Source organism: Pseudomonas sp. FW305-28 (assembly GCF_017351395.1).
Lineage (GTDB): Bacteria > Pseudomonadota > Gammaproteobacteria > Pseudomonadales > Pseudomonadaceae > Aquipseudomonas > Aquipseudomonas fluorescens_AA.
Genome location: NZ_JACNDD010000041.1, coordinates 1 through 44438, shown reverse-complemented (window position 1 = coordinate 44438; position 44438 = coordinate 1). Strand labels below are relative to the sequence as shown.

Genomic DNA, 44438 nt, shown 5'->3' with positions numbered 1-44438 from the left:
ATGACGATGCACGTGCTCAAGAAATCCCTGGGCATGTTCAGTTCGCGCTTTAGCCACACCTTCTACCTCGAGGTGCTGGGGCTGATCTACGAGATCCTCAACAAGAGCCGCCGCGAAGGCATGATGGCGATCGAAGGCGACATCGAAGACGCCGCCGCCAGCCCGATTTTCGCCAAGTACCCGGCCGTGCTCAAGGACGCCCGCATGACGGCGTTCATCTGTGATTACCTGCGCATCATGTCGTCCGGCAACATGGCCCCCCACGAGCTCGAAGGCCTGTTCGACATGGAGCTGTACAGCCTCAAGGAAGACCTGGAGCATCCCTCCCACGCAGTCACCGGGATCGCCGACGCGATGCCTGGCTTCGGTATCGTCGCGGCGGTACTGGGGATCGTGGTGACCATGGCCTCCCTGGGCGACGGTGACCAGAAGTCCATCGGCCTGCACGTGGGTGCGGCCCTGGTGGGTACGTTCTTCGGTATCTTGGCGGCGTATGGTTTCTTCGGGCCGCTGGCCACCTCCCTGGCCCATGACGCCAAGGAAGAGCTCAATATCTACGAAGCCATCAAGGCTTCCCTGGTGGCCTCGGCCTCGGGCATGCCGCCATCGTTGGCGGTGGAGTTCGGGCGCAAGGTCCTGTACCCGGCGCACCGTCCAAGCTTCGCCGAGCTGGAACAAGCGGTTCGCGGTCGCTAAGTCATGGAAAATAACCAGCCGATCATCATCAAGCGCGTCAAGCGCATAGCCGCTGGGCATCACGGGGGCGCCTGGAAAATCGCCTTTGCCGACTTCGCCACAGCGATGATGGCGTTCTTCCTAGTGCTGTGGCTGTTGTCCACGGCGACGCCAGAGCAGAAGATCGCCATCGCCGGCTACTTCAAGGACCCGGTCGGCTTTTCCGAAAGCGGCACGCCCTACATCATCGACCTGGGCGGCTCACCGACCCTGGCCCCGGAAAACACCCTCAACCCCGAGGTCAAGTCCCAGCCCCAGCCCGACAAGGTGACGGTGGATTCCGAGCAGGTCGAAGGCATGGCCGAACAGGTCGAGCGCGAGCGCCTGGAATTGCTGTTGCAGGAATTGCAGAACAAGGTCGAAGAGAACCCGCAACTGCAGAAATTCAAGGACCAGATCCTGTTCGAAATCACCCCGAACGGCTTGCGCATCCAGATCATGGACGCCGAGAACCGGCCGATGTTCGATTCCGGCAGCGCGCGCCTGAAGCCGTATTTCGAGGACATCCTGTTGGCCATGGCCGACACCATCAAGGCGGTGCCGAACAAGATCAGCATCAGTGGTCATACCGATGCCAAACCCTACATCGGCAAGGGTGACTACGGTAACTGGGAGCTGTCCGCCAACCGTGCCAACGCGGCCCGTCGCGCCCTGGTGGCCGGCAGCTATCCGGACGAGCAGGTGGCGCGGGTGGTCGGTTATGCGTCTTCGGCGCTCTTCGACCGCAAAGACCCGTTCAACCCGGTCAACCGGCGTATCGATATCGTGGTGTTGACCAAGAAGGCGCAGAAAGCCATCGAGGGCTCGCAAACCGATGATCCGGCGCCCGATCCGGTCCCGGGCGAGGGTGCGCCGGGTGAAGCGCCTGCTCCGTCCGCCACACCAGGTGCGGCGGTCGATCCGAACGCGTTGCCGGCAGACCAGCAACCCGTGCCGGCCCATGAGCTGCGCGAGCGGCTGAACCTGTTCGACGATGCCGCGCCCAAGCCGCCCGGAGCGCCGGCGCAGTGAACTGAAGGTTTGTCGATGGACCTGTGGCGAGGGAGCTTGCTCCCGCTCGACTGCGAAGCAGTCGTAAACCGGCGGGTGCGGTGTGTCTGATGCTCCGCATCTGGCAGGTTTTGGGGCTGCTTCGCAGCCCAGCGGGAGCAAGCTCCCTCGCCACAATTGTGTCCGGCTTCCCTTCCTTTCAGCTCAGTAACCGCTTTCCGGCAGGCTGGCGATGATCGAGCGGTAGCTATTCATCCGTTGCTGATGCACGCGACCTTCTTCCAGGGCCTTGAGCAGAGCGCAACCGGGCTCGCGGTCGTGCTTGCAGTCGCGGAAGCGGCAGGTGCCGATCAACTCGTTGAACTCGATGAACCCGGCTTCGACATCGGCCCGGCTGACGTGGCCCAGGCCGAATTCTCGGATACCCGGCGAGTCGATCAATTCACCGCCGCCAGGGAAATGGAACAGCCGCGCGGTGGTGGTGGTGTGGGTGCCCTGGCCGGACAGCTCGGACAGCGGCCCGACGCGCGTCTCGACTTCCGGCAGCAGGCTGTTGACCAGCGAAGACTTGCCCACGCCAGACTGGCCGACGAACACACTGATGCGCCCGTCCAGTTGCTGTTGCAACTGCTCCATGCCGTTGCCGTGATGGGCCGAGACCTCCAGCACCGGGTAACCCAAATCCCGATAGACCGACAGCAGGGCGTTCAGCGCCGTGGCGTTGTGTTCGTCGATCAGGTCGAACTTGTTGAGCAGCAGCAACGGACGGATACCCGCGTGTTCGGCGGCCACCAGGTAACGGTCGATCAGGTTGGCGTGGGGCTCGGGCAACGGGGCGAACACGATGACGATCATGTCGACGTTGGCGGCCACGGGCTTGAGCTGGCCTCGGCTGTCCGGCCGGCACAGCTCGGTGTGGCGCGGCAACTGCGCGACGATCACGCCGATGCCCTGGTTGCCGGCCCGCCAGACCACCTGGTCGCCCGTCACCAGCGCCGGCAGGTTGGCGCGCAAGTGGCAGCGGAACACCTGGCCGGCCAGTTCGCCTTCCTGGGCCTCGACCTCGACCTGCACGCCGAAGTGGGCGATCACCAGGCCGGTCTGTTCAGGGCCCAGGTCGCCACCCTCCAGGGCTTCGACAGCACTGGATTCGCGTTTGGCGGCGCGGGCGGCGCGCTCGCCCTGGATCTTTTCGATGCGCCAGTTCTGACGACGATTGAGTTGGCGTTTGGCCATGGGTGTTCCGTATGAAGAAATGCAGCGAATAGGGTAAAACGGCGGCGAGTTTAGCACGCCCAAGGGCCTGCCTAAGCTAAACTGCGTGGCTACGCCGAGGAGCTTCCCTATGCAAAACCCGCAGAACCTGATCTGGATCGACCTGGAAATGACCGGTCTGAACCCTGACACCGACGTCATCATCGAAATGGCCACGATCGTCACCGACAGCGACCTCAACACCCTGGCCGAAGGCCCGGTGATCGCGATCCACCACAGCGACGAAGTCCTGGCCGGCATGGACGAGTGGAACACCCGCCAGCACGGCGGCTCGGGCCTGACCCAGCGGGTGCGCGAGAGCAAGATCAGCATGGCCGAGGCCGAGGCCCAGACCCTCGCCTTCCTGGAACAGTGGGTGCCCAAGGGCAAGTCGCCGATCTGTGGCAACAGCATCTGCCAGGACCGTCGCTTCCTTTATACCCACATGAAATCCCTGGAAAGCTACTTCCACTACCGCAACCTGGACGTCTCCACCCTCAAGGAGCTGGCCGCCCGCTGGGCGCCAGAAGTGCGCGACAGTTTCCAGAAGGGCAGCACCCACCTGGCCCTGGACGACATCCGCGAGTCCATCGCCGAGTTGCAGCATTACCGCAAGCATTTCATCAAGTTCTGATGCGCAGCGCGTTCTTGTGGTGATGGGGCTGTGGGAGCAAAGCTTGCTCGCGAAACAGGCGCCTCGGTCTTTGAAAGTCCGCATTGCCTTCATCGCGGGCAAGCCTTGCTCCCACAGATATCCTGGCCACAGACTCCTTGTTTGACATGGTCGATGGCTGCCCTCTTTTGGTGCCTGCCCAAACTGGCTAGACTGCGCGCCTTCCTGCAAGGACCGCCATCATGTTGCTGATGCTTTATCTGATCGCCATCACCGCCGAAGCCATGACCGGCGCCTTGTCTGCCGGGCGACGGGGCATGGACTGGTTCGGCGTGGTGCTGATCGCCTGTGTCACGGCGCTGGGTGGCGGCTCGGTGCGCGACGTGCTGCTCGGTCATTACCCACTCACCTGGGTCAAGCACCCGGAGTACCTGGTGCTGACCACCGCGGCGGCGATGCTGACGGTGTTCCTGGCGCGCTGGATGCGCCATTTGCGCTCGCTGTTCCTGGTGCTCGACGCCGTGGGCCTGGTGGCGTTCACCCTGATCGGCTGCATGACGGCCCTGGAAATGGGCCATGGCATGCTGGTGGCGTCGGTCAGTGGGGTGATCACCGGGGTGTTCGGTGGCATCCTGCGGGACATCTTCTGCAACGATATTCCGCTGATCTTCCGTCGCGAACTCTACGCCAGCGTCTCGTTTGCCGCGGCGTGGTGTTATCTGCTGTGTGTCTTCCTGCAACTGCCGAACGAGCAGGCAATCCTCATTACCTTGTTCGGCGGTTTCCTGCTGCGGCTCCTGGCGATTCGCTTTCACTGGGAAATGCCGAAGTTCGTCTACAACGACGAGGTTTGACGCTCGGCATGTTGGCGCAATGCCCACGCCACGTGCTCGCGCACCAGTTCCGACGGATAGTCGCGCCGCGCCTCCAGCGCTTGCAGCACGGGAATGGTTGACGGCGCATTACCCAGGCCCACCGCCAGGTTGCGCAGCCAGCGTTCGTAACCGGCACGGCGCAACGGTGAACCCTCGGTGCTGCTGAGGAATTTCTCTTCGTCCCACATGAACAGCTCGGCCAACCCGGCATTGTCCAGGTTGTGCCGCGGCTTGAAGTCGCTTTCCCCGGACGGTCGGGCAAAGCGGTTCCACGGGCAGACGATCTGGCAGTCGTCACAGCCGAACACCCGGTTGCCGATCAGTGGTCGCAGCTCTTCAGGAATGGCGCTTTTCAACTCGATGGTCAGGTAGGAAATACAACGGCGAGCATCGAGCACGTAGGGGCCGACGAAGGCATTCGTAGGACAGATGTCCAGGCATGCGGTGCATTTTCCGCAATGCTCGGTGCCGTGGGGTGGATCGATGGGCAGCGGCAGGTCGACAAACAGCTCGCTCAGGAAAAAATAGCTGCCGGCCTTGCGGTTCAACACCAGGGTGTTTTTACCGATCCAGCCCAGGCCCGCCTGTTCGGCGATGGCTTTTTCCAGCACCGGTGCGCTGTCGACAAAGGCACGGTAGCCAAAGGGGCCGATGACCGCCTGAATTTTTTCCGCCAATTGCTGCACGCGTTTACGGATCAATTTGTGGTAATCGCGGCCCAATGCATAACGCGAGACGTAGGCTTTTTCCGGTTGGCCGAGCAATTGCGCCATTTGCGTATCGCCCGGCAAGTAATCCATGCGCAGGGAAACCACCCGCAGCGTGCCCGGCACCAGTTCCTCGGGGTGCGAGCGTTTGCTGCCATGGGCGCCCATATAGTCCATTTCGCCGTGGTAGCCGGCCTCGAGCCAGCGTTGCAGGTGTTGTTCATGCTCGGCCAGGTCCAGGCCGCTGATGCCGACCTGCTGGAAACCCAGCTCGCGGCCCCATTCCTTGATGGATTGGGCGAGGGCGGGGAGGTCTGTGGGAATGGCAGGCATGAGGCGAGAGAAACCGGAGCTGAGATGCGTATAATTCTGCCAGACATCGGAGCCCGAAGACGCATGCCGCACACTAAAGATGATTTTCCCGACGCGCTGTACAGCGCCGCGCAGGTCCGGGCCCTCGATGCTCAACTGATCGCGGCAGGCACCGCCGGTTTCGAATTGATGCAGCGCGCGGCCCGCGCCACCTGGCGAGCGATCGTCCGACGCTGGCCTGAGGCCCGCGAGCTGACCGTGCTGGCCGGCCATGGCAACAATGCCGGCGATGGCTACCTGGTCGCGACGCTGGCCCGGCGCGCCGGCTGGTCGGTGCGGGTGCTGACGGTGGGCGAGCCCCGGCGATTGCAGGGGGACGCCGCCAATGCCCACGCCGAGGCCGTGGCGGTGGGCGTGCCGATGGAGCCGTGGTCGGACGAGGCCGAGTTGCGCGGCGTGCTATTGGACGCGCTGCTCGGCACCGGCCTGAATGGCGATGTGCGCGAACCTTATGTGCAGGCCATCGATACGATCAACGTCAGCGGCCTGCCGGTCGCGGCGGTGGATATCCCTTCGGGGTTGTGCGCCGACACCGGCCGAGTGCTGGGCACGGCGGTGGCGGCCGACCTGACCGTGACTTTCATTGGCTTGAAACTGGGGTTGTTCACCGGCGAGGCGGCGGACCGGGTCGGTGAGCTGATGTTCAATGACCTGCACGCTGATCCGGATATTGTTGAAACGGCACCGGCCAGTGCCCGACTGCTCCTGCCCCACAATCTGCCTCGTCTGACACCTCGTGCCGCCACTTCCCACAAAGGCAAGTTCGGTCATGTGCTCTTGATCGGTGGCGACCGCGGCTTCGGCGGCGCCATCCAGATGAGCGCCGAAAGCGCCCTGCGCTGCGGTGCGGGCATGGTTTCGCTGGCGACCCGCAGTGAGCATGTATCCGCCGCGCTGATGCGTTTACCGGAAGTGATGGTGCAGGGCACCCATTCGGCGAACCAATTGATGGGCCTGCTCCAGCAGGCCAGCGTGCTGGTGGTCGGGCCGGGCCTGGGCCAGGCTGCCTGGGGACGCAGCCTGTTGTCGGCGGCGGCCAATGCGCCACTGCCGCAAGTGTGGGATGCCGATGCACTGAACCTGCTGAGCAGGGGCGATGTCCGTTTGCCTGAGCAGTGCGTCATCACCCCGCACCCGGGGGAGGCGGCGCGGCTGTTGGAGATGTCCGTCGCCCAGGTGCAGGCCGACCGCCCGGCGGCGGCCCATGCCTTGAGCCAGAAATACAGCGCCACGGTGATCCTCAAGGGGGCCGGCAGCCTGATCGCCAGCCCGGACGGTCGCCTGGCGGTTTGCAGCCAGGGCCATCCGGCCATGGCCACCGCCGGTCTGGGGGATGTGCTGGCCGGTGTGGTCGGGGCCTTGCTGGCCCAGGGCATGGAAGGCTTCGAGGCCGCGTGCCTGGCGGTCTGGCTGCACGCCAGTGCCGGTGCCCAGGTCGGTCGCTCGGGCCGGGGATTGGCGGCGACCGATCTTATCCCGGCCATTCGTCAGTTGTTGGAGGAGCATTCACCGTGTCTGAAGTAACCCTGTACGTGGCGGACGAACAAGCCATGACACAATTTGGCGCCCGCATCGCGCAGATCACCGCCGGCCACGGCCTGATTTTTCTCGAAGGCGACCTTGGCGCGGGGAAAACCACCTTGTCCCGTGGCATCATTCGCGGCCTCGGGCACGTCGGTTCAGTCAAGAGCCCGACGTTCACCCTGGTCGAGCCCTATGAGATCGGCGACATTCGCGCCTTCCATTTCGACCTGTATCGACTGGTAGATCCCGAGGAGCTGGAATTCCTCGGTATCCGCGATTATTTCGAAGATGACGCCTTGTGCCTGATCGAATGGCCCCAGAAGGGTGCAGGCTTTTTGCCAAAGCCCGACCTGACCATTACCATTGGCGCGCAGAACGGCGGGCGTTCGCTGAAACTGACGCCGCAAGGCTCCCGTGGTGAGTCGTGGTGTGCCGCTTTGGCATTGGAAAACTAATTGATGATGGGGTTTGGTATGCGCTTTCGCGCGGTGGTTGCTGTCGTAGGACTGTTGCTTACGGCACTGGCCGTCGATGCTGTGGCCGAGACAAAGGTCAACAGCGTTCGCCTCTGGCGGGCGCCGGACAACACACGGCTGGTGTTCGACCTGACGGGGCCGGTGCAGCACAGCGTATTCACCCTGACCGCCCCGGATCGCCTGGTGATCGACATCAACGGCGCCACCCTGGGGGCGCCGCTGAATGTCGCTACCGCCAACACGCCGATCACCGCGATGCGCTCGGCCCAGCGTACGCCGACCGACCTGCGGGTGGTCATCGACCTGAAAAAAGCCGTGACCCCGAAGAGCTTCACCCTGGCCCCCAACGCCCAGTACGGCAACCGGCTGGTGGTGGACCTGTTCGACAACCCGGCCGATGCCGAGCCACCGCCACCGCCGCCGACCAATGTGGCCACGGTGCCAGCGGTGCCGGTGACCCCGACCGAGCCTGCGCTCAAACTGCCACCGGCCCCGGCGGGCAAGCGCGACATCATCGTCGTGATCGACGCCGGTCACGGTGGCGAAGACCCGGGCGCCTCGGGCTCGCGCGGGCAACGTGAAAAAGACGTGGTGCTGTCCATCGCCCGTGAATTGCAGCGCCAGGTCAACGGCATGAAAGGCTTCCGCGCCGAACTGACCCGCACCGGCGACTATTTCATTCCCTTGCGCGGCCGCACCGAAATCGCCCGCAAGAAAGGCGCTGACCTGTTCGTCTCCATTCACGCCGACGCCGCACCTTCGGCGGCAGCGTTCGGGGCCTCGGTGTTTGCCCTGTCCGACCGTGGCGCGACTTCCGAAACCGCCCGTTGGCTGGCCGACACTGAAAACCGTTCCGACCTGATCGGCGGTGCCGGCAACGTCAGCCTTGACGACAAGGACCGGATGCTCGCCGGTGTCCTGCTCGACTTGTCGATGACCGCCTCGTTGACCTCCAGCCTGAACGTCGGCCAGAAGGTCTTGAGCAACATCGGTCGCGTCACGCCGCTGCACAAGCAGCGCGTCGAACAGGCCGGGTTCATGGTGCTCAAGTCGCCGGACATCCCGTCGATCCTGGTGGAAACCGGGTTCATTTCCAACGCCAACGAAGCCTCGAAACTGTCGACGTCGAGCCATCAGCAGGCCCTGGCCCGCTCCATCAGCAGCGGCGTACGGCAGTTCTTCCAGCAGAACCCGCCGCCGGGCACCTACATCGCCTGGCTGCGGGACTCCGGCAAGATCGCCCAGGGGCCACGGGATCACCGCGTCAACCCGGGCGAAACCCTGGCGATGATTGCCGTGCGCTACCAGGTGTCGCCCGCCACCTTGCGCAGCGCCAACAATCTCAAGAGCGATGAGCTCAAGATTGGCCAGACCCTGACCATTCCGAGCAATGAAGTGGCGGCCAAGCAATGAGTGACGAAGTGATCGGCAACACCGCCCGTATCGAACTGCTCAGCCCTCGGCTGGCGAACCAGATCGCCGCCGGTGAAGTGGTCGAGCGTCCGGCGTCGGTCATCAAGGAGCTGCTGGAAAACAGCCTCGATTCCGGGGCTCGGCGCATCGATGTGGATGTCGAGCAGGGCGGCGTCAAGCTGTTGCGGGTGCGCGATGACGGTGGTGGGATTCCCTCTGACGACCTGCCGCTGGCCCTGGCGCGTCATGCCACCAGCAAGATCCGCGACCTGGAAGACCTCGAGCGGGTCATGAGCCTGGGCTTCCGGGGCGAGGCGCTGGCGTCCATCAGTTCGGTGTCGCGCCTGACCCTCACCTCCCGCACCCGTGATGCCGAGCAGGCCTGGCAGGTCGAGACCGAAGGCCGCGACATGGCGTCTCGCGTCCAGCCCGCGGCGCATCCGGTGGGCACCTCGGTGGAAGTGCGCGACTTGTTCTTCAACACCCCGGCCCGGCGCAAGTTTCTCAAGGCCGAGAAGACTGAATTCGATCACCTGCAAGAAGTCATCAAGCGCCTGGCCCTGGCGCGTTTTGACGTGGCGTTCCATTTGCGCCACAACGGCAAGACCATCCTCAGCCTGCACGAGGCCCGCGACGATGCGGCCCGCGCCCGGCGTGTGGGCGCGGTGTGCGGTGCGGGGTTCCTGGAACAGGCCTTGCCCATCGAGGTGGAGCGCAACGGCCTGCACCTGTGGGGGTGGGTCGGCTTGCCAACGTTCTCCCGCAGCCAGGCGGACTTGCAATATTTCTACGTGAACGGCCGGGCGGTGCGCGACAAGTTGGTGGCCCACGCGGTGCGCCAGGCCTATCGCGATGTGCTGTTCAATGGCCGGCATCCGACCTTCGTGCTGTTTTTCGAGGTTGATCCGGCGGTGGTGGACGTCAACGTGCACCCGACCAAGCACGAAGTACGCTTCCGTGACGGGCGCATGGTCCACGATTTCCTCTATGGCACCCTGCACCGTGCCCTGGGCGATGTGCGGCCTGAAGACCAACTGGCGGCTCCGGCGGCTATGGCTGGCATGGTCCGGCCCACGGGCCTGGAAGCTGGCGAATTCGGGCCACAGGGCGAGATGCGCCTGGCGGCCAATGCCCTGCTGGAGCAGCCCCAGCCTCAGCCCAGCTACAACACCGCCGGCAGCGGTGCTGGCAGCGGCTATCAGTATCAATACACCCCGCGTCCGCAATCGAACGTGCCGGCAGCCGAGGCCCAGGCGGCCTATCGCGAGTTCTTCAAGCCCTTGCCGCAAGCCGGTGCGGCGGCAATGCCCGAGGGCCAGGGTGACATTCCGCCGCTGGGCTATGCCCTGGCGCAACTCAAAGGCATCTATATCCTCTCGGAAAATGCCCAAGGCCTGGTGCTGGTGGACATGCACGCAGCCCATGAGCGGATCATGTACGAGCGGCTGAAAATCGCCATGGCCAGCGAAGGCCTGAGCGGCCAGCCGCTGTTGGTGCCCGAGTCCCTGGCCGTCAGCCAGCGCGAAGCCGATTGCGCCGAAGAACATGTGGCCTGGTTCCAGCGCCTGGGCTTCGAATTGCAGCGCCTGGGCCCGGAAACCCTGGCGATCCGCCAGATCCCGGCCTTGTTGAAGCAGGCCGAGGCCAATCGCCTGGTCAGCGACGTGTTGGCGGACCTGATGGAGTACGGCACCAGCGACCGGATCCAGGCGCACCTGAACGAACTGCTCGGCACCATGGCCTGCCACGGCGCGATCCGTGCCAACCGGCGCCTGGCCCTGCCGGAAATGAACGGTCTGCTGCGGGACATGGAAAACACCGAGCGCAGCGGTCAATGCAACCATGGCCGGCCGACCTGGACCCAACTGGGCCTGGACGACCTGGACAAACTGTTCCTGCGCGGTCGTTGATGAGCCCGTTGCCACCCGCGATTTTCCTGATGGGGCCGACCGCCGCCGGCAAGACCGACCTGGCCATCGAATTGACCAAAGTCCTGCCCTGCGAGTTGATCAGTGTCGATTCGGCCCTGGTCTATCGGGGCATGGACATCGGTACCGCCAAGCCGTCAAAAGAACTGCTGGCTGAATTTCCCCACCGCCTGATCGACATCCTGGACCCGGCCGAGGCTTATTCGGCGGCCGATTTCCGGCGTGACGCCCTCCAGGCCATGGCCGAAATCACCGCGCGGGGCAAGATCCCGCTGCTGGTGGGCGGTACGATGCTGTACTACAAGGCCTTGGTCGACGGGCTGGCGGACATGCCGGCGGCCGATCCCGAGGTGCGCGCGCAGATCGAAGAAGAAGCCGCGCGCCTGGGCTGGCAGGCCCTGCACGAGCAATTGGCGGTCATCGATCCGGAGTCGGCGGCGCGTATTCACCCCAATGACCCGCAGCGGCTCAGTCGGGCGCTGGAGGTTTATCGGGTCAGTGGCCAGAGCATGACTGCCCTGCGCCAGCGACAATCTGCGCAAAGTACTGAAGCAGCCGCTTCGGGACTGCAACAATTGCCCTATACTGTCGCGAATCTGGCCATCGCTCCGGCGAACCGGCAAGTGCTGCATCGGCGAATTGAACAAAGATTCACATTAATGTTGGAACAGGGGTTCATAGACGAGGTCGTAGCCCTGCGTGAGCGAAGTGACCTGCATGCCGGGTTGCCGTCTATACGTGCGGTAGGTTATCGGCAAGTCTGGGATTATCTGGACGGCAAGCTGACGTCAGCCGAGATGCAGGAGCGTGGGATCATTGCCACGCGCCAATTGGCGAAACGCCAGTTCACCTGGCTGCGCAGCTGGACTGATTTGCATTGGCTCGACAGTCTCGATTGCGACAATCTGCCACGCGCCTTGAAATACCTCGGGACCATCTCCATATTGAGCTGAGTCCTTGCAATTGCCGTCTATCCTTGGGGGTGTGACGGCCCAAGCCATCTGATTCCGATTTTTATTATTGATCCTTAAAGGAGTGCGGCACATGTCAAAAGGGCATTCGCTACAAGACCCTTACTTGAACACTTTACGTAAAGAGAAAGTTGGGGTGTCCATCTATCTGGTCAACGGGATCAAACTGCAAGGCACGATCGAGTCTTTCGACCAGTTCGTCATCCTTCTGAAAAACACCGTCAGCCAGATGGTCTACAAGCACGCGATCTCGACAGTGGTGCCAGTTCGTCCAATTCGTCTGCCTAGCGCAACCGAATCCGAAGGCGGTGACGCTGAACCGGGTAACGCCTGATAGGAGCCTCCTTTGTTCTTTGAGCGCCACGGTGGTGGTGAACGGGCCATTCTCGTTCACTTGGATGGACAGGACCCTGAGGCGCGCGAAGATCCGCAGGAGTTTCAGGAATTGGCACTTTCGGCCGGCGCCGAGACCGTCGCGTTTTTCAACGTGCCGCGTCATCGGCCAACCGCCAAGTTCCTGATCGGCAGTGGCAAGGTCGAGGAGTTGCGCGACCTGGTCCATGCCGAGCAGGTCGATCTGGTGATTTTCAATCACATCCTCACGCCCAGTCAGGAACGTAACCTCGAACGTGTCTTCGAGTGTCGCGTGATCGACCGCACGGGGCTGATCCTCGATATCTTCGCCCAGCGCGCCCGCACCCATGAAGGCAAGCTCCAGGTCGAACTGGCCCAGCTTGAGCACATGAGTACGCGGCTGGTCCGCGGCTGGACTCACCTTGAGCGGCAGAAAGGCGGTATCGGCCTGCGCGGCCCGGGGGAAACCCAGCTGGAAACCGACCGACGCCTGTTGCGGGTTCGCCTGCGCCAGATCAAGGGGCGGCTGGAAAAGGTCCGCAGCCAGCGCGAGCAGTCGCGACGTGGTCGCAAGCGCGCGGATATCCCGACGGTTTCACTGGTGGGCTATACCAACGCCGGCAAATCGACCCTGTTCAATAATGTCACCCAATCCGACGTCTACGCCGCCGACCAGTTGTTCGCCACGCTCGACCCGACCCTGCGCCGGCTCGACCTGGACGACCTCGGGCCGATCGTGCTGGCCGACACCGTGGGCTTTATCCGTCACCTGCCGCATAAACTGGTCGAGGCTTTCCGGGCTACGCTCGAAGAGTCGAGCAACTCCGACCTGCTGCTGCACGTGATCGATGCCGCCGAGCCGGACCGGATGCTGCAGATCGAGCAGGTGATGGTGGTGCTGGGCGAGATCGGAGCCCAGGACTTGCCGATCCTCGAGGTATACAACAAACTCGATTTGCTCGAAGGCGTGGAGCCGCAGATCCAGCGCGATGCCGATGGCAAGCCGCAACGGGTCTGGCTGTCGGCCCGCGATGGCACCGGCCTGGACCTGCTCAAGCAGGCCGTGGCCGAGCTGTTGGGCAGCGATCTGTTTGTCGGCACCCTGAAATTGCCACAACGTTTTGCCCGGCTGCGTGCGCAGTTTTTCGAGCTGGGGGCTGTGCAAAAAGAAGAACACGACGAAGAAGGTGTCTGCCTGCTGGCTGTTCGCCTGCCTCGGGCGGAGCTCAACCGACTGGTCAGTCGCGAAGGGCTGCAACCGATGGAATTCATCGAGCAACACACTTTGCAATAAAAGCCTGAGAAAGCGGTGTCAGGCATTCTGTAGCATTGGTCGGCGCGCCGTGGGTGCGTCTTTGCTTTATCAGATGGAGAGCGCTATGGCTTGGAATGAGCCGGGTGGCAACTCGAATAATCAGGATCCTTGGGGTGGCAAGCGTCGTAACAACGGCGACCGCAAGGGGCCGCCGGATCTCGACGAGGCCTTCCGAAAGCTGCAGGAAAGCCTGAACGGTTTGTTCGGTGGTGGTAAGAAACGCGGTGACGAGGGCGGCGGTCGTTCTGGCAAGGGCGGCGGTTTCGGCCTGCTCGGCATCGGTCTCGTCGTGCTGGCGGCTGTCTGGCTGTACAGCGCGGTCTATGTCGTGGACGAGCAGGAGCAAGCCGTGGTGCTGCGCTTCGGCAAGTACTACGAGACGGTTGGTCCGGGCCTGAACATCTATTTCCCGCCGATCGACCAGAAGTTCATGGAGAACGTCACGCGTGAGCGGGCGTACACCAAGCAGGGCCAGATGCTGACCGAAGACGAGAACATCGTCGAGGTGCCGCTGACCGTGCAATACAAGATCACCAACCTGCAGGACTTCGTGCTGAACGTCGATCAGCCGGAAACCAGCCTGCAGCACGCGACCGAAAGTGCCCTGCGCCATGTGGTGGGTTCCACCGCCATGGACCAGGTGCTGACCGAAGGTCGTGAACTGATGGCCAGCGAAATCAAGGAGCGCCTGCAACGGTTCCTCGATACCTATCGCACCGGTATCACCGTCACCCAGGTCAACGTCCAGAGCGCAGCGGCACCGCGTGAGGTCCAGGAAGCCTTCGACGACGTGATCCGTGCCCGTGAAGACGAGCAGCGTTCGCGCAACCAGGCTGAAACCTATGCCAACGGCGTCGTGCCGGAAGCTCGTGGCCAGGCCCAGCGCATCATCGAGGATGCCAACGGTTACCGCGATGAAGTGGTCTCCCGTGCCAAGGGTGAGGCCGATCGCTTCACCAAGCTGGTGGCCGAGTATCGCAAGGCCCCTGAAGTGACCCGCCAGCGTCTGTACCTGGACACCATGCAGGAAGTCTTCAGCAACACCAGCAAGGTCCTCGTGACCGGCAACAAGAACGGCCAGAGCAATCTGCTGTACTTGCCGCTGGACAAGATGGTCGAGAGCGGTCGCAACACCAGCACGCCACCGGCCAGTTCGGCGGCGGCCAGCAATGAGGCCGGCACCCGCGCAGCGGCGGACCTGCAACAACAGCAAGCACGTACCAGGGAGAGTCGCTGATGAGCAATAAATCGCTGATCGCCCTTATTGTCGGTGTCGTCGTGGCGATCGCTGCCTGGAACTGCTTCTACATCGTGGCTCAGACCGAGCGCGCGGTGTTGCTGCAATTCGGTCGCGTGGTCCAGGCTGATGTCCAGCCGGGGCTGCATGTGAAGGTGCCCTACGTCAACAAGGTGCGCAAGTTCGACGCTCGCCTGATGACGCTGGATGCGCCGACGCAACGCTTCCTGACGCTGGAAAAGAAAGCCGTGATGGTGGACGCCTATGCCAAGTGGCGCGTGAAGGATGCCGAGCGCTTCTACACCGCGACCTCGGGCCTGAAGCAGATCGCCGACGAGCGTCTGTCCCGTCGTCTGGAATCGGGCCTGCGTGACCAGTTCGGTAAGCGCACGTTGCATGAAGTGGTGTCCGGTGAGCGTGATGCGCTCATGGCCGACATCACCCGCTCGCTGAATACGATGGCGGAAAAAGAGCTGGGTATCGAAGTGGTCGATGTCCGGGTCAAGGCCATCGACCTGCCGAAGGAAGTGAACCGCAGCGTGTTCGAGCGGATGAGCACCGAGCGCGAGCGTGAAGCCCGCGAGCACCGCGCCAAGGGTAACGAGCTGGCCGAAGGCATCCGTGCCGACGCCGATCGCCAACGCCGGGTGCTGCTGGCCGAAGCCTATCGTGAATCGGAAGAGGTCCGGGGTGATGGTGATGCCCAGGCCGCTGCGATCTACTCCAAGGCTTATGGTCAGGATCAGGAGTTCTACGCGTTCTACCGTAGCCTGCGTGCCTACCGTGAAAGCTTCGCGAACAAATCCGACGTCATGGTCCTGGACCCAAGCAGCGACTTCTTCCACTACCTGGAAAAGTCCAAGCCTTGATACGGCGTTGACCTGAAGCACTCCGCCCGGCGGCTAAAGCGTCGGGCGGGGTGATCCTTTGGGAAAACGTGTGTATGATGCGGCAGCCGGGAAATTCCCGGCTTTTTTGCGTCTGCACGTTTGATTGTGGTTTTGGTTGCAGGCGTCGGGTTGAACGACTCGACAGGTTTTTCGAGGAAAGTGCTGGGCGAGGCCGATTGCTGGCCATTCGTCACGTCGCTCATGCGCGTGTTTTGCGCGTGGGCCAAGTATTTTCTGCTTCACTCAAGGCTTGCCCGAGGGCTGGCCGCCCGGACCATAGGGGAATGGCGTAATGGCAACGGTAGACCGCTGGCTGCTGCCAGATGGCATCGAAGAAGTACTGCCACCGGAAGCTGCGCGTATCGAAGTAGCGCGTCGGCAGGTGTTGGATCTGTTCCAGAGCTGGGGTTACGAGTTCGTCGTCACCCCGCATATCGAGTACCTGGAATCCCTGCTCACCGGCGCGGGCCAGGACCTGGATCTGCGCACCTTCAAGGTGATCGACCCGCAGTCGGGCCGGCAGATGGGCTTTCGGGCCGACATCACGCCGCAAGTGGCGCGCATCGACGCCCATACCCTGCGCCGTGAGGGCCCGAGCCGCCTGTGCTACGCCGGCAGCGTGCTGCATGCCCAGCCGCGTGCCTTGTCATCTTCGCGCAGCCCGATCCAGCTGGGCGCCGAGTTGTATGGCGATGCCAGCCCGAGCAGCGACGTAGAAGTCATCAGCCTGATGTTGGCCATGCTGCAACTGGCTGACGTGCCTGATGTCCACATGGACCTGGGGCATGTCGGCATCTATCGCGGCCTGGCCCGTGCGGCCGGTTTGTCCGGTGAAGTGGAACAACAGCTGTTCGATGCCCTGCAACGCAAGGCCATCGACGAAGTCATCAGCCTGACCGAGGGCCTGCCGGCCGATCTGTCGAGCATGCTGCGGGCGCTGGTGGACCTGTGCGGCGGGCGTGAAGTATTGGCCGCAGCCCGTGAGCGCCTGGCCCATGCGCCGGCGCCGGTGTTGGCCGCGCTGGACGATTTGCTGGCGATTGCCGAGCGACTGTCGGTGCGCTTCCCCGAGTTGCCGCTGTATTTCGACCTGGGCGAGTTGCGCGGTTATCACTATCACACCGGCGTCGTGTTCGCCGTGTTTGTACCGGGCGTGGGCCAGTCCATCGCCCAGGGCGGCCGTTATGACGACATCGGTGCCGACTTCGGTCGCGCCCGTCCGGCGACCGGTTTCTCTACCGATTTGAAAACCCTGGTGACCCTGGGGCGTGCTGAAGTCGAGCTACCGTCTGGCGGTATCTGGATGCCTGACAGTACGGATGCAGCACTCTGGCAGGCAGTCTGTCAGTTGCGCAGTGAGGGTCAGCGTGTCGTTCAGGCCTTGCCTGGGCAGCCTTTGGCCGCCGCCCGTGAAGCGGACTGCGACCGGCAATTGATTCAGCAGAACGGGCTTTGGCAAGTATTGCCGCTGGCTTCTTGAGTTTTCCCGCCGGCCGCGGCCGGCACCAAGTTTGCGCGAATGAGGACAAGTGTTATGGGTAAGAATGTCGTAGTCCTGGGCACCCAGTGGGGTGATGAGGGCAAAGGCAAGATCGTTGATCTGCTGACCGAACATGCTGCCGCCGTAGTGCGCTACCAGGGTGGCCACAACGCAGGCCACACCTTGGTGATCGACGGTGAAAAAACCGTCCTGCACCTGATTCCGTCGGGCGTGCTGCGCGAAGGCGTCCAGTGCCTGATCGGCAACGGTGTGGTGGTTGCGCCCGATGCCTTGCTGCGGGAAATCATCAAGCTGGAAGAGAAAGGCGTACCGGTGCGCGAGCGCCTGCGTATCAGCCCGTCCTGCCCGCTGATCCTGTCCTACCACGTGGCGCTGGACCAGGCCCGTGAAAAGGCCCGTGGCGAGCTGAAGATCGGCACCACCGGTCGTGGCATCGGCCCGGCCTACGAAGACAAGGTGGCCCGTCGTGGCTTGCGCATCGGTGACCTGTTCCACCGTGAGCGTTTCGCCGCCAAGCTGGGCGAGTTGCTGGACTACCACAACTTCGTCCTGGTCAATTACTACAAAGAACCGGCCATCGACTTCCAGAAGACCCTGGACGAGTGCATGGAATACGCCGAGCTGCTCAAGCCGATGATGCTCGACGTCACCGCCGAGTTGCACGAGCTGCGTCGCGCCGGCAAGGACATCATGTTCGAAGGCGCCCAGGGTTCGCTGCTGGACATCGACCACGGTACCTACCCGTACGTCACTAGCTCCAACACCACTGCCGGCGGCATCGCCACCGGTTCGGGGTTCGGCCCGATGTACCTGGACTACATCCTGGGCATCACCAAGGCCTACACCACCCGCGTCGGTTCGGGCCCGTTCCCGACTGAGCTGTTCGACGACGTCGGTGCCTTCCTGGCCAAGCGCGGCCACGAGTTCGGCGCCACCACCGGCCGCGCCCGTCGTTGCGGCTGGTTCGATGCCGTCATCCTGCGTCGCGCCATCGACGTCAACAGCATCTCGGGCCTGTGCCTGACCAAGCTGGACGTGCTGGACGGCCTGGAAACCATCAACATCTGCGTGGGCTACAAGAACCAGGACGGCGCTGTCATCGACGCACCGACCGACGCCGACAGCTACATCGGCCTGGAGCCGGTGTACGAGCAGATGCCAGGCTGGACCGAATCGACCGTCGGCGCCAAGACCCTGGAAGAACTGCCTGTGGCAGCGCGCAACTACATCAAGCGCGTCGAAGAGTTGGTCGGTGCGCCGATTGACATTATTTCGACAGGGCCGGACCGCAACGAAACCATCGTGCTGCGTCATCCGTTCGGCTGATAAGCCTTTGATGTAAAAAACAAAGGGCCCTCGTTGGGGCCCTTTGTCGTTTCTGCCTGCCGGGCGGCACGACACTTGCTATGCAACTCCATTAAGGCACCGTTTTCCTGAGTGCCATCAAATTAATGGCGTTTGGTAGAGGGATTTCACGTGTCGGCCGTTCTCTCACTGTTACAAAGCCGTTTGCTACGGCCAGTGTTCGTTACCCTGGGTATCGCCCTTTTGGTGCAGGTGCTAGTGGCCGTTGCGCTGACCCGAAGCACCGTCACGGCGCTGGAAGCCGACCTGGGCGCGCGGTTGGGGGCGGACAGCCAGAAGCTTTCCGCCGAGCTGGAGCAGGCCGGGCGAGAGGTCACGTCGAGCCTGGACAGCCTGTCCGCCAATACCCGCCAGCGGCTCAATGCCGGCTTGTCGGCTCGCCTGAAGGACGAGCAGGCGCAGTTGCGTGGGACCTTGGAAAAGGACTTGAGGGATTCCGCCAATGATATGGCGCAGCTCCTGGCTTCCGTTGCACCGCGTGCCATGTGGGATAACGACGTGCCCACCCTCTCTGAATTCGCCCGTCGGGCCCAGCGCAATCCCAACGTGCTGTTCGTCATCTATGACGACGCCGCCGGTGAGCACCTGACGCGCTACCTGAACCGGGAAAACCCGATCAACAAGGCGCTGCTGGAGAAAGGCAAGGGCGAGCGGGCGTTGGACAAGGTGCTGGACGCGGCGAAGAACGATCCGTCGGTGTATTACCTCGAAGCCTCGATCAACCCCAACGGCGTCGAGATCGGCAAAGTCTTGATGGGGGTTTCTACGGCGGCCGTTGAAACCGACCTGAAGGCGCTGGACCAGCGCTTCTCGGCCTTGATCGCCAGCAGCGATCAATTGGTCGGCGACAGTCTCAAGGGCGCGGCGGCTGACAGTGCCACCGCCATGCGGGGTCGCCTGGAGTCGGCCCAGACCACGGCCACGCAGATGCAGACCAACACCGCCAGCACCGTGCAGGACGCTGCGGGCACCTTGCGCTGGCGCATCGGCCTGGGCCTGGCGCTGGTGGGCTTCGGCGTGCTGGTGTTGCTGGCCGTGGTGCTGGGGCGTCGGGTGGTCAATCGCTTGAAACTGCTGATCGCGGCCATGAACGACCTGGCGGCGGGCGAGGGTGACCTGACCAAGCGAGTGCAAATCAACAGCAAGGACGAAATCGGCGACATGGCCGCGGCGGTCAATCGCTTTGTGGATAAGTTGCAGCCCATCGTTCGCGAGGCGGGCGATGTGGCCCAGCGCACCGGTGTGGAAATCGGTGCGATGACCTTGCGCAACTCCGGCGCCGATGCGGCGGCCGGGATGCAGCGTGATGAAGTGGCGGAGAGTCTACGTGCGCTGTCGCAAATGGCGGACGAGGCTCAATCGGAAAGCCAGGCAATGCAGGCGGCCCTGCAGCAAGTGGTGGAGATCCGCCAGGCCACCGATGAAAACACGCGCACTTCGGCCAAGGTCAGCGGCTTGATCGAGGCCCTGGCCGGCCAGGTTGATACCGGGGCGGCAGTGATCGAGCGGTTGGCGCAGCAGAGTGAACAGATTGAAGTGGTGCTGACCGTGATTCACGGCATCGCCGAGCAGACCAACTTGCTGGCCTTGAACGCGGCCATCGAGGCGGCGCGGGCCGGGGAAACCGGGCGCGGCTTTGCGGTGGTGGCGGATGAGGTGCGGGCGTTGGCGAGCAAGACCCAGAGCTCCACGGGCGATATCCAGGCGCATATCGTGGCCTTGCAGCAGGGGGCTCGCGAGGCGGTGGCTGCCATCGGCCAGGCCGGGCGCCAGGCCAGCGAAGGTTTGTTGGTGCTGCGTGACAGCGCGCGGTTGCAGCAGTCGGTGCAGGCGTCCGTCGAGCAGGTGCACGCGGCCATCGGCCTGGCGACCCAGGCGGCGGCTCATCAGGCCCAGGGCGCGCAAGCGGTGCGTGGGCGGGTGGAAACCATCCATGCCCAGGCTGAGAAAGCGGCCCAGGCCGTGGTTGAGACCACCGCCAGCGGCAAGGTGCTGGACAACCTGGCGGCGCAACTGAAGGCAAGTCTGGGGCAGTTCAGGGCCTGATCGGGTGGCCGGGCTGGACCCATCGCGAGCAAGCTCGCTCCCACAGTGGATCTCTGTTCACTGCGATCCTTGTGGGAGCGAGCTTGCTCGCGATAGCGATTTCAGAGGTTCAGATACATTTCCAATACCCAGAAACGCAAAAACCCGCTTTCGCGGGTTTCTGTGAGGTTCAAGGCCGTGACCTTGAAGCTTGAATTGGTGCCCAGAAGAAGACTCGAACTTCCACGACCTTGCGGTCACCAGCACCTGAAGCTGGCGTGTCTACCAATTTCACCATCTGGGCAGCATCTTCAGCGTTGCCGCTGTTGATGTGGCGCACTATACGGAGCGCGTTTTGATCTGTAAACCCCTGTTTTTGTTTTAGTAATTGCCCGGTGCAATTCCAGGGGGCGGAAATGCAAAAACCCGCTTTCGCGGGTTTTTGTTGAGCTGCCAGGTCATTGACCTGCTGCTCGAAATTGGTGCCCAGAAGAAGACTCGAACTTCCACGACCTTGCGGTCACCAGCACCTGAAGCTGGCGTGTCTACCAATTTCACCATCTGGGCAGTATCGGCTACGTGTGTACGTCGTCGATGGCGCGCACTATACGGAGCGTGTTTTTAACTGTAAACCCCTGCGGAGAAAAAAACCGCTAAATTTCACGAGCGGTGCGTTCCGGGGGCTTCGAAGGCAGGTCAAATGATCCTGGAAACGCTATCGGATGCTTGAAATTTCCCGTTTCATTAAGCCTATGCCAAACTAACCCGCATATAGACAAGGTGAAAACTCTCTAATGGCCGATTGGCAGTCCCTCGATCCCGAGGCCGCTCGTGAAGCGGAAAAATATGAAAACCCTATTCCTAGCCGTGAACTGATCCTGGCGCATCTCGCCGATCGGGGTTCGCCTGCTAGCCGCGAGCAGTTGGTCGAAGAGTTCGGTCTGACCACCGAGGACCAACTCGAAGCCCTGCGCCGCCGTCTGCGCGCCATGGAGCGCGACGCTCAACTGATCTACACCCGGCGCGGCACCTATGCACCGGTGGACAAGCTCGACCTGATCCTGGGCCGCATCGCCGGTCACCGTGACGGCTTCGGTTTCCTGATCCCGGACGACGGCAGCGACGACCTGTTCATGAGCCCGGCGCAAATGCGCCTGGTGTTCGACGGTGACCGGGCCCTGGCCCGCGTGTCCGGCCTGGATCGTCGCGGTCGCCGTGAAGGCGTGATCGTCGAAGTGGTGTCCCGTGCCCATGAAAGCATCGTTGGCCGTTACTTCGAAGAAGGCGGTATCGGTTTTGTCGTGCCGGATAACCCGAAGGTTCAGCAGGAAGTGCTGATTACCCCGGGCCGTAATGGCGCCGCCAAGGTGGGTCAGTTCGTCGAGGTGAAAATCACCCATTGGCCAACTGCGCGCTTCCAGCCACAGGGCGATATCGTTGAAGTGGTCGGCAACTACATGGCGCCGGGCATGGAAATCGATGTTGCGCTGCGCACCTACGACATTCCTCACGTCTGGCCCGAGGCTGTGCTCAAGGAAGCCGCCAAGCTCAAGCCGGAAGTCGAAGAGAAAGATAAAGAAAAACGCATCGACCTGCGCCATCTGCCGTTCGTCACCATCGACGGCGAAGATGCCCGCGACTTCGACGATGCGGTCTACTGCGAAGCCAAGCCCGGCAAGCTGCGCCTGTTCTCCGGCGGCTGGAAGTTGTTCGTCGCGATTGCCGACGTGTCCAGCTACGTGAAGATCGGTTCGGCCCTGGATAACGAAGCCCAGGTGCGCGGCAACTCCGTGTATTTCCCTGAGCGCGTGATTCCGATGCTGCCTGAGCAGCTGTCCAACGGCCTGTGCTCGCTGAACCCGAAAGTCGACCGTTTGGCCATGGTGTGCGAGATGACCATCTCCAAGACCGGCGAAATGACCGACTACCAGTTCTACGAAGCGGTGATCCACTCCCAGGCGCGCCTGACCTACAACAAGGTCAGCACCATCCTGGAAACGCCGAAGACCAGTGAAGCCAAGGCGTTGCGTACCGAATACGCTGGCGTGGTGCCGCACCTCAAGCAGCTGTACTCGCTGTACAAGGTGTTGCTGGGTGCCCGTCACGTGCGTGGCGCGATCGATTTCGAGACCCAGGAAACCCGGATTGTCTTCGGTTCCGAGCGCAAGATCGCCGCGATCACCCCGACGACCCGTAACGATGCGCACAAGCTGATCGAAGAGTGCATGCTGGCGGCCAACGTGGCCACCGCCGAATTCCTCAAGAAGCACGAGATTCCTGCGTTGTACCGCGTGCACGACGGCCCGCCGCCGGAGCGTCTGGAAAAACTGCGCGCCTTCCTCGGCGAGCTCGGCCTGTCCCTGCACAAAGGCAAGGACGGCCCGACGCCGAAGGACTACCAGGCACTGCTGGCGAGCATCAAGGACCGTCCGGATTACCATGTGATCCAGACAGTGATGCTGCGCTCCCTGAGCCAGGCGGTGTACAGCGCTGACAATCAGGGCCACTTTGGTCTGAATTACGAGGCGTACACCCACTTCACCTCGCCGATCCGCCGTTACCCGGACCTGCTCACGCACCGCGCGATCCGCAGTGTGATCCATTCCAAGCAGAACACCCCGCACGTCAAGCGCGCCGGTGCCATGACCATTCCGAAGGCGCGGATCTATCCGTACGACGAAGCGGCCCTGGAACAGTTGGGCGAGCAGTGCTCCATGAGCGAACGCCGCGCCGACGAAGCCACTCGCGACGTGGTGAACTGGCTCAAGTGCGAGTTCATGAAAGACCGCGTGGGCGAGTCGTTCCCAGGCGTGATCACTGCCGTGACCGGCTTTGGCTTGTTTGTCGAACTGACCGACATCTACGTCGAGGGCTTGGTGCACGTCACCGCCTTGCCGGGTGATTACTACCACTTCGATCCTGTGCACCACCGCCTGGCGGGCGAGCGCACCGGTCGCAGCTTCCGCCTGGGCGACACCGTGGAAGTGCAGGTCATGCGCGTCGACCTCGATGAGCGCAAGATCGACTTCGGCATGTCTGACAAGCCCGCCGAAGCACCGACTGGTCGTAAAAAACGTGGCAGCGAGACCGCAGCGCCTGCGACCAAAGGTAAAGGTAAGGGGGCTCCTGCAAAAGCCGCGGAGCCTGAGCCAGCCAAGGCCGGTCGCCGTTCGTCCGTCAAGGACAAGGCTCCCGAAGCCTACCGCCCCAGCGACGCAGCGGCGAAAAACGCCGAACTGCGCAAGAGCCGCGAGTTGAAGCAGCAGTTGCTCAACGAAGCCAAAAGCGGTGGTAAAGCGGCGTCTGGGGGAAAGTCCCACGGGGCGGAAAAGCCGTCGAGCAAGCCGAGTAAACACCGTAAAGGCCCGCCAAAAGCGGGGTCGGCCCCCGCGAAAAGCGGCGGGTCGCGCAAACCTAAGGCCAAGTCATGAGTCTGGAAAAAATCTACGGCGTGCACGCCGTAGAAGCACTGCTGCGTCACCACCCCAAACGTGTCAAGCAAGTGTGGTTGGCGGAGGGGCGCAGCGAGCCGCGTGTGCAAGCGTTGGTCGAACTGGCCACCCAGAACAAGGTTGCCATCGGCCAGGCCGAGCGTCGTGAAATGGACGCGTGGGTCGAAGGCGTTCACCAGGGTGTGGTGGCGGACGTCAGCCCGAGCCAGGTCTGGGGCGAGGCGATGCTCGACGAACTGCTCGATCGCACCGAAGGCGCCCCCCTGCTGCTGGTGCTGGATGGCGTGACCGATCCGCATAACCTCGGCGCCTGCCTGCGTTCGGCGGATGCCGCCGGTGCATTGGCGGTGATCGTGCCCAAGGACAAGTCGGCAACCCTGACGCCAGTGGTGCGCAAGGTGGCCTGCGGCGCGGCGGAAGTGATCCCGTTGGTGGCGGTGACCAACCTGGCGCGCACCCTGGAAAAACTCCAGCAGCGCGGCCTCTGGGTGGTCGGCACGGCGGGCGAGGCCGAGGTCAGTATCTATGACCAGGACCTGACGGGCCCGACGATCCTGATCATGGGCGCCGAAGGCAAGGGCATGCGTCGCCTGACCCGCGAGCATTGCGACTACCTGGTCAAGCTGCCGATGGCTGGCAGCGTCAGCAGCCTCAACGTCTCGGTGGCCACCGGCGTGTGCCTGTTCGAGGCGCTACGCCAGCGGAGCGTCAAGGCTGTCGCCAAAAAGCCCTGATCCAGACGCGTATCAAATGTGGGAGCGAGCTTGCTCGCGATGACGGTGTATCAGTGCCAGAAATGTTGACTGGCACACCGCTATCGCGAGCAAGCTCGCTCCCACAGTGTTTTGTGCAAGGTGAGGATCGGCGGCTGTTCAAATAATCGCCAATTGCCTTGCGCCGCCCTCGGCCCTTCTCTACAATTGCGCCCCTTGCTGTGATGGCAGGCACTTATGTGTCTAGCGTCCACAAGTCCATAAGTGTCATTCACTCCTTGTCTGACCGTTTTTGAGCGGCAGGCTACAACCCGTAAGGAGCATTCATGCGTCATTACGAAATCATCTTTTTGGTCCACCCGGATCAAAGCGAGCAAGTCGGCGGCATGGTTGAGCGTTACACCAAGCTGATCGAAGAAGACGGCGGCAAAATCCACCGTCTGGAAGATTGGGGCCGTCGTCAACTGGCCTACGCAATCAACAATGTTCACAAGGCTCACTACGTGATGCTGAACGTTGAGTGCACTGGCAAGGCCCTGGCCGAGCTGGAAGACAACTTCCGCTACAACGATGCAGTGATCCGTAACCTGGTCATCCGTCGCGAAGAAGCCGTCACCGGCCAATCCGAGATGCTCAAGGCTGAAGAAAACCGCAGTGAGCGCCGTGAGCGTCGCGACCGTCCTGAGCACTCTGACAGCGCCGATGGCGATGACAGCGATAGCGACAGCGACAACAGCGATAACGCTGACGAGTAATCCACGGACCTTTTAAGGAGCCAATCACATGGCACGTTTCTTCCGTCGTCGTAAATTCTGCCGCTTCACCGCTGAAGACGTGAAAGAGATCGATTACAAAGATCTCAACACTCTGAAAGCCTACGTATCCGAGACCGGCAAAATCGTTCCAAGCCGTATCACCGGTACCAAAGCTCGTTATCAGCGTCAGCTGGCCACCGCTATCAAGCGCGCCCGCTTCCTGGCCCTGCTGGCCTACACCGACAGCCACGGCCGCTGAGACCGGGCAGTCGACGAGTAGTAAGGGATTGAATGCATGCGCGCCTTAGCTGACTTCATCATGCGGGGACGTGTGCAGGCCACGTTGGTTGTGGCCGGATCCGCGGTATTGCCGCTGTTGTTCTGGTTGAGTGCCGCCGCTGGGTGCCTTGTGCTCCTGCGGCGCGGTTCGGACGCCTTGAGTGTCCTGGGTATCGGGTTGCTGTCAGCGTTGGTGAGCTGGTACTTCCTGAAGGACCCGACAACACTTTTGGTGTTGCTCGGGGCTGGTGGCCTGGCGTTGGTTTTGCGCGCCGGCCATACCTGGAATCGCGTGCTGCTGTGCAGCGTGGCCGTGGGGTTGTTGTGTGCGGTGAGCCTGGGAACTGTATTCAGTTCCTTCATCGAGTCACTGGCGCAGACGTTCGAACACGTCCTGCCGCTGGCGATGGGTGAGGTCTACGAGACATTCTCGGCAGACCAGAAGGCGTTTCTCACCGCCCTGAGCGCTCCGCTGATGATCATTTCGATAGCGTCTTCGCTGCAGATCTTTAGCGTGCTGTGCCTGATTCTTGGGCGCTATTGGCAGGCGTCGTTGTATAACCCCGGTGGTTTCGGTCGCGAGTTTCGCGCCATCCGATTCCCCAAGAGCGTGGCGCTGTCACTGCTGGCCGTCATGTGTGTCGCTCCGTTTTTCGGACTGCATGCACTGATCCTGTTGCCGTTGTGCAGTGTTGCGCTGGTCTTCGCCGGCCTGGCCCTGATTCACGGGCTGGTGGCGCAGAAGCGACTGGCCACGTTCTGGCTGGTGGGGATATACGTGACGTTGTTGCCTTTCATGCACTTGCTCGGTCCGTTGCTCGTGGTCTTGGCCATCGTTGACAGCCTGATTGATTTTCGCGGTCGTATGGCGCCGAAAGACGCCGACAACGCGAACGGTGAAGGTTAAAAGTTAGAGGATTTTCACATGCAACTGATCCTTCTGGAAAAAATCGCCAACCTGGGCAACCTGGGCGACAAAGTAAACGTTAAGGCCGGCTACGGTCGTAACTACCTGCTGCCTTTCGGCAAAGCCACCGCTGCGACCGCTGCCAACCTGGCTGCGTTCGAAGAGCGTCGTGCCGAGCTGGAAAAAGCCGCCGCAGACCGTAAGGCATCGGCTGAAAGCCGTGCTGCCCAACTGGCCGAGCTGGAAGTGACCATCACTGCCACCGCTGGCGACGAAGGCAAGCTGTTCGGTTCTATCGGTACTCACGACATCGCTGACGCACTGACCGCCTCCGGCGTTGAAGTGGCGAAAAGCGAAGTTCGTCTGCCGAACGGCACCATCCGCAACGTAGGCGAATTCGACGTAGCCGTGCACCTGCACGCCGAAGTTGAAGCCACCGTACGCGTTGTCGTGGTAGCAGCCTAAGCAACACCTGTCGGTTGGCACCCTCGGGTGCTAGCCGGTAACATCGGGCACGATCCTGTTTACAGGTCGTGCCCTTTGTCTTTCTGCAATTGCTGAATTTCATAACCAGACGTGGCCATGAACGAAATCACCGCTCCCGAGCAATACGATCTGCAAACCGCCGCCCTGAAGGTGCCTCCGCATTCCATCGAGGCCGAACAGGCCGTGCTCGGTGGCCTGATGCTGGACAACAACGCCTGGGAACGCGTGCTCGATCAAGTCTCCGATGGCGATTTCTACCGGCATGACCACCGCCTGATTTTCCGTGCGATCGCCCGTCTGGCCGATCAGAACATGCCGATCGACGTCGTTACCCTGGCCGAGCAATTGGACAAGGAAGGGCAGACGTCCCAGGTTGGCGGCCTCGGTTACCTGGGCGAACTGGCGAAAAACACGCCGTCGGTCGCCAACATCAAGGCCTATGCGCAGATCGTCCGCGAGCGGGCGACCTTGCGTCAGTTGATCGGCATCAGCACCGAGATCGCCGACAGCGCTTTCAACCCGGAAGGTCGCACCGCCGCCGAGATCCTCGACGAAGCCGAACGGCAGATCTTCCAGATTGCCGAGGCTCGGCCGAAAACCGGCGGACCGGTGAGCGTCAACGACCTGTTGACCAAGGCCATCGACCGCATCGACACCTTGTTCAACACTGACAACGCCATCACCGGCCTGTCCACCGGCTACACCGACCTCGACGAGAAGACCAGCGGCCTGCAACCGTCCGACCTGATCATCGTCGCCGGCCGTCCGTCCATGGGTAAGACCACCTTTGCGATGAACCTGGTGGAAAACGCCGTGCTGCGCAGCGACAAGGCGGTGCTGGTGTATTCCCTCGAGATGCCAGGCGAATCGCTGATCATGCGTATGTTGTCGTCCCTGGGGCGTATCGACCAGACCAAGGTCCGTTCCGGCCAACTGGAAGACGACGACTGGCCGCGCCTCACCTCGGCGGTCAACCTGCTCAATGACCGCAAGCTGTTCATCGACGATACGGCCGGTATCAGCCCGTCGGAAATGCGCGCCCGGACCCGGCGCCTGGTGCGTGAGCACGGCGATATCGCCCTGATCATGATCGACTACCTGCAGCTGATGCAGATCCCCGGTTCCAGCGGCGACAACCGGACCAACGAGATTTCCGAAATCTCCCGTTCCCTCAAGGCCCTGGCCAAGGAGTTCAACTGCCCGGTGGTGGCGCTCTCCCAGCTGAACCGTTCCCTGGAACAGCGCCCGAACAAGCGCCCGGTGAACTCCGACTTGCGGGAATCCGGAGCGATCGAGCAGGACGCCGACGTCATCATGTTCGTCTACCGCGACGAGGTGTATCACCCCGAGACGGAGCACAAGGGCATCGCCGAAATCATCATCGGCAAGCAGCGGAACGGCCCGATCGGCTTCATCCGCCTGGCGTTCATCGGCAAATACACGCGCTTCGAAAACCTGGCGCCGGGTAGCTACAATTTCGATGACGATGAGTAAGTTCTTCGTCGTCTGATCCGGCCTCATCGCGAGCAAGCTCGCTCCCACAGAGGAATGCATTCCAAGGTGGGAGCGAGCTTGCTCGCGATAGGTGCGCCGCCGATTTCCGACCATAGCCGTCGGAATTGGTCAAAATTTGTGCTATATTCCGCGCCCGCGATTTTTCATCCTTTATACCGGTCATCGACATGCAAGCAGCCAAGCCGTTATTTGACTATCCCAAGTACTGGGCCGAATGTTTCGGCCCGGCGCCGTTCCTGCCCATGAGCAGGGAGGAGATGGATCAGCTCGGCTGGGATTCGTGCGACATCATCATCGTGACCGGTGATGCCTACGTCGATCACCCATCGTTCGGCATGGCGATCATTGGCCGTTTGCTGGAAGCCCAGGGCTTTCGCGTGGGGATCATTGCCCAGCCGAACTGGCAGTCCAAAGACGACTTCATGAAGCTTGGCGAGCCCAACCTGTTTTTCGGTGTCGCGGCCGGCAACATGGACTCGATGATCAACCGCTACACCGCCGACAAGAAAATCCGCTCCGATGACGCCTACACCCCAGGTGGCCTGGCGGGCAAACGGCCGGATCGCGCGAGCCTGGTCTACAGCCAGCGCTGCAAGGAAGCCTACAAAAACGTGCCGATCGTGCTGGGTGGTATCGAAGCGTCGCTGCGCCGCATCGCCCATTACGACTACTGGCAGGACCGGGTCCGTAACTCGATCCTGATCGACGCCTGCGCCGACATCCTGCTCTACGGCAACGCCGAGCGGGCGATTGTCGAAGTCGCCCAGCGCCTGTCCTATGGCCACAAGATCGAAGACATCACCGACGTGCGCGGCACCGCATTCATCCGTCGCGATACGCCGCAAGGCTGGTACGAAGTCGATTCCACGCGCATCGACCGCCCGGGCAAGATCGACAAGATCATCAATCCGTACGTGAACACCCAGGACACTCAAGCCTGCGCCATCGAGCAGGAGAAGGGGCCGGTTGAGGACCCGAGCGAAGCCAAGGTCGTGCAGATCCTGGCGAGCCCGAAAATGACCCGCGACAAGACCGTGATTCGCCTGCCATCGGTGGAAAAGGTCCGTGGCGACGCGGTGCTCTACGCCCACGCCAACCGTGTGCTTCACCTGGAAACCAACCCGGGTAACGCTCGCGCCTTGGTGCAGAAGCACGGCGAAGTCGACGTCTGGTTCAACCCGCCGCCCATTCCGATGACCACCGAAGAAATGGACTACGTGTTTGGCATGCCTTACGCGCGTGTTCCCCATCCGGCGTACGGCAAGGAGAAAATCCCGGCCTACGAGATGATCCGTTTCTCGGTGAACATCATGCGTGGCTGCTTTGGTGGCTGCACCTTCTGCTCGATCACCGAGCATGAAGGCCGGATCATCCAGAACCGCTCCGAAGAGTCGATCATCCGCGAGATCGAAGAGATCCGCGACAAGGTCCCGGGCTTCACCGGGGTCATTTCCGACCTCGGCGGCCCGACCGCGAACATGTATCGCATTGCCTGCAAGAGCCCGGAAATCGAATCCGCGTGCCGCAAGCCGTCCTGCGTGTTCCCGGGCATCTGCCCGAACCTGAACACCGACCATTCTTCGCTGATCCAGCTGTACCGCAGCGCCCGGGCCTTGCCTGGGGTGAAGAAGATTTTGATTGCCTCCGGCCTGCGTTACGACCTGGCGGTCGAGTCGCCGGAATACGTCAAGGAGCTGGTGACCCACCACGTTGGCGGTTACCTGAAGATCGCTCCGGAGCACACCGAGGAAGGCCCGCTCAACCAGATGATGAAGCCGGGCATCGGCAGCTATGACAAATTCAAGCGGATGTTCGAGAAGTACACCAAGGAAGCCGGGAAAGAGCAGTACCTGATTCCCTACTTCATCGCTGCCCACCCGGGCACCACCGACGAAGACATGATGAACCTGGCGCTGTGGCTCAAGGGCAACGGCTTCCGGGCCGACCAGGTGCAGGCGTTCTATCCGTCGCCGATGGCCACCGCCACCGCCATGTACCACTCGGGCAAGAACCCGCTGCGCAAGGTCACCTACAAGAGCGATGCGGTGACCATCGTCAAGAGCGAGGAGCAGCGCCGCCTGCACAAGGCCTTCCTGCGGTATCACGACCCCAAGGGCTGGCCGATGCTGCGTGAGGCGTTGACCCGCATGGGCCGCGCCGACTTGATCGGGCCGGGCAAGAACCAATTGATCCCGTTGCACCAGCCGGCCACCGACAGCTACCAGAGCGCCCGTCGCAAGAACTCGACGCCAGCCGGCAGCCACAAGGTGGCCAAGGAAACCACCAAGATCCTGACCCAGCACACCGGCCTGCCGCCGCGGGCCAGCGATGGCGGTAACCCGTGGGACAAGCGTGAGCAGGCCAAGGCCGCGGCTTTCGCCCGCAACCAGCAGGCCGCCAAGGAACGCAAGGATGCGGCCAAGGGCAAGGGGCCGAAGCCGGCACGCAAGCCTGTGGTGCCGCGCTAACAGGTCAATCTGCGATGAAAAAACGCCAGCCTCAGTGCTGGCGTTTTGCTTTCTAGCGACGGTGCTGCCCATTTGCTATCTTGGCCGCCGCCGGTGCCAGCCTGGCCAATGCAATAAAGCCGAGCGCAGCTCTTGTGGCGAGGGAGCTTGCTCCCACTCGGCGGCGAAGCCGTCGTAAACCGGCCGGCACGGTCTGTCTGGGAGCATGGCATGGGATTGTTTGGGGCCGCTTCGCAGCCCAGCGGGAGCAAGCTCCCTCGCCACAGTATTGTGTGTGGATAAAGACTCACTTCCGATTCTCAAGGACGATTCATATGAGCAGCGCTACAACGGGCATCGGCATGGACCTGAGCTTCTCCCAGTTCATGGCCCGCAAACGCATCGAAAGCCAGATCAACCTGCCGCGCCTGTTTGCTGCCATTGACGCCGATCCTGGCATCGCCGGGGCGGGTGTGGTGTATGTCGATTCCGAATACAACGTCGTGACCCTGCGCGAGTTCAAGCCGATTTGCAGCATCGCGCCCAAGCGCATCATTTTGCGCGAGGCGAAAAAATACATCGCGCCGCAGCAGTTCATCGATCAGGTCAAAAGCAGCCCGCGCGAGTCCAAGCTCGGGCTTGAAGCGACCAATGCCGGCTTGTCCTGTGTCGCCGCGGTGATCGGTTGGGTGGTGGTGTTCAGTGGCAGCGTCGCGGTGCCCTTTACGGCGGGGGCAAGTGCCTTTGTCGTTGCCCTGGGCGCCGCTGCCGCGACGGCCAGTACCGCGCAATGTGTCATTGGCGGGATGCGGGTGGCCAATGAGCTGAGCAATCCGACCGGCAACGATGAGATGAACGACGCCGACTGGTACAACATCGTGTCGCCGATCCTTGACGGGGTTTCCCTGGTGGGGGTCGGTGGCTCGGCCCTGACGACTGTCCGGCTGCTCAAGGCCAACAAGGCGGCCGCCACCGGAAAAAGTTGGTATCAGTTGCTCAAAGGGCTGAATCGGCAAGAGCGCAGCAAACTGACCAAGGAGCTGTTGACGCTAAGGGACCCGAGCCTGACCGCGAAGCTGCTCAAGCTGCAGCAGCGCGCGGGCGCCCTGCCCAAACGTTATTCGTCTGCCGAGATCAGGCACGCGACACTGACGCAGATAAAGGACTCCCTCGGAGGCGCGCTGGGGGTCATTGGCAGTTATACCGGCGATGGCGCCGTGAAGACGGTTGCCGTCGGCCTGTACGAGGAGTTCACGGAATGATCGGGGGCGGATCGCTGAAGTCATTCCTCGCCCGTTATTTTCCGGTGTTCATGGGGACGATCCTGCTGGGCTGCTTTTCCGGGTCCACGCTGCTTGTGTTGGCCGGGGCCACGTATTGGCGTGCCCTGGAGCCGTCAGCCAGGACCGACTATGTCGGGCTCGGCACCTTGGCCCTGGTGCTCGTCCTGGTCCTGGGCAACCTCTTGATCGCTCGCGGGCGTGCGTGGGCGGTCTGGTGGGTGGCGGGGTATTTCCTGGCCTGTCTGGCGGCGGTGCTGCCGACGTTCGCTTATGGCGCGCATCAGGGCGTATACCTGTTCGCTGTGCTGTTGCCACTGCTGGGGCTGTTACTGCTCAACAGCAAGCGTCATCGGGAAATGCGCAGCAAACTCGTCGATATCCGCCGCCAACGCGCGCTGATCATTCAGGCCGCCAAGGCCTCACGCCCGCGTCGCTGAGTCGATTCGCGCCGCATTTATGTGCATTCCTTTACAGATGAATACGGGCATCGCGCGTTTTTAGTGCTCTACTGCCTTGAGTAGACAAAGAAAGTGTCGGGCCTGCCTGCATGGCATAAGTCTTGCGCCGCTTTCGATACCGCCCAGGCTCGCAGGAGGCACGTCGTGTCGATCCATGTCGCATTGCATCACGTCACGCATTACCGCTACGACCGCGCCGTCGAACTCGGCCCGCAGATCGTTCGCCTGCGCCCGGCAGCCCACAGCCGCACGCGGATTCTTTCCTATGCGCTGAAGGTTTCGCCCGAGCAGCATTTCATCAACTGGCAGCAAGACCCTCAGGGCAATTACCTGGCGCGGCTGGTATTTCCCGAGAAAACCCGGGAGCTGCGGATCGAAGTCGATCTGCTGGCGGAAATGGCGGTGTTCAATCCGTTCGATTTCTTTCTTGAGCCCTACGCCGAGAAAATTCCGTTTGCCTACGCGGCTGACGAACGCAAGGAGCTGGCGCCTTACCTGGAAACCCTGCCGCTGACGCCGAGGTTCCAGGCCTACCTGGACGGCATCGACCGTACGCCGTTGCCGGCGGTGGATTTCCTGGTGGCGCTCAACCAGCGCCTGAGCGAAGACATCAATTACCTGATCCGCATGGAACCCGGCGTCCAGACCCCGGAGCATACCCTTGAGCACGCGTCCGGCTCGTGCCGCGACTCGGCCTGGTTGTTGGTGCAGCTGTTGCGTAACCTTGGCCTGGCCGCGCGGTTTGTCTCCGGTTACCTGATCCAGCTGACCGCTGACGTGAAGAGTCTCGATGGCCCGTCCGGCACCGACGTCGACTTCACCGATTTGCATGCCTGGTGCGAGGTCTACCTGCCCGGTGCCGGCTGGATCGGCCTGGATGCGACGTCCGGGCTGTTTGCCGGTGAAGGCCACATCCCGCTGGCCTGCAGTCCCGATCCGTCCTCGGCGGCACCGATCAGTGGCCTGGTGGAGCCCTGCGAGTGTGAGTTCAGCCACGAAATGTCCGTCGAGCGGGTCTGGGAAGCGCCGCGGGTGACCAAGCCTTACACCGACGCGCAATGGCTGGCGATCCAGGCCCTGGGGCGGCAGATCGATGCCGATCTGCTGGAGGGCGATGTGCGCCTGACCATGGGCGGCGAACCGACCTTTGTCTCCATCGATGACCCGGACGGCGCCGAGTGGAACACCGCGGCACTCGGGCCGGACAAGCGCCGGCTCTCCGCCGAGCTGTTCCAGCGCATGCGCAATCACTATGCGCCCAAGGGGCTGGTGCATTTCGGCCAGGGCAAGTGGTACCCCGGCGAGCAACTGCCGCGCTGGTCGCTCAACTGCTATTGGCGGCGCGACGGGGTGCCGATCTGGCACAACAGCGCGTTGATCGCCGACGAGCAGGAGGATTACGGTGCCGATGGCGAACTGGCCGGGCGCTTCCTGGCGAGCGTCGCCGAGCGTTTGAAGATTCCTGCGCGGTTCGTCTTCCCGGCCTACGAAGACAACTTCTATTACCTCTGGCGCGAAGGCGCGCTGCCTTCGAACGTCACGGCCGAGGACCCACGCCTGGAGGACGCCCTGGAGCGTGCACGGTTGCGCAAGGTCTTCAGCCAGGGCCTGGACAAGGTCATCGGCCAGGTCCTGCCGTTGGCTCGCACCGCCAAGGGGGATCAATGGCAAAGCGGTCGCTGGTACCTGCGGGACAACCACTGCCGCCTGGTGCCGGGGGATTCGCCCCTGGGGTATCGCTTGCCGTTGGCGTCCCAGCCTTGGGTGACGGCGGCCGAGTACCCGTTCATCCACCCCACCGACCCGAACCAGGACTTGCCCGAACTGCCCGGCACCGAGCAACTGGCGCGTCACGGCGAGGCGGCGACCGAGCAGGAGCGTGTCCCGGAGATCGACAAGTCCGCTGACTGGCTGACCCGCACCGCCTTCTGTGCCGAGGCCCGCGAAGGCCGGCTCTATCTGTTCATGCCGCCCCTGGAGCGGGTCGAGGATTACCTGGAACTGGTCAGCGCCATCGAGGCGACGGCTGAGGAGCTGCGGTGCCCGGTGCTGTTGGAAGGCTACGAGCCGCCGAGCGACCCGCGCCTGAGCAATTTCCGCATCACCCCCGACCCCGGTGTGATCGAGGTCAACGTACAACCTTCGGCGACCTGGGATGAGTTGGTCGAGCGCACTGAGTTTTTGTACGAAGAGGCGCGACAGACCCGACTGACCACCGAGAAATTCATGATCGATGGCCGGCACACCGGCACGGGCGGCGGCAACCATTTCGTACTGGGTGGCGCGACACCGGCCGACTCACCGTTCCTGCGACGTCCCGACCTGCTGCGCAGCCTGATCAGTTACTGGCATAACCACCCGTCGTTGTCCTACCTGTTTTCCGGGTTGTTCATCGGCCCGACCTCCCAGGCGCCCCGCGTGGACGAGGCGCGCAACGACGCCTTGTACGAGCTGGAAATCGCGTTTGCGCAAATGCCACAGCCCGGCGAAGCGTGTCCGCCGTGGTTGGTCGATCGCTTGTTGCGCAACCTGTTGATCGACGTGACCGGCAATACGCACCGCGCCGAATTCTGCGTCGACAAGCTCTATTCACCGGACGGCGCCACTGGGCGTCTCGGCCTGTTGGAGTTGCGTGCGTTCGAGATGCCGCCCCACGCCCGCATGAGCCTGGCCCAGCAATTACTGCTGCGGGCGCTGATGGCGCGGTTCTGGCGCGAGCCTTATGCGCCAGCGAAACTGGCGCGCTGGGGTACCGAGCTGCATGACCGTTTCCTGCTGCCGCACTTTATCGAGCAGGATTTTGCCGACGTCATCCATGAGCTGAACGCCGCCGGCTACCCGCTGCGGGCCGAGTGGTTCGCCGCGCACCTGGAGTTCCGCTTCCCCAAGGTGGGCGATTACGCGGTCAGCGGTATCGAGCTGCAATTGCGCCAAGCCCTCGAGCCTTGGCATGTGCTGGGGGAGGAGGGCGCGGTGGGCGGCACCGTGCGTTACGTGGATTCCTCCCTGGAGCGTTTGCAGGTCAAGCTCAGCGGCCTGGCGCCGCAACGCTACTTGCTGACCTGCAATGGCGTGCCGGTGCCGTTGCAACCGACTGGTCGGGTCGGCGAATTTGTCGCTGGGGTGCGTTTCCGAGCGTGGCAACCGGCCAACTGCCTGCAACCGACCATCCCGGTGCATGCGCCGCTGGTTTTCGACTTGCTCGACACCTGGATGCAACGTTCCGTGGGCGGTTGCCAGTATCATGTGGCCCATCCGGGCGGGCGCAACTATGACAGCCTGCCGGTGAATGCCAACGAGGCCGAGAGCCGGCGCATGGCGCGCTTCTTCCGTCTCGGGCACACGCCGGGGAAACTGCCGATACCCAGCCTGGCAGTGGATGACGAGTTTCCACTCACGCTCGACCTGCGACGTTTTCAAGGGGCACCCAAGGTCTAAGTGAACCCCGTGGCGAGGGAGCTTGCTCCCGCTCGGTTGCGCAGCGACCGTAAAATTCTCGGGCCGCTGCGCAGCCCAGCGGGAGCAAGCTCCCTCGCCACGATGATTGCAGTCCGAAAGCCAGGCCGGATCCAACATAAAACACACCTATCCGGGCGTCATGCGCTTGCGCTAGTCTCACCTTTCATTGCCGTCTGCCGAGCTTTCCATGCCTGACCTGCTTGACCGTTACCCGCTGACGACGGGCACCTATCACGAATTAATGGACGACAGCGGTGCGGTACGTACGCACTGGCGGCGGCTGTTCGACCAGTTGCAGCGCAGCACGCCGGCCCAGTTGCTCCAGCGCCAGGCCCTGCTGGCCCGGCAGATCCAGGAAAACGGCGTGACCTACAACGTCTACGCCGATCCGAAAGGCGCCGACCGGCCGTGGGAGCTGGACCTGCTGCCCCATGTGATCGACCCGCAGGAATGGAAGCATCTGTCCGCCGGAATCGCCCAGCGTGCGCGATTGCTCAATGCGGTGCTGGCCGACCTGTACGGGCCGCAGCGGCTGATCAGCGAAGGGCTGTTGCCGGCAGAGCTGGTGTTCGGGCACAACAATTTCCTCTGGCCCTGCCAGGGCATCGCGCCGCCGGACGGCAGTTTCCTGCACTTGTATGCGGTGGATCTGGCGCGCACGCCCGACGGCCGCTGGTGGGTCACGGCGGACCGGACCCAGGCGCCTTCGGGGGCCGGGTACGCGCTGGAAAATCGCATGATCGTTTCCCGCGCCTTCCCCGACTTGTATCGCGACTTGAAGGTGCGGCACCTGTCCGGATTTTTTCGCACCTTGCAGGAAACCCTGGCGCGACAGGCACCCAGCGACGGCGAGTCGCCGCTGGTGGTGCTGTTGACGCCGGGGCGGTTCAACGAAAGCTATTTCGAACACCTGTACCTGGCGCGCCAGCTGGGCTATCCGCTGGTGGAGGGCGGCGACCTGACGGTTCGCGATGCTACGGTCTACCTCAAGACCCTCAGTGGCCTGCGCCGGGTCCACGCCATCATGCGTCGGCTCGACGACGATTTCTGCGACCCCCTGGAATTGCGCACCGATTCGGCCCTCGGCGTGCCGGGGTTGCTGGAAGCCGTGCGCCAGGGCCGGGTGCTGGTGGCCAATGCCTTGGGCAGTGGCGTGCTGGAGTCGCCGGGTCTCCTGGGCTTTCTGCCGAAGATCAACCAGTACCTGTTCGGCGAAGAACTGCTGCTGCCGTCCATCGCCACCTGGTGGTGCGGTGAGCCGCCGGTGTTGGCCCAGGCCCTGGAAAAATTGCCGCAACTGTTGATCAAGCCGGCGTTTCCTTCCCAGAGTTTCAGCCCGGTGTTCGGTCGCGATCTGAGCGAGGCGCAGCGCGGCCAACTGGCGGCGCGCATGCAGGCACGGCCTTATGCCTATGTCGCCCAGGAACTGGCGCAACTGTCCCAGGCACCGGTCTGGCAGGCCGAAGATGGGCAAATCCAGCCCCGGGCGATCGGCATGCGCATGTATGCCGTGTCCGGCAAGGATGATTATCGGGTGCTGCCGGGTGGCCTGACCCGGGTGGCCGCCGAGGCCGATGCCGAAGTGGTGTCGATGCAGCGCGGTGGCGCCAGCAAGGACACTTGGGTGTTGGGAGAGCAGGCGCCCGGCGGTGAACAATGGAAGGCCCAGCGAACCGTGGGGGTCCATGACCTGGTTCGACGGGATCCGTACCTGCCTTCGCGGGTGGTGGAAAACCTGTTCTGGTTCGGCCGCTACTGCGAGCGTTGCGATGGCAGCGCGCGGTTGTTGCGGATCATGCTGGCGCGTTATGTCGATGGCGACGATCCGCAGGCCCTGCAATCGGCGGTGGCGCTGGGCGAAAGCCTGATGCTGCTGCCCGAAGAGGGCGAGCTGCCCGAGCGTTTGTTGGCGGCACTGCTGGGGGACGACTGGTCGTTCAGCCTGCGCTCCAACCTGCAGCGCTTGCAATGGGCCGCCTCGCAGGTGCGCGGCAAGCTGTCCCGGGAGAACTGGCAGGCGCTGGTGGAGCTGCAGCGCGAAGCCATGGAACTGGAAACCGAGGAAGCGGACTTCGGCGAGTTGCTGGATTTCCTCAATCGGCTGGTGATGTCCCTCGCGGCGTTGTCCGGGTTCGCCCTGGACGACATGACCCGTGACGAAGGCTGGCGCTTCCTGATGATCGGCCGGCGCCTGGAGCGCCTGCAGTTTCTCAGCAGCAGCCTGGCGGCGTTCCTGCGCAGCGATGCGGTATTCGATCAGGCCGGGCTTGAGTGGTTGCTGGAACTGGGCAACAGCAGCATCACCTACCGTTCGCGTTACTTGGCGGTGGCCCAGTTGATCCCGGTGCTGGACCTGCTGCTGCTGGACGAACAGAACCCCCACGCGGTGCTCTTCCAGTTGAAGCTGGTGACCCGCACGCTCAAGCGCTTGAACGATGACTTTGCCGCCCCCAGGGAAACCGCCTTGCCGGACCTGGTCGCGCGCCTGTCACGCTTTGACCTGCGTTGTCTGGAAAACCCATTGTTCGGTGAAGCCAGCCTGCGCGCCGCACTCGATGGGCTGGCCGACCTGTTGCAGGAAGTTGCCGATGCCAGCGGCCAGGTGTCCGATCGCCTGGCCCTGCGTCATTTCGCCCATGTCGATGACGTCAGCCAACGCACGGTGTCCGTCTGATGAGCGCTCGTTACCAGATCCTCCACGATACCCATTACCACTACGACAGCCCGGTGTCCCTGGCCCAGCAGCTCGCTCATCTGTGGCCTCGGGCCTGTGACTGGCAGCGTTGCACCGAACAGCAACTGTTGATCAGCCCGGAACCGACGACCCGGCGCGATGAACAGGATGTGTTTGGCAACCCGCTGACCCGGCTGGCCTTTGAACGGCCCCATGACGAGCTGCTGGTCAATGCCCGCCTGAGCGTCGAGGTGCTGGCCCGTCCCGAGCTGGATTTCAACCTGTCCCCGGCCTGGGAGTCGACCCGCAACGCGCTGACCTACAGTGGCCGGCCACTGGCTGCGCCGTTGCTGGAAGCGTGCCGCTATCGTTTCGAGTCACCGTATGTGCATCTCAAGCGCAGCTTCGTCGAGTTTTCCGAAAGCTGCTTCCCGCCGGGACGACCGTTAATGGTCGGCGTTCGAGTGCTGATGGAGAAGATTTTCGAGGAATTCACCTTCGATGCCGAGGCGACCCAAGTGGCGACGCCGCTGGTGGAGGTGCTGGAGCGGCGGCGGGGCGTATGCCAGGACTTCGCCCACCTGATGCTGGCTTGCGTGCGTTCTCGCGGCCTGGCGGCGCGTTACGTCAGCGGCTACCTGCTGACCCAGCCGCCGCCCGGCCAGCCCCGGCTGATTGGCGCCGATGCGTCCCATGCCTGGGTCTCGGTGTATTGCCCGGTGTTGGGGTGGGTGGACTTCGACCCGACCAACAACGTCCAACCGGCCCTGGAACACATCACCCTGGCCTGGGGCCGGGATTTTTCCGATGTGTCACCGTTGCGGGGGGTGATCCTGGGGGGCGGTGCCCATGATCCTGAAGTGCGGGTGACGGTGATGCCGTTGGAATGAACGCTGTATGAACACTGTGGGAGCGAGCTTGCTCGCGATAGCATCGTGTCAGTCAATGAGGAGGTTGACTGTTGATTCGCTATCGCGAGCAAGCTCGCTCCCACAGGTTGTGTGTCCTACGGATGATGAGGTTTGCCCATGTTCCCGGTGTCCATCAAAGGTGTGCTGCAATCCCCCGAAGGCCTGGTTGTGCTGATGCTCAACGAGCGCGATGAATGGGAGCTGCCTGGCGGTCGGATCGAGTTGGGCGAAACGGCGCCGCAATGCCTGGCGCGGGAAATCGCCGAGGAGCTGGCGGTTGAGGTGAGCGTGGGGGCGCCGTTGGATTCGTACCTGTTCGAGGTCATTCCCGGCAAGCATGTCTTCATCTCCACGTACCGCTGCCAGTTGCTGGGCGGTTTCGTGCCGACCATCAGTCATGAGCACAAGGAGATCGGGCTGTTCGCGCCGGACCAACTGCCGGTGAACCTGCCTGGGGGTTATCGCCAGTCGATTATCAAGGCGCTGGGATTGTAAGGGGCGGCAGCGGGGCTGCCGGCCCTGAATACAGAACCGGGGGGGCCGGATCGGATCATCGGGCCCTGGGGGAATCAGGCGTCGGGAGCCTGATCTTTCGGTGCATCGACATCGTCTTCTGCTGCTACTTCGCCTTCGGTATCCGGGCTCAGTGCGGCTTCTTCTTCAGCTGTGGCTTTCTTGCGCTGCAGCTTTTCCTCTTTCTTCTGCTCCTTGGCCAAGTCTCTCTGACGTTTGGCGAAGGAATAATTGGGTTTGGCCATGGGCGATCCTCTGGGGTCGAAGGTGAGGTTGAGCGGCGCATATTCTGCCCTGTATCGGGGCCGAGCCGTTAGCTGGGTTTTTGTTCGGCCCATTTTGGCTGTACGGACGGTTGCCATTCGTCCAGGGCATCGAGCAGGTTCTGCGCGGATTCGCTCACTTGCAGCATGTCACGATGGGGCGCGCGGACGAAGCCTTCGCCGACGATATGATCGAGAAAAGCGGTGAGCTTGCTGTAGAAACCGTTCACTTCCAACAGCCCCAGCGGTTTGCCGTGGTAGCCGAGCTGGCCCCAGGTCCAGACTTCGAACAACTCCTCCAGCGTGCCGAGGCCGCCGGGCAGGGCGATGAAGGCATCGCTGAGTTCAGCCATGCGCGCCTTGCGGGCATGCATGCCGTCCACCACTTCCAGGCGGGTCAGGCCGCCGTGGCCGATTTCCTTGTCCTTCAGGCTTTGCGGGATGATGCCGATGACTTCGCCGCCAGCCGCCAGGGCCGCGTCGGCGACGACACCCATCAGGCCGACGGCCCCGCCGCCGTAGACCAGGGTCAATTTTCGTTCCGCCAACGCCCGCCCGAGGGCCTGCGCCGCTTCACGATACGCTGGATTGGTGCCAGTGCTGGCGCCGCAAAATACACAAACAGACGCGATGGACATGCTTTACTCCGTGGTCAGTCACCGCACCAGAGTAAAGCCTGGCCTATGCTGCGCAAAGGACTTAAACCTCGCGCTGGGGTTTTTCATAGGTGCCACTGGCGCCACAGGCGTAGGCGGCGAGCAAGCTGCATAACAGGCTATTGAAGTTCATGGCGATCGCTCCAGAGGTTGATGGGGCTGATCATAGAGGCGCGTCATACTGATGGCTGGTTGATTATGTCCATCAGGCTGATAGCCTTAAGTTGTATACAATCTTTGACTCAGGTCATAGGAACTTGCCGGAAAATCAGGCAGTCTTTCCCTTTGACGGATTTTTGTTAACCATGCCTTGGAGATTCACGATGTTTGCCAAACTTGTTGCAGTATCCCTGTTGACGCTGGCCAGCAGCCAACTGATGGCAGCGGAGTGCAAGACCACCATCGACTCGACCGACCAGATGTCCTTCAACACCAAGGCCATCGAGATCGACAAGAGCTGCAAGACATTCACCGTTGAGCTGACCCACTCGGGCAGCTTGCCGAAAAACGTCATGGGCCATAACTGGGTGCTGAGCAAAGAGGCCGACATGCAGCCGATTGCCACCGATGGCCTCGCTGCCGGTATCGACAAGAACTACCTCAAGGAAGGTGATGCCCGCATCATCGCCCACACCAAACTCATCGGGGCCAAGGAAACCGACTCGGTAACCTTCGACGTGTCGAAACTTGATGCCGCTGAAAAATACGGCTTCTTCTGCTCGTTCCCGGGCCATATCTCGATGATGAAAGGCACTGTTACCCTGAAGTAATCCTACCAGGCACAAAAAAGCGCCCGCTTCAGGGCGCTTTTTTTGTGTCCGGCCAATAACCGCACCTCCTGTGGGAGCGAGCTCGCTCGCGATGGCGGCAGCACATCCAACATCAATGCAAACTGACCCACCGCTATCGCGAGCAAGCTCGCTCCCACAGAGATTGCCGGTCACGGGGCGTAGGGCATCACCCGCTTGTGCTCGGTCTTGCGGTAGGTGTCGCAAATGATCCTGGCCGCCTCTTCGCGAATCGGCTGGCCGTGCAGGAACGCATCGATCTCGGCGTAGGTCACGCCGTGGGAGGCTTCATCCGGCTTGCCGGGCGACAGGTCTTCAAGATCGGCGGTGGGGACTTTTTCCACCAGCGATTCCGGCGCGCCAAAGTCACGGGCGATGGCCCGGACCTGGTTTTTCACCAGGCCGCTCAATGGCGCCAGGTCGCAGGCACCGTCACCGAACTTGGTGAAGAACCCCATGACCGCTTCGGCCGCATGGTCAGTGCCGATCACCAGGCCCTGCTCGGCCCCGGCGATGGTGTATTGCGCCACCATGCGCATCCGCGCCTTGGTGTTGCCCAGCACGAAGTCCCGCGAGACCGCCGCCTTGCCTTCGAACGCGGCGACTTGCTCGGCCAAGGCCTTGACCGCCGGGCCAATATTGACGGTATGGCGCTCGTCGGGATCGATGAAGTCCACACAGGCCTGTGCTTCATGCTCGTCGAACTGGGTTTCGTAGGGCAGGCGCACGGCGATGAACTTATAGGCCGCGTTGCCGGTTTTCTCCCGCAGTTCGCGCATGGCACGTTGGGCCAGCAGCCCGGCGGTCAACGAGTCGACGCCACCGCTGATGCCCAGCACGAGGGACTTGAGCCCGGAATCGACCAGGCAATCCTGGATAAAGCTCACTCGCCGGGCGATTTCGGCCTTGAGGTCGGCGTCATGGGCGAACGGTGGCTGGACCTTGAGCTGTTCAGCAATCTCACGCTGTACGGCTTGCATGAATTCACTCCTTGCTTGATGTATCAAAGGGCGGCAGGTACTTGGAAAACGTGTCGCATGTAGGCGACGAAATTCGGGTCCTTGCAGTGGGTCTTGCCGGGCTCGTCTGAAATCTTGGCCACGGGTTGCCCGTCACAGCTGATCATTTTAAGCACGATGCTCATGGGCTCGACACCCGGAATGTCGCAGGTCAGGTTGGTGCCAATACCGAAGCTGACATTGATGCGACCACGCAATGCCCGAAAAATCTCCAGGCATTTGGGCAGTGTCAGGCTATCGGAGAACACCAGGGTCTTGCTCATCGGGTCGATGCCGAGCTTGTGGTAGTGGGCAATGGCTTTTTCGGCCCAGATCACCGGGTCGCCGGAGTCATGGCGCAAACCGTCGAACAGCTTGGCGAAGAACAGATCGAAATCCTTGAGGAACGCGTCCATGGTGATGCAGTCGGTCAGGGCGATCCCCAGCAGGCCCCGGTACTCGCGCACCCAGCAATCGAGGGCGGCGATCTGGCTGTCGATCAGTCGCGGACCCAATTGCTGGTGGGCCATGATCCACTCATGGGCCATGGTGCCCAGGGGTTTCATGTCCAGCTCCCGGGACAGGTGCACGTTACTGGTGCCGACGAAACGCCCGGGGAAATCATGCTTGAGCACGTTGACCACTTCTTCCTGGACGCGGAAGGAAAACCGCCGCCGGGTGCCGAAATCCGCGACTTGCAGTTCGGACAGCTCCTCGGCGCTGGCGTTGGCGCTCAGCCAGTCGAACTTGCGATACAGCTGCTCGCGGGCCTGCTCCAGGACGATTTCACGGTAGCGATAGCGATTGCGCACTTCGCTGACAATGGCCAGCAGCGGCACTTCGAACAGAATCACGTGCAACCAGGGCCCGCGCAGGCGGATGAACAGCTCGCCGTTGTCGATGCCGGTGTGGACGTAGCGCAGGTTGAAGCGAAACAGGCCCAGGAACCGCAGGAAGTCCGGTTTGAGAAAACTGATACGTTCCAGGAAACCCAACTGGTCGGCACTCAGGCTCAGCTCCGCCAGGCGCTCGATCTGGAAGCGGATCTCCGCCAGGTACGGACGCAGGTCTTCGCTGTTGCGGCAACGAAACTCCCACTCGACTTCGACGTTGGGGTAGTTGTGCAGCACCGCCTGCATCATCGTCAGTTTGTAGAAGTCGGTGTCGAGCAGGTTCTGCACGATACGATCGGCAAATACGCTCTCGCTCATAGGGTTCTCCTGACAGGCCGCTGCGGCGGGCAGCGGGGTGCGGCGGTTTGGGATGAGGGGGTTAGTGGCGCATAACCCGGGTGGGGATTGCCAGTGATTTTTGGTCACCGACTCTTCTCTGGCAA

General features: G+C 62.4%; 37 protein-coding genes, 2 tRNA genes and 1 pseudogene. 32 read left to right on the top strand and 8 right to left on the bottom strand.

What is annotated here, in order from left to right:
• Both motA and motB read left to right on the top strand, forming a co-directional pair.
• Positions 1–696 (top strand): flagellar motor stator protein MotA (gene motA / locus J4E53_RS12055; protein WP_207268144.1); only part of this gene is annotated, 696 nt, incomplete at its 5' end.
• Positions 697–699: 3 nt separating this feature from the next.
• Positions 700–1746 (top strand): flagellar motor protein MotB, encoded by a 1047-nt coding sequence (gene motB, locus J4E53_RS12050; protein ID WP_103308786.1) that lies wholly within the window; start codon positions 700–702, stop codon positions 1744–1746.
• A 183-nt stretch (positions 1747–1929) separates the two neighbouring features.
• Here the strand turns inward: motB and rsgA are convergent, their stop codons facing one another.
• Positions 1930–2961 (bottom strand): small ribosomal subunit biogenesis GTPase RsgA, encoded by a 1032-nt coding sequence (gene rsgA, locus J4E53_RS12045; RefSeq protein WP_103308787.1) that lies wholly within the window; start codon positions 2959–2961, stop codon positions 1930–1932.
• Between the two features lie 109 nt (positions 2962–3070).
• Here rsgA and orn point away from each other — a divergent pair, with 109 nt between their 5' ends.
• Together orn and J4E53_RS12035 are read left to right on the top strand one after the other, a co-directional pair.
• A complete protein-coding gene (gene orn / locus J4E53_RS12040; protein ID WP_060739428.1) occupies positions 3071–3613 on the top strand; it encodes an oligoribonuclease in 543 nt (180 codons plus the stop codon).
• Between the two features lie 218 nt (positions 3614–3831).
• The gene (locus tag J4E53_RS12035; protein ID WP_170866829.1) at positions 3832–4446 is read left to right on the top strand and encodes a trimeric intracellular cation channel family protein; all 615 of its coding nucleotides are present in this window, start codon (positions 3832–3834) and stop codon (positions 4444–4446) included.
• On the opposite strand, the gene queG is transcribed toward J4E53_RS12035, so the two are convergent.
• A complete protein-coding gene (gene queG, locus J4E53_RS12030) occupies positions 4428–5507 on the bottom strand; it encodes a tRNA epoxyqueuosine(34) reductase QueG (RefSeq protein ID WP_060739427.1) in 1080 nt (359 codons plus the stop codon). The genes J4E53_RS12035 and queG overlap by 19 nt on opposite strands.
• 63 nt (positions 5508–5570) lie before the next feature.
• On the opposite strand from queG, the gene J4E53_RS12025 reads away from it, so the two are divergent.
• The 13 genes and pseudogenes from J4E53_RS12025 to J4E53_RS31055 all read left to right on the top strand — a co-directional run bounded on the left by J4E53_RS12025 (position 5571) and on the right by J4E53_RS31055 (position 20566).
• A complete protein-coding gene (locus J4E53_RS12025) occupies positions 5571–7070 on the top strand; it encodes an NAD(P)H-hydrate dehydratase (RefSeq protein ID WP_103308788.1) in 1500 nt (499 codons plus the stop codon).
• Positions 7058–7525 carry a tRNA (adenosine(37)-N6)-threonylcarbamoyltransferase complex ATPase subunit type 1 TsaE gene (tsaE, locus tag J4E53_RS12020; RefSeq protein ID WP_003197219.1) on the top strand — a complete coding sequence of 156 codons (468 nt, stop codon included), beginning with the start codon at positions 7058–7060 and terminating at the stop codon, positions 7523–7525. Before J4E53_RS12025 ends, tsaE begins: the two co-directional genes overlap by 13 nt.
• A gap of 3 nt (positions 7526–7528) precedes the next feature.
• Positions 7529–8959 (top strand): N-acetylmuramoyl-L-alanine amidase, encoded by a 1431-nt coding sequence (locus J4E53_RS12015; protein WP_060739425.1) that lies wholly within the window; start codon positions 7529–7531, stop codon positions 8957–8959.
• The gene (mutL, locus tag J4E53_RS12010) at positions 8956–10869 is read left to right on the top strand and encodes a DNA mismatch repair endonuclease MutL (protein WP_103308789.1); all 1914 of its coding nucleotides are present in this window, start codon (positions 8956–8958) and stop codon (positions 10867–10869) included. The genes J4E53_RS12015 and mutL overlap by 4 nt, the downstream gene beginning before the upstream one ends.
• Positions 10869–11840, top strand: coding sequence for a tRNA (adenosine(37)-N6)-dimethylallyltransferase MiaA (miaA, locus tag J4E53_RS12005; protein ID WP_060739423.1), 972 nt, complete (start codon positions 10869–10871; stop codon positions 11838–11840). Before mutL ends, miaA begins: the two co-directional genes overlap by 1 nt.
• Before the next feature lie 91 nt (positions 11841–11931).
• Complete coding sequence (gene hfq / locus J4E53_RS12000) at positions 11932–12192, top strand: RNA chaperone Hfq (RefSeq protein WP_003186419.1); 261 nt, start codon at positions 11932–11934, stop codon at positions 12190–12192.
• Positions 12193–12204: 12 nt separating this feature from the next.
• Positions 12205–13506, top strand: coding sequence for a ribosome rescue GTPase HflX (gene hflX, locus J4E53_RS11995; protein WP_060739422.1), 1302 nt, complete (start codon positions 12205–12207; stop codon positions 13504–13506).
• An 85-nt stretch (positions 13507–13591) separates the two neighbouring features.
• On the top strand, positions 13592–14764 hold the full coding sequence (hflK, locus tag J4E53_RS11990; protein WP_060739421.1) for an FtsH protease activity modulator HflK: 1173 nt from the start codon (positions 13592–13594) through the stop codon (positions 14762–14764).
• Positions 14764–15633 (top strand): protease modulator HflC, encoded by an 870-nt coding sequence (gene hflC, locus J4E53_RS11985; RefSeq protein ID WP_060739420.1) that lies wholly within the window; start codon positions 14764–14766, stop codon positions 15631–15633. Before hflK ends, hflC begins: the two co-directional genes overlap by 1 nt.
• 313 nt (positions 15634–15946) lie before the next feature.
• Positions 15947–17134 carry an ATP phosphoribosyltransferase regulatory subunit gene (locus tag J4E53_RS11980; protein ID WP_060739419.1) on the top strand — a complete coding sequence of 396 codons (1188 nt, stop codon included), beginning with the start codon at positions 15947–15949 and terminating at the stop codon, positions 17132–17134.
• Between the two features lie 54 nt (positions 17135–17188).
• Positions 17189–18481, top strand: a complete 1293-nt coding sequence (locus J4E53_RS11975; RefSeq protein ID WP_039592540.1) for an adenylosuccinate synthase — start codon at positions 17189–17191, stop codon at positions 18479–18481.
• Between the two features lie 486 nt (positions 18482–18967).
• A pseudogene (locus J4E53_RS31060) lies at positions 18968–19660 on the top strand (methyl-accepting chemotaxis protein); the annotation flags it as partial.
• Between the two features lie 21 nt (positions 19661–19681).
• A complete protein-coding gene (locus J4E53_RS31055; protein ID WP_409077845.1) occupies positions 19682–20566 on the top strand; it encodes a methyl-accepting chemotaxis protein in 885 nt (294 codons plus the stop codon).
• A 196-nt stretch (positions 20567–20762) separates the two neighbouring features.
• Here the strand turns inward: J4E53_RS31055 and J4E53_RS11965 are convergent.
• Together J4E53_RS11965 and J4E53_RS11960 are read right to left on the bottom strand one after the other, a co-directional pair.
• Positions 20763–20849, bottom strand: a tRNA-Leu gene (locus J4E53_RS11965).
• A gap of 176 nt (positions 20850–21025) precedes the next feature.
• A tRNA-Leu gene (locus J4E53_RS11960) sits at positions 21026–21112 on the bottom strand.
• A 227-nt stretch (positions 21113–21339) separates the two neighbouring features.
• Between J4E53_RS11960 and rnr the strand changes: the two genes are divergently transcribed.
• The 14 genes from rnr (at position 21340) to J4E53_RS11890 (ending at position 40379) form a co-directional block, all read left to right on the top strand.
• On the top strand, positions 21340–23976 hold the full coding sequence (gene rnr, locus J4E53_RS11955; RefSeq protein WP_060739417.1) for a ribonuclease R: 2637 nt from the start codon (positions 21340–21342) through the stop codon (positions 23974–23976).
• Positions 23973–24731, top strand: a complete 759-nt coding sequence (gene rlmB, locus J4E53_RS11950; protein ID WP_060739416.1) for a 23S rRNA (guanosine(2251)-2'-O)-methyltransferase RlmB — start codon at positions 23973–23975, stop codon at positions 24729–24731. The genes rnr and rlmB overlap by 4 nt, the downstream gene beginning before the upstream one ends.
• Before the next feature lie 305 nt (positions 24732–25036).
• Entirely contained in the window at positions 25037–25465 is a 429-nt protein-coding gene (gene rpsF, locus J4E53_RS11945; protein ID WP_003186395.1) for a 30S ribosomal protein S6, read from the top strand.
• A 28-nt stretch (positions 25466–25493) separates the two neighbouring features.
• Positions 25494–25724, top strand: a complete 231-nt coding sequence (gene rpsR, locus J4E53_RS11940) for a 30S ribosomal protein S18 (RefSeq protein WP_002551829.1) — start codon at positions 25494–25496, stop codon at positions 25722–25724.
• A 36-nt stretch (positions 25725–25760) separates the two neighbouring features.
• On the top strand, positions 25761–26651 hold the full coding sequence (locus tag J4E53_RS11935; RefSeq protein ID WP_103308790.1) for a hypothetical protein: 891 nt from the start codon (positions 25761–25763) through the stop codon (positions 26649–26651).
• A gap of 18 nt (positions 26652–26669) precedes the next feature.
• Entirely contained in the window at positions 26670–27116 is a 447-nt protein-coding gene (gene rplI, locus J4E53_RS11930) for a 50S ribosomal protein L9 (RefSeq protein WP_003186385.1), read from the top strand.
• 117 nt (positions 27117–27233) lie between these two features.
• Positions 27234–28631: a replicative DNA helicase gene (gene dnaB / locus J4E53_RS11925; protein ID WP_027911801.1), complete on the top strand. Its 1398-nt coding sequence runs from the start codon at positions 27234–27236 to the stop codon at positions 28629–28631.
• A gap of 188 nt (positions 28632–28819) precedes the next feature.
• Positions 28820–31120 carry a YgiQ family radical SAM protein gene (locus J4E53_RS11920; protein WP_060739414.1) on the top strand — a complete coding sequence of 767 codons (2301 nt, stop codon included), beginning with the start codon at positions 28820–28822 and terminating at the stop codon, positions 31118–31120.
• 314 nt (positions 31121–31434) lie between these two features.
• Positions 31435–32361, top strand: a complete 927-nt coding sequence (locus J4E53_RS11915) for a hypothetical protein (protein WP_060739413.1) — start codon at positions 31435–31437, stop codon at positions 32359–32361.
• Entirely contained in the window at positions 32358–32819 is a 462-nt protein-coding gene (locus J4E53_RS11910; protein WP_103308792.1) for a hypothetical protein, read from the top strand. Before J4E53_RS11915 ends, J4E53_RS11910 begins: the two co-directional genes overlap by 4 nt.
• A gap of 165 nt (positions 32820–32984) precedes the next feature.
• Positions 32985–36278 (top strand): DUF2126 domain-containing protein, encoded by a 3294-nt coding sequence (locus J4E53_RS11905; RefSeq protein ID WP_103308793.1) that lies wholly within the window; start codon positions 32985–32987, stop codon positions 36276–36278.
• Between the two features lie 208 nt (positions 36279–36486).
• Positions 36487–38973, top strand: coding sequence for a circularly permuted type 2 ATP-grasp protein (locus tag J4E53_RS11900; protein WP_060739410.1), 2487 nt, complete (start codon positions 36487–36489; stop codon positions 38971–38973).
• Positions 38973–39863, top strand: a complete 891-nt coding sequence (locus J4E53_RS11895) for a transglutaminase family protein (protein WP_103308794.1) — start codon at positions 38973–38975, stop codon at positions 39861–39863. Before J4E53_RS11900 ends, J4E53_RS11895 begins: the two co-directional genes overlap by 1 nt.
• A gap of 138 nt (positions 39864–40001) precedes the next feature.
• Positions 40002–40379 carry an NUDIX domain-containing protein gene (locus J4E53_RS11890; protein WP_060739408.1) on the top strand — a complete coding sequence of 126 codons (378 nt, stop codon included), beginning with the start codon at positions 40002–40004 and terminating at the stop codon, positions 40377–40379.
• A 74-nt stretch (positions 40380–40453) separates the two neighbouring features.
• Here J4E53_RS11890 and J4E53_RS11885 read toward each other — a convergent pair whose 3' ends face one another.
• Together J4E53_RS11885 and J4E53_RS11880 are read right to left on the bottom strand one after the other, a co-directional pair.
• Complete coding sequence (locus J4E53_RS11885) at positions 40454–40642, bottom strand: hypothetical protein (RefSeq protein ID WP_060739407.1); 189 nt, start codon at positions 40640–40642, stop codon at positions 40454–40456.
• A gap of 68 nt (positions 40643–40710) precedes the next feature.
• Entirely contained in the window at positions 40711–41298 is a 588-nt protein-coding gene (locus J4E53_RS11880; RefSeq protein WP_060739406.1) for a TIGR00730 family Rossman fold protein, read from the bottom strand.
• A 341-nt stretch (positions 41299–41639) separates the two neighbouring features.
• Here J4E53_RS11880 and azu point away from each other — a divergent pair, with 341 nt between their 5' ends.
• On the top strand, positions 41640–42086 hold the full coding sequence (gene azu / locus J4E53_RS11875) for an azurin (protein WP_060739405.1): 447 nt from the start codon (positions 41640–41642) through the stop codon (positions 42084–42086).
• Between the two features lie 170 nt (positions 42087–42256).
• Here azu and nadE read toward each other — a convergent pair whose 3' ends face one another.
• Positions 42257–43084: an ammonia-dependent NAD(+) synthetase gene (gene nadE, locus J4E53_RS11870; protein WP_103308795.1), complete on the bottom strand. Its 828-nt coding sequence runs from the start codon at positions 43082–43084 to the stop codon at positions 42257–42259.
• A gap of 23 nt (positions 43085–43107) precedes the next feature.
• Positions 43108–44313 (bottom strand): nicotinate phosphoribosyltransferase, encoded by a 1206-nt coding sequence (gene pncB, locus J4E53_RS11865; protein ID WP_060739403.1) that lies wholly within the window; start codon positions 44311–44313, stop codon positions 43108–43110.
• Between the last annotated feature and the right edge of the window lie 125 nt (positions 44314–44438).

What these genes read in the sequence shown, in the direction of transcription:
- motB (WP_103308786.1), top strand. Translation starts at nt 700, where the DNA reads ATGGAAAATAACCAGCCGATCATCATCAAGCGCGTCAAGCGCATAGCC.
- rsgA (WP_103308787.1), bottom strand. Translation starts at nt 2,961, where the DNA reads ATGGCCAAACGCCAACTCAATCGTCGTCAGAACTGGCGCATCGAAAAG.
- orn (WP_060739428.1), top strand. Translation starts at nt 3,071, where the DNA reads ATGCAAAACCCGCAGAACCTGATCTGGATCGACCTGGAAATGACCGGT.
- queG (WP_060739427.1), bottom strand. Translation starts at nt 5,507, where the DNA reads ATGCCTGCCATTCCCACAGACCTCCCCGCCCTCGCCCAATCCATCAAG.
- J4E53_RS12025 (WP_103308788.1), top strand. Translation starts at nt 5,571, where the DNA reads ATGCCGCACACTAAAGATGATTTTCCCGACGCGCTGTACAGCGCCGCG.
- J4E53_RS12015 (WP_060739425.1), top strand. Translation starts at nt 7,529, where the DNA reads ATGATGGGGTTTGGTATGCGCTTTCGCGCGGTGGTTGCTGTCGTAGGA.
- mutL (WP_103308789.1), top strand. Translation starts at nt 8,956, where the DNA reads ATGAGTGACGAAGTGATCGGCAACACCGCCCGTATCGAACTGCTCAGC.
- miaA (WP_060739423.1), top strand. Translation starts at nt 10,869, where the DNA reads ATGAGCCCGTTGCCACCCGCGATTTTCCTGATGGGGCCGACCGCCGCC.
- hfq (WP_003186419.1), top strand. Translation starts at nt 11,932, where the DNA reads ATGTCAAAAGGGCATTCGCTACAAGACCCTTACTTGAACACTTTACGT.
- hflK (WP_060739421.1), top strand. Translation starts at nt 13,592, where the DNA reads ATGGCTTGGAATGAGCCGGGTGGCAACTCGAATAATCAGGATCCTTGG.
- hflC (WP_060739420.1), top strand. Translation starts at nt 14,764, where the DNA reads ATGAGCAATAAATCGCTGATCGCCCTTATTGTCGGTGTCGTCGTGGCG.
- J4E53_RS11980 (WP_060739419.1), top strand. Translation starts at nt 15,947, where the DNA reads ATGGCAACGGTAGACCGCTGGCTGCTGCCAGATGGCATCGAAGAAGTA.
- J4E53_RS11975 (WP_039592540.1), top strand. Translation starts at nt 17,189, where the DNA reads ATGGGTAAGAATGTCGTAGTCCTGGGCACCCAGTGGGGTGATGAGGGC.
- J4E53_RS31055 (WP_409077845.1), top strand. Translation starts at nt 19,682, where the DNA reads ATGGCCGCGGCGGTCAATCGCTTTGTGGATAAGTTGCAGCCCATCGTT.
- rnr (WP_060739417.1), top strand. Translation starts at nt 21,340, where the DNA reads ATGGCCGATTGGCAGTCCCTCGATCCCGAGGCCGCTCGTGAAGCGGAA.
- rlmB (WP_060739416.1), top strand. Translation starts at nt 23,973, where the DNA reads ATGAGTCTGGAAAAAATCTACGGCGTGCACGCCGTAGAAGCACTGCTG.
- rpsF (WP_003186395.1), top strand. Translation starts at nt 25,037, where the DNA reads ATGCGTCATTACGAAATCATCTTTTTGGTCCACCCGGATCAAAGCGAG.
- rpsR (WP_002551829.1), top strand. Translation starts at nt 25,494, where the DNA reads ATGGCACGTTTCTTCCGTCGTCGTAAATTCTGCCGCTTCACCGCTGAA.
- J4E53_RS11935 (WP_103308790.1), top strand. Translation starts at nt 25,761, where the DNA reads ATGCGCGCCTTAGCTGACTTCATCATGCGGGGACGTGTGCAGGCCACG.
- rplI (WP_003186385.1), top strand. Translation starts at nt 26,670, where the DNA reads ATGCAACTGATCCTTCTGGAAAAAATCGCCAACCTGGGCAACCTGGGC.
- dnaB (WP_027911801.1), top strand. Translation starts at nt 27,234, where the DNA reads ATGAACGAAATCACCGCTCCCGAGCAATACGATCTGCAAACCGCCGCC.
- J4E53_RS11920 (WP_060739414.1), top strand. Translation starts at nt 28,820, where the DNA reads ATGCAAGCAGCCAAGCCGTTATTTGACTATCCCAAGTACTGGGCCGAA.
- J4E53_RS11915 (WP_060739413.1), top strand. Translation starts at nt 31,435, where the DNA reads ATGAGCAGCGCTACAACGGGCATCGGCATGGACCTGAGCTTCTCCCAG.
- J4E53_RS11910 (WP_103308792.1), top strand. Translation starts at nt 32,358, where the DNA reads ATGATCGGGGGCGGATCGCTGAAGTCATTCCTCGCCCGTTATTTTCCG.
- J4E53_RS11900 (WP_060739410.1), top strand. Translation starts at nt 36,487, where the DNA reads ATGCCTGACCTGCTTGACCGTTACCCGCTGACGACGGGCACCTATCAC.
- J4E53_RS11895 (WP_103308794.1), top strand. Translation starts at nt 38,973, where the DNA reads ATGAGCGCTCGTTACCAGATCCTCCACGATACCCATTACCACTACGAC.
- J4E53_RS11890 (WP_060739408.1), top strand. Translation starts at nt 40,002, where the DNA reads ATGTTCCCGGTGTCCATCAAAGGTGTGCTGCAATCCCCCGAAGGCCTG.
- J4E53_RS11885 (WP_060739407.1), bottom strand. Translation starts at nt 40,642, where the DNA reads ATGGCCAAACCCAATTATTCCTTCGCCAAACGTCAGAGAGACTTGGCC.
- J4E53_RS11880 (WP_060739406.1), bottom strand. Translation starts at nt 41,298, where the DNA reads ATGTCCATCGCGTCTGTTTGTGTATTTTGCGGCGCCAGCACTGGCACC.
- azu (WP_060739405.1), top strand. Translation starts at nt 41,640, where the DNA reads ATGTTTGCCAAACTTGTTGCAGTATCCCTGTTGACGCTGGCCAGCAGC.
- nadE (WP_103308795.1), bottom strand. Translation starts at nt 43,084, where the DNA reads ATGCAAGCCGTACAGCGTGAGATTGCTGAACAGCTCAAGGTCCAGCCA.
- pncB (WP_060739403.1), bottom strand. Translation starts at nt 44,313, where the DNA reads ATGAGCGAGAGCGTATTTGCCGATCGTATCGTGCAGAACCTGCTCGAC.